We start from the raw sequence: 57,671 nt of genomic DNA, 5'->3' as shown, positions 1-57,671 counted from the left end.
CGCGAGAATTGGCGGAGGTCGAACATGGCGATGCGGTTGCCGTGGCTGGGCTGGTGGTCGGGCGGCAGCGGCCACAGACAGCCAGTGGGGTGACCTTTGTCACCCTTGAAGATGAGTTTGGCATGGTCAATGTGGTGGTCTGGCGTGACCTGGCCGAGCGGCAGCGGCGGGCGCTGGTGGGGTCGCAATTGCTCAAGGTGAGTGGGCGACTGGAGCAGGCGGACGAAGTACGGCACCTGATTGCGCGGCGGTTGGAGGATGTTAGCCCACTGTTACAGGGGCTGGATGTGCGCAGCCGGGATTTTCATTGACGGTACTGGGCCTGACAGCCGGATTGCCTGCGATGGGCTGCAAGGCAGCCCAGGTTCGCGGGTCCCTCAAACCATCGCCAGGTGTTGCTTACGCGTAGGCGCCGGGAACGCCCGATCAATCGCCCGCAGATCCTCGCGGGTCAGGCTCAATGCCCCGGCTGCGGCATTCAACTGCACATGCTCGGGCGCCACGGCCTTGGGGATGGCAATCACATCGTCATGGCGTGTTACCCACGCCAGGCTGACCTGGGCTGGCGTGGCCCCATGGCGCTCGGCGACTTCGCTCAATACCTGGTGCTGCAGCAGTCGCCCAGCCTGGGCCAAAGGGCAGTAGGCCATGGTCGGCAGTTCCCGTTGCCGGCTCCACGGTAGCAGGTCGAACTCGATGCCACGCTGCGCCGGGTTGTACAGCACCTGGTTGGTGGCGCAGTCCGGGTTGTGCAATTCGCGCAGGTCATCGACATCGAAGTTGGAAACCCCCCAGCGGCGAATCTTGCCTTGTTCGCGCAGACGCTCGAACGCCTCGACGGTTTCCTCCAGTGGGTATTGGCCTCGCCAGTGCAGCAGATACAGGTCGATGACATCCGTGCCCAGGCGCTTGAGGCTGCGCTCACAAGCAGCAGGCACCCCCCGTTGGCTGGCATTGTGCGGGTAGACCTTGCTGACTAGAAACACCTGGTCGCGACGCCCGGCAATGGCCTGGCCGACTACTGTTTCCGCGCCACCCTCGGCATACATTTCGGCAGTGTCGATCAGGTTCATGCCCAGCTCGATACCCTGTTGCAGGGCAGCCACCTCGGCGGCGCGATGGGCCGGGTCTTCGCCCATGTACCAAGTGCCCTGGCCGATGGCCGGCACCTCGCAACCTGCCAGTTTCACGTAACGCATGTCACCTCCGGAGTGTGTGTATGGGCAAGCAGTACCTCGAGCAGTGCTTGCGCTGCAGTGGACAGTTTGTGGTCGCCCAAGGCGATCACGCCAATGCGCCGCTCCACCGCGGGTTCTACCAGGGTGACACAGCGTGCGCCAAGCTCTTGCATCTGGTTGATGCACAACGCGGGCACCGCACTGACCCCCAGGCCACTGGCGACCATGCGGCCAATGGTCGACAGCTGGTGGCTTTCAAAGGCCACCGCCAGTTTGCCGTGCCAGGGCGCGACGTTCTGTTCCAGCAGCAAGCGCACCGCCGAAGGCCGCTGCAAAGCGATGAAGTCCTCGGCCAGCAGTTGTGCCCAGGTGACCTGGGGCTTAAGCGCCAGCGGCGAGTCAGCAGGTACCACGGCAACGAAGCGGTCCATGTACAGCGGGTGGAAGCGCAAGCCCTCGGTATTGTCCGGCTCGAAGCCGATACCCAGTTCGACGCGGCGGTGGCGCACCAGTTCCAGCACTTGTTCGTTGATCACGTCGTGCACGGTCACGTTGACCTTGGGGTAGCGCTGGCGGAAAACCTTCAGCGAGTGAGGTAACAGGTTGCCGGCAAAGGCCGGCATGGCCGCCACCGAAACCCGGCCCAATTGCAGGGTGAAGCGCTGGCGCAGCATTTCTTCGGTGTCGTCCCAGTCGGCTAGCAGGCGGCGGGCCAGCGGTAGCAGCACTTCGCCCTCGGCGGTCAGGCTGACGCTGCGTGTGGTGCGGGTGAGCAGGGCGCCGCCAAGGTATTCTTCCAGCGCCTTGATGGTCAGGCTCAGGGCTGGCTGGGAAACATGCAGGTGTTCGCCGGCTTGGGCGAAGCTCTGGTACTGGGCCACGGCAACAAAGGCGCGCAGTTGCTTGACGTTCATGGCGAGCTCACGGGTTATTTTGAAAAAATTATCAATCGATGATTAAAACAAAATTAACAAATCAGTCGCCAGCGGTGAAGATGCAGGTACACGCTCACCGACAGCCTCGTCGGTTCAACAACTACAAAAGGCGGATCAGCATGGCCGGACTGGACAAGCGCGTAGCAACCTATGAACAGGCCCTTGAAGGCCTGACCGATAACATGACCGTACTGGCTGGTGGTTTTGGCCTGTGCGGCATCCCGGAAAACCTCATTGCCGAAATCAAGCGCCGTGGCGTCAAGGGTCTGACTGTGGTCTCCAACAACTGCGGCGTCGACGGTTTTGGCCTGGGCGTGCTGCTGGAAGACCGGCAGATCCGCAAGATGATCGCCTCCTACGTTGGGGAAAACGCCGAATTCGAACGCCAGTTGCTCAGCGGCGAACTGGAGGTCGAACTGACCCCCCAAGGTACCCTGGCCGAAAAGATGCGCGCAGGTGGTGCAGGCATTCCGGCCTTCTACACTGCCACCGGCTATGGCACCCCGGTTGCCGAGGGCAAGGAAGTCCGCGAGTTCAAAGGCCGCAAGTACATTCTCGAAGAATCCATCACCGGTGACTTCGCCATCGTCAAGGGCTGGAAAGCCGACCACTATGGCAACGTGGTGTACCGCAACACTGCGCAAAACTTCAACCCGCTGGCTGCCACCGCCGGCAAGATCACCGTGGTCGAAGTGGAAGAGATCGTCGAGCCCGGCGTACTGCTGCCCAGCGAGATCCATACCCCGGGCATCTTCGTAGACCGGGTCATCGTCGGCACGTTCGAAAAACGCATCGAAAAGCGCACCGTCAAGGCCTGAGCGCCGTCCATCAGAACAACAAAGAGATCCTGACCATGGCACTGACCCGCGAACAGATGGCGCAACGCGTCGCCCGTGAACTGAAGGACGGCTACTACGTCAACCTCGGCATCGGTATCCCGACCCTGGTGGCCAACTATGTACCCGCCGACATGGATGTCATGCTGCAATCGGAAAACGGCCTGCTGGGCATGGGCGAGTTCCCTACCGAAAGCACCCTCGACCCTGACATGATCAACGCCGGCAAGCAGACGGTCACCGCCCGCCGCGGTGCTTCTATTTTCGATTCAGCGCAATCCTTTGCCATGATCCGTGGTGGTCACGTCGACCTCACCGTGCTGGGCGCTTTCGAGGTTGATGTGGAAGGCAACATCGCTTCCTGGATGATCCCTGGCAAGCTGGTCAAGGGCATGGGCGGCGCCATGGACCTGGTCGCCGGTGCCGAGAACATCATCGTCACCATGACCCACGCCTCCAAGGACGGTGAGTCCAAGCTGCTGCCGCGCTGCAGCCTGCCGTTGACCGGCGCCGGCTGCATTCGCAAGGTGCTGACCGACCTGGCCTACCTGGAGATCGAAAACGGTGCGTTCATCCTGCGCGAAACCGCGCCGGGCGTGACTGTCGAAGAAATCATCGCGAAAACGGCCGGTAAGCTGATCGTGCCCGATGATGTGAAGGAAATGACCTTCTAAAGCATTCCCCAACCCTGTGGGGCAGGTTCACCCGCGAAGGCATCGTGCTGCCTTCGTGGGTGAACCCGTTCCACGGGGTTTTGTGTTGATTCAAAGAAATCCGATAAAACCAATAAAAGGAAGTAAACGTGGCCGCTGAAATTCAAGACAGCCGCTCCGCCCGCTTTGCCCTGCGCTGCTCCAACTGGGCCGAACGCTGGTTCCCCGACTCCTGGGTATTCGCCGCCCTGGCGGTGGTGCTGGTGTGCATCGGCGCCCTGGCCATGGGCGCCAAACCCACTGATACCGCCAAGGCCTTTGGTGATGGCTTCTGGAGCCTGATACCGTTCACCATGCAGATGGCCTTTGTGGTCATTGGCGGCTACGTGGTGGCCAGCTCCCCACCGGCGGCGCGCCTGATCGATCGCCTGGCACGCGTGCCGAAAAACGGCCGCTCGGCGGTCTGTTGGGTGGCGTTGATCTCAATGCTGGCCTCGCTGCTCAACTGGGGCCTGTCACTGGTGTTCGGCGGCTTGCTGGTACGCGCCTTGGCGCGCCGTACCGACCTCAAGATGGACTATCGCGCCGCTGGCGCCGCCGCTTACCTGGGCCTGGGCGCAGTGTGGGCGTTGGGCCTGTCGTCCTCGGCAGCGCAACTGCAGGCCAACCCGGCCAGCCTGCCGCCGTCGATCCTGTCGATCACCGGGGTGATCCCGTTCACCGAAACCATCTTCCTCTGGCAGTCGGGGGTGATGCTGGCCGCGTTGGTGATCGTTTCGCTGGTCGTTGCCTATGCGACTGCCCCTGGCCCCAACAGCGCGCGTAGCGCCGAAGACTGTGGCGTTGATCCCAGCTTCACCGCGCCCCCGGCCCCCCAGCGCACCCGCCCGGGCGAGTGGCTGGAACATAGCCCGATCCTGATTTTGTTGCTGGTGGCGCTGGCGGCCGGTTGGCTGTACCAGGAATTCGCCACCAAGCCCGCAATCACCGCGATTTCAGGGCTCAATACCTACAACCTGCTGTTCATCATGCTCGGGGCCTTGCTGCATTGGCGCCCCCGCAGCTTCCTCGACGCCGTGGCCCGCGCCGTGCCGACTACCACTGGGGTGCTGATCCAGTTCCCGCTGTACGGTTCGATCGCGGCCATCCTCACCCAGGTGAAGGGGGTAGATGAACAGACCCTGGCCCACCATATTTCGCTGTTCTTCACCCAGATTGCCACCCATGACACGTATGCATTGTTGATGGGTGTGTACTCGGCGGTGCTGGGCTTCTTCATCCCGTCTGGGGGTGGCAAGTGGATTATCGAGGCCCCTTACGTGATGCTGGTCGCCAATGACCTGCAATACCACCTGGGTTGGGCGGTGCAGATCTACAACGCCGCCGAAGCGCTGCCTAACTTGATCAACCCGTTCTACATGCTGCCATTGCTGGGTGTGCTGGGGCTGAAGGCACGGGACCTGATCGGTTTCTCCTTCGTGCAGTTGCTGGTGCATGTGCCGCTGGTGCTGGTGCTGTTGTGGGCGTTGGGCACGACATTGCAGTATGTGCCACCGGTGATGCCGTGACTTGATGGGTAATTGCACCAGGAAGGGCGGCTGAGCACCGCCCTTTTTTGCGTTCGAATGATGAATAGATAACGATTCTCATACGAGATTCGTTTTCATATGAATGCCGATCAACGGCAGCCATGGATCTTCATCGAACGTACAAGGAGTAAGGCAGCGATGTTTGCGCCCATCAACCGTTCCACGACCCTGACCCTGGGGCTGTGCGCCACCCTCTTCAGCTCGACCGAAGCGCAGGCAGAGGAGGGCGTGCTGGAGTTAAGCTCGACCGAAATTCTTGCCCAGCACCTGGGCAGCACTACCGAGCACAGTGGCTCCTACACCACCGGTAGCATGAGTGCTGCCACGCGCCTGAACCTGTCGATCAAGCAAACCCCGCAGTCGGTCTCGGTCATCACTCGCCAGCAGCTTGACGACTTCCAGCTCGACAGCCTCTCCGAGGCGCTGGCCCATGTCACCGGTGTCACGGTGCAGCGTAGCGATTCCGAGCGGCCCACCTATTTTTCACGGGGCTATGCGATCAACAATTTCCAGATCGATGGCATGCTCAACACCTTTTCCGTGCTCAAATCGGATTCGGACACGATCATCTATGACCGGATCGAGGTAGTGCGCGGCGCGACCGGCCTGACCACCGGTGCTGGCGACCCCTCCGGGACCGTGGCCATGGTGCGCAAGCGCCCAACCCACGCCTTGGCAGTCAAGAGCGGTGTCAGCGCGGGCAGTTACGACAACTATTACATCTACCTCGATGTGGGCGGCCCGCTGGGGTGGGACGGGCGCCTGCGCGGTCGCACGGTGCTGGCCTACCGCGACAGCAAGTCGTTCATGGACAAGTACGCCAGCCAGCGCGAGGTGGCCTACGGCATTCTGGAAGCTGACCTGACTGACAGTACGGTCCTGGCAATGGGTTACGACTACCAGAACAAGGATGTGCAGGGCGCCTCATGGGGCACGGTGCCGTACTGGAACGCCCAGGGCGGCAAAGCCGACCTGCCACGTTCGACCAACCTGTCGGCGCCCTGGTCCTCATGGCCGCTGAAAGACAAGACCGCCTTCATCACCCTCGACCAACGCCTTGCCAGCGACTGGCTGCTGAAGGCTGCCTATACCCATCGCCAGAGTGATACCGATGGCAAGGTCTACTATGGCGGGAGTGGTTTTCCCGAGGCCGACCGTAGTGGTATGAGTGCCTACATCAGCCACTTCTCCGGCGAAGAGAAGATGGAGGCGATGGACCTCAACCTCGCCGGCCCGTACCCGCTGTTTGGTCGCAGCCACGATTTCATGGTCGGTTACGGCGTTTCCGAGCGCCGCAACCGTTCACCGTTCTTCGCCGGACGCAATGACCCGGCCGGTTATGGGGTGATCGCCGACTGGAAGTACATGGGCAATATCGCCAAATTCAGCGATTACGACAGCGGGCTGGACTCGCAACGTTCCTACATCCGGCAAAAAGCTGGCTACCTCGCCACGCGGCTGAACCCGACTGACCGGTTGCATTTCGTACTCGGTAGCCGGTATGGCAGTTGGCAAACCGAAAGCAAGTCCTGGTCCTATGACGACAACCTCGCGCTCACCCGCAGCACGCGCAGTGAGCAGACCCAGAACGATCAGTGGACGCCCTACGCCGGGGTGCTCTACGACCTGACTGAGCAGTACACTGTGTATGTCAGTTACGCCGATATCTTCAACCCGCAGACCGTGCGCGACGTCAACGAAAAATACCTGGAACCCATCGTGGGCAAGGTCTACGAGGTTGGCCTCAAGGCCGGCTTGCTGGATGACCGGTTGAACCTCAGCACCGCGGTCTTCCGCAGCAAGCAGGACAATGTCGCTGAGCTAGACGACGCGGTACCCCCGGGGCCCAATGGCGAGACCTACTACAAGTCGGGTGGTAAAGGCATAGTGGTTCAGGGCTTCGAGGCCGAGATCGCAGGCGAACTGGCGCCCAACTGGCAGTTGAGTCTGGGTTACAGCTATACCCATGCGGCGACGGGCGACAAGCAGCGCAAGAGCACCGAGCAACCGCTGAACCTGGTGCGTTTCTCCAGTAGCTACCACGTGACCCCGGCGTTGACCGTGGGTGGCACCGTGGACTGGCAGAGCAACAATTACAAGGCTGCCAGTCGACCGATAGGGCGCAACGCCGATGGCAAGCTGATCACCGTTGCCGACACCATCAGCCAGAAGGCGTTCTCGGTCGTGGGGTTGATGGCGCGCTATCAGTTTGATGAGCACCTGTCGGCATCGCTGAACGTCAAGAACCTGTTCGACGAGCATTACTACAACAACCTGGGGTTCTATAACGGCGTGTACCACGGCGAGCCGCGCACGATGATGGTGAGCCTGGACTGGACGCTATAGTCGCATCGACCGCTGCCATGATCGATGCTCGAAGGCTCTCGATTGCGCGCTGGCCTTCGAGCATGTGCCGCGCTTGATTGGTCGGGGGGCAGGTTACGCAGGGTTGCTCCCCGCCACGTCCGTCAAGGTTTGTAATAGTTTTGCGTTATGAGAAAAACGTGCTGCGCTTGTAGCATCACCTTCCCAGTTTTCTATTCAGGTCCCTATGAGCACCTTCGCGGAGCCTCCCAGTTTTCGGCCCTCCCGGCCACCCCTCCCTCGTCCTTGTGACGCTTCCCTCGTGAGTACCCGCTAATGGAATGGCTAGCCGACCCCACGGCCTGGCTAGGCCTGTTGACGCTTATCGTCCTTGAGCTGGTACTGGGTATCGACAACCTGGTGTTCATCGCCATCCTGGCCGACAAGTTGCCACCGCATCAGCGCGACCGTGCGCGGGTGATCGGCCTGAGCCTGGCGTTGATCATGCGCCTGGGCCTGCTGGCCAGTATTTCGTGGATGGTCACCTTGACCGCACCGCTGTTCGAGGTGTTCGGCAAGAGTTTCTCTGGCCGTGACCTGATCATGCTGTTCGGTGGCGTGTTCCTGTTGTTCAAGGCCACCATGGAGTTGCACGAGCGCCTGGAGGGTCATGTCGCCCAAGCCAGTGGCGTTGTGCGCCATGCCGCGTTCTGGCCCATCGTGGCGCAGATCGTGGTGCTGGATGCGGTGTTCTCGCTGGATGCAGTGATCACCGCCGTAGGCATGGTCGAACAGCTGTCGGTGATGATGATCGCAGTGATCTTCTCGATCGGCATCATGATCGTGGCCAGCAAGCCGCTGACCCGCTTCGTCAACGCCCACCCCACAGTGATCATGCTGTGCCTGGGCTTCCTGATGATGATCGGCTTCAGCCTGACCGCCGAAGGCCTTGGTTTTCATATTCCCAAGGGCTACCTGTACGCCGCCATTGGCTTCTCGATCCTCATCGAAGTGTTCAACCAGCTGGCCCGCGCGCGCCGCAAGCGTAGTCTCCAGCAGCACCGGCCCCTGCGTGAGCGCACCGCGCATGCTGTGTTGCGTTTGCTGGGTGGGCGCCGGGTGGAGGTGGACGAAGTGGGCGAGGAGATCGCCGACCTGGTCGAGGGCGGCGGTGAGCAGGTGCTCTTCGATCGTCGCGAACGGGTCATGATCAGCGGTGTGTTGAACCTGGCAGAGCGGCCGATCCGTACTGTGATGACCGCGCGCGCCGAGGTAGATGTCATCGACCTGGCGCAACCGGCGGTCGCCATCGCCCAAGCGCTAGCCAACTCACCCTACTCGCGTCTACCGTTGATTCGCGATGGCCGTATCGATGAGCCGCTCGGCTTCGTGCACAAGAAGGAACTGCTCAAGGAGCTGCTGTCGGGCACCGAGCCTGACCTGGAGCGCATGGTTCGCGCACCTTTGAACCTGCTGGACAGCTTCAGCATCCTCAACGCGCTGGAGCAGATGCGCCACCAGTCGACGCACATCGCGTTCGTGGTCAATGAGTTCGGCGACTTCATCGGCCTGCTGACCATGACCGACATCCTCGAGTCGATTGCCGGCGAACTGCCGGATGCCAGTGAGGTAGAGGGGCCGGGCATCATCGATGAGGGCGACAGCTTTGTCGTCAGTGGTGCCCTGAACCTGGGCCAGGTGCAGGCGCGTACAGGCTTCAGTGCACGCGCCACCGAGGACTACCAGACCCTCGCAGGACTGGTGATGAGCCTGCTGGACCGTCTGCCGGTGGTCGGCGACCACCTGGCCTGGAATGGCTGGAGCATGACGGTGGTCGCGGTGGAGGAACGCCGGGTGCGGCAGGTGCGGCTCAAACCGCCCGCCGACGCTGGCGGAGCAGGTGCTTGAAGCCCTCGAGCACCAGCACCAGTACCGCGCCCCAGATCGGCAGATAGGTCAGCCACTGATCAGGGCCAATGGTCTCGCCCAGCAGCAGTGCCACGCCCACCAGCAGTACCGGCTCGACGTAACTGAGCAGGCCGAACAGGCTGAAAGGCAGCAGTCGGCTGGCCAGTACGTAGGCAATCAGGGCCGAGGCGCTGATTGCGCCCAGCAGGGGGATCAGGCCGTAGAGGCCGGGGTGGTCGTGCAGGTCCGCACTCGACAGAGGCCCTTGGATCACGAAATACAGCGCCCAGGGCAGCAGCAGGCACATGTCGCACCACAGGCCACCCAGGTGGTCGGTGCGGCATCGCCGACGCAGCACGAAGTAGATCGGATAACCGACCATCACCAGCAGCGTCTCCCAGGCGAAGCTGCCATGCTGGTACAGTTCGTGGCCCACCCCAAGTGCGGCGCAGCTTACCGCAACCTTCTGCAGGCGCGACAGGCGCTCGCCATAGACCAGCCGCCCTGTCAGCACCATCGCCAGCGGCAGCAGGAAGTAGCCCATCGACACTTCCAGGCTGCGCCCGTGCAGCGGCGCCCAGAGGAACAGCCACAGTTGCACCCCCATCAACCAGGACGTGCCCACCATACCCAGCAGGAGCAAAGGCGTCTGGCGCACCCGTGCAAGCAGGTCGCCGACCCGCTTCCAGTCTTTGCTGGCCAGCATGAACAGGGTCAGACAGGGCAGGGTCAGCAGCGTTCGCCAGCCGAAGATCTCTTCGCCGTCGAGCGGCGCAAGCAGGGAGGTATAGAAGTACATCACGGCGAACAAACAGGATGCCATGACCGAACAGAGAATGCCTTTTGACACGAATGCCTCGGATAGGGGAATGAGCGGGTGGGTCAGCCGCGCATGATCTCAGGGGGCGCGTCCTGCGGCAACCGCGCAACACCTGGGCGTGTGGCCAAGGCCTGGAGAAAGTCGGCAGCAGGCATCGGCCGGGCGAACAGGTAGCCTTGCTGGAAGTCCACCCCGTGACGGGCCAGGTAGTCGCGCTGCACGTCCGTTTCCACCCCTTCGGCGACGATCCCAAGGCCCAGCTTGGCCGACAGTTCGATGATGCTGTCCAGGATATGTTGCGACAGCGCGTCGCCGCCGATCATCGCTACGAAGCTCTGGTCGATCTTAAGGTAGTCGACCTTGAACTGACGCAGGTAGTTGAGGCTTGACTGGCCGGTGCCGAAGTCGTCCAGGGCGATCATCACGCCCATTTCATGCAGTTTTTCGAACAGTTCCAAGGTGACCGGGGTCGCCTCGATCAGCTTGCGTTCGGTCAGCTCCAGCGTCAGCACCACTCGCCCGGGCGGGAAGTGTTGAAGAAAGGTGCGGCAGTCGTCGATGAGCGCCAGGTCGCGGCAGTGGTCGGCAGTGATGTTGATGCCGATATGAAAGCCGTCTTCAAGCAACGCAGCGTAAGGGGCAAGGTTTTGCGCAGTGTGCAGCATGAGCGAACGGGTCATGTCGATGATCTGCCCGCTGTGCTCGGCATACGGAATGAACAGATCGGGACGTACCAGGCCTTCATGGGGGTGGTTCCAACGCATCAGCACCTCGGCACCGGCCCAGCGGTAATCGCCTTTGCGTACCACTGGCTGAAAGTACGGGACGAACTCATCAGCCTCCAGGGCGCGGCGCAGTTCGGCACGCGGTGAGTTGGCACGGCGGATCTGCCAGCGGCATACGCTACCGGCTGCCACGCCCAGTGCCAGCAGCAGGCTGAGCAGGGCAGGGTAATGGTCGCGCAGCACTTCGCTGCGTTTGCCGTCGGCATACCCCCCGTGCACGCTAAAGGGATAACGCGTTGATCCCAGGGTCACGTCCGCGATCGCTGCAAGGGGCGGCTGGCCTGTGCGCACCACGCCGTCCTTGCCCAGCCAATGGTTGCCGACGCGCAGTTGCAGTTCCTCGTTGGCGCCGATCAGGCGCAAGGCTGTCAACAAGTGGTCGCCGTCCACGGTCGTGATCGCGCCGTGATCACCGTCGCTGGCGCGATACACCAGCAGCGCGTGGCCTGGCGTCACCGAATTGCCATCCATCAGCCACAGCTTGCCATCGGTGTAGTCCGCCGCGTCGACAGGCTCGTCGAACTCGCCGAACAACGACGAGCAATACAGGGTGTTGTCCCGCACCAGGTTGGTGGAGCGCACGAAGGCATTGCGCGTGACTTCGCCACGCAGGGCCAGTTGAGCCTCTACGCAGGGGGTGCCAGCCAGCGGCAGCAACGCCTGTGCAGCGCCGGCGAGGTTGTCCAGAACGCGTTCGATTTGCGCCACCACCTGGCGGGTGGTGGCCTGGCTGCTCGTGCGCAGGTCACGATCGATTTGCCAGTTCATCACCATCAGGCCGAACACCAGTGGCAGTAGGCCAATGACCCAGGGAAGCAGGGAGCGCCAATTCCAACGGGAGCGGGTTTTTACGCTGAGGGGCATGCTGTCCTAATCTTCAGGTAGGAAAGTAGTGAGGATAGCCGTATGTCAGATCGGGCGGCCAACAAATACGCGACAAAGGAATTTACGCACTGTAGAATCGGTTTACGAATACAACAATAAGGTCCTTCGCCACTGAAGGATCAGCCCAACGAGAATGGGTCCCTATGAGATACCAAGGGTTCAAACTGATCATTGGTGACTTCCTCGCCCGCAGCGTGCGAGGCATCCCATGTTCACCGCCAATTCTGTCCAGCATCCCCGGCATTCGATAATTTTTGCTTCTGATGAGGACATGAACATGGCTGATATCTTCGACAATCCAATGGGCCTGATGGGCTTCGAATTCATTGAACTGGCATCACCGACTCCCGGGGTTCTGGAACCGGTCTTCCAGATGCTCGGTTTCACCAAGGTGGCTACCCACCGTTCCAAGGACGTGCACCTGTATCGCCAGGGTGGCATCAACCTGATCCTCAACAATGAGCCCAAGAGCATCACCTCGTACTTTGCTGCCGAGCACGGCCCGTCGGTATGTGGCATGGCGTTTCGTGTACGCAATGCCCACGAGGCCTATGCCCGTGCCCTGGAGCTGGGTGCACAGCCAGTAGAAATCGAAACCGGCCCGATGGAGTTGCGCCTGCCGGCGATCAAGGGCATCGGTGGTGCGCCGCTGTACCTGATCGACCGCTTTGAAGAGGGCAGCTCGATCTACGATATCGATTTCAACTTCATCGAGGGCGTCGACCGTCACCCGGTAGGCGCGGGGCTGAAGATCATCGACCACCTGACCCACAACGTTTATCGCGGACGCATGGCCTATTGGGCCGGTTTCTACGAGAAGCTGTTCAACTTCCGTGAAATTCGCTACTTCGACATCAAGGGTGAGTACACCGGCCTGACTTCCAAGGCCATGACCGCTCCAGACGGCATGATCCGCATTCCGCTGAACGAGGAGTCGTCCAAAGGGGCGGGGCAGATCGAAGAGTTCCTCATGCAGTTCAACGGCGAGGGCATTCAGCATGTGGCATTCCTCACCGACGATCTGATCAAGACGTGGGACGCGCTCAAGGGTTATGGCATGCGCTTCATGACAGCGCCGCCACAGACCTATTACGAGATGCTCGAAGAGCGTCTACCAGGCCACGGGGAGCCGGTTGGCGAGCTGCAGGCCCGCGGCATTCTGCTCGACGGGGCGTCCGAGCCAGGTGACAGGCGTCTGCTGCTGCAGATCTTCTCGGAAACCCTGCTCGGGCCGGTGTTCTTCGAGTTCATTCAGCGCAAGGGCGACGATGGCTTTGGCGAAGGCAACTTCAAGGCCCTGTTCGAATCCATCGAACGTGATCAGGTGCGGCGCGGCGTGCTCAATGCTGAATGAGTAACGCGTACCGCCGTCACCCCTCGACGGCGGTACGACCCCGCTTGCCACGCTGCCTGAACGCCCCCCAGAAGACGATCGAACCGGTAATGATCCCCACCAGGGAAAGTGACGGAAGGATCTGGCGCAGTGCCTGTTGCGTTTCCTGGGCGGTGAAACCCTCTGCGTAGCCAGCCTTGACGGTGTAGCCGAACTTGCTCGATTTGCCTGTCTTGAAGAACTCGGCTTGCGAGGGTGGGGCAAGGTCTCGGCTGTCGCCATCTGCCCAGATGTACAGGTCGTCGAATTCCAGCAGCAACGTCAGGCCATCTTGAAAGCCACGAAGCTCGTTACGCAGCTCTAAGCCATAGGTCGTCGCAATGACGCTCACGTCGCCTTCGCGAAGCTGGTAGGCGACCAGAACTGCGTTGGGGGTAGCGGGTGAATCGAAAATCAGTTTTACCGAAGATTGCGAGTGCGCGAACAGCGAGCCGGTATCCAGGGCAGGAACCAAGGTGTCGCAGTAAGTTTGGCCATCGGTGGCCACCGCCAGCGCACGCAGGAAGTGGATGTCTTGAACCTGTTTGAGCAGGTGCTCCTTGGCCGATTCGCAAGGGCTGCCGGCAAAAGGCATTGCTGTGATGGCCGCTGCGCGCAACCGGTCCAGTGCAAGGTCGATGGAAAAGATGGCCTCCTGCACTGACACACGTGCGTTGTCTTCAAGCTTCTTGTCTTGCTGGTAAAGCATGACCGCCAGGCCTGAAACGACGGGCACCAAGCTGATTACCAGCGTCAGCAACACCTCCAGCATTCTTCGAGTGCCAATCCTGAATTTTGCCATGGGCCTGCTGCCCTCCTGTTCGAAGCCGTCCGTGATGGACTGTTGAACGAAGAGCCTATGTATCCAGCAGGGGCGCTACTGTAATCCGTAGCCGTTTTTAGCTTGGGATTGGTAGCGCCTTGGCGTAAGACCGATCACGAACTCAGTACCGAAAGTACCTTCTCGGCCAACAGGCCCGTGGAGGCGGGGTTTTGGCCGGTGATAACCCGGTCATCGCAAACCACGAACGGTTTCCAGGGGTCTTCATGCTTGCTGTAAATGCCGCCGCGGGCGCGCAGTTCGTTTTCCGTCAGGAAAGGCACCGCACTTTCAAGCTCGGCCAGTTTTTCCTCAATGTTGGAAAAGCCGGTGATCTGACGATCCTTGAGCAGTAGGCGGTTATCGCTGAGCTTGATGTTCAGCAGCCCGACTACGCCGTGGCATACCGCGGCAACGACACCGTTCTGTTCATAGATCTTGCGCGCCAGCTCCTGTAGGTGCTGGTTTTCGGGGAAGTCCCACATCACCCCGTGGCCGCCAGCGTAATAGATGGCGCAGTAATCGGCCGCGTTGACCTTGCCGGGGGGCAGTGAGGCACCGAGGCGGTTCATGAACGACTTGTCGTTATACCATTGCCAGTCCAGTTCCGGTGCCATTTGCAGGCTGTGCGGGTCGATCGGCACGTAACCCCCGCCAGGGCTTACGTAATCAGCGGTGTACCCGGCGTTTTGCACCTTATCGACGAAATGCACCGCTTCCCCCAGCCACAGGCCGGTGGCGCGGGTCAGGCTCGGGTATTTGGCTGTGTTGGTCAGCACCACCAGCATCTTCTTGCTCATTACCACGCTCCCATTGGTGTCAAATCAGGGAAAGCCACTGCATGATGCCGGGGGAAACCTAATGAGCATAGTTGTGGTTTGCACCGCTGCCACAATGGCGCTGTGCTACTATTTAGCGGGTATTAAGTAGTGCGGGCTAATTCAAACGTTCGGTATTGCAGTAATCGAACTTGCAGCAGATGATGAGGCCGAGGCTTCTTCATCCACTTAATGATGGAGGCAGCATAGTGTTTGCATACCGCGCTTCATCCACTCCTGCGATACAACCTGTTGAGTTGGCGCTTCGGGCAAAAGTGCAAGGGGCGATGGTACAACGCATCAGCACCTTCAACTGGCGAAAAACCGAACTTGGGCCGCTGCCGTATTGGCAGCCCTCGTTGCGCATCGCCGTGGACATGATGCTCCTTTCCCCCTTTCCCAGTGCCGTAGTCTGGGGTGGGGACATGACCGTGATCCATAACGATGGCTATGCCGCCTTGCTGAACGCCCGCGACGACGCCCTCGGCAAGCGCTTCGATACGGTGTGGGAGACGGCCTGGGGCGACATCGGCCCAAAGGTGTTCAAGGTAATGGAGAGCGGTATCGGGCTGCTCGAGGCTAACCCTCGTGCGATCCAACATGGGGATGCCGAAGCGTCGGCGTGGTACCTCTTCAGCTACACCCCCCTGTTCAATGAGCAGCATGAAGTGGCGGGTATGCTGCATACGGCGGTAAGAACCATGAGCGATGGGACCACCTTGGCCAACGGTGGCGGGGCTTAGTGAGACTTAAACTTCGTCGAGCATTTTTGCTATTTGTGCCTTCAAGTGCTTGAGTTCGAACGGCTTGCAGATCAATTGCATGCCTGGGGCAAGAAAGCCTTCTCGGGCCATCGCCGTCTCGGCGTAACCGGTAATGAACAAGACCGGTAGCAGCGGGCGCAAGTTGCGGGAGATTTCTGCGAGCTGGCGGCCATTCATACCGGGCAGGCCCACATCGGTGACCAGCAGGTCGACAGGTTGGCCGGCACGCAGGACTTGCAGCGCTTCGCTGGCGTTGGTAACGCTGGCACAGGAAAAGCCGTCTTCGTGCAGCGCCTGGCATAACAGTTCCCGTACGTGCGGGTCATCTTCGACCAACAGCACGTTACGGCCATGGTCAGCCGGGCGGGGTGAGGGCGTAGGCATTGGCTTGGGCGCCTTGTCGAGGTGGCGCGGCAGATACAGGTCCACTCGCGTCCCTTGGCCCATGCGGCTATTGAGCACCACATGACCTTGGGACTGCTTACTGAACCCGTACACCATCGAGAGCCCCAGCCCGACCCCCTGGCCGATCGGCTTGGTGCTGAAGAACGGGTCGAAGGCATGTTCAAGGGTGCTTTGCGACATGCCCTGGCCGTTGTCGATGATGCTCAGGCAAGCATACTCACCCTCGGCAAGGCCCGCGACAGCGAACTGTTGCGCCAGAACCTGCCGATTACACGCTTCGATGCGCAGCACCCCGCCGCTGGGCATGGCCTCGCACGCGTTGATCAGCAGGTTGTCGACGGCCTCTTGCAACTGCGCATCGTCCGCCTCCACCGGCCAGAGGTTTGCCGGCAGGTCCAGTTGCAGGACCACGGCGTGCTGGTGTGCCGCGCCGAGCCGCTGTGTCTGGAGCAAGGCATGCAGGTCGATGCGTTGGCTATGCAGCGATTGCCGTGAAGAAAACGCCAACAACCGATGAGTGAGCCGCGCTGCACGCGACACCGCTTCCTGCCCCATGTGCAGGATGCCTTCCAGGCCTTGGCTACGGCCTTGTTTCAGGCGCCGCTCAATCAACTCGAAGCTGCCGCCGATACTGGTCAGCAGATTATTGAAGTCATGGGCCACGCCGCCAGCCAATTGGCCGATTGCCTCCATTTTGCGGGTCTGCTGCACGGCCAGCTCGGCAGCCTGCTGCGCCTCGCTGCGAGCTTCCAGGCGGTGTTGCAGATCGAGCATTTGATCGCGCGCGCGATACTGGCGGCGCCTGTTGCGCAGCGCCACCCGAATCAGTTGCAGCAACTGTGCATCGTCAAAGGGTGTGGCCAGCAAGGTCAGGTTACCCAAGGGGTGGTCGGGCGGTGTGCCGGCCGAGGGGCAAGCCTGGGTGAGCAGCACAATCGGCAGGTCCGACCAGCTTGGTTGCTGGTCGATGAACCCTTGCAGCACAGCACTTGGGCTGTTGTCGAGGGTATGCTGGGCTATGATCGCCATGCCTGCACCTTCAGTAAGGTGGGCCTGCAGGTTGTCGATGTCGTCCGCGCAGAGGCAGTCGATACCCGCGCTGGCCAGTAACCTCGAAGTGTCCGTGGCCAGTTGCGGGGGTGCCAGAATCAAGGCACGTTCGTCCAGCGACAGCGGGCTGGCCAAAGCGATTCTCCTTCAGGGGCACTGCCGGTGCTTGGCCATGCCATAAGTGGTCCGATACCCACTGGACCACGGGCACTTGTACAGGGTTCAACCTAACTACAACCCCTGTTGCAGGAAAGGGTCATCCGGGTTTTGCCGCTCTAGCTCGGCAAGCAGAACCTGCACATTCTGCAACTGGCCGGTTTCTTTCCAGTATTGAATCAGCAGCACCCGTGCCCGGCGATTGGCCGGTTGCCGGCTGAGCAGGGTTTCAAGCTGTTTCTGCGCGGCATCGGCCTGTTCGAGGTCATGCAGGGTAACCGCCAGTGTGTAGCGATAATCGGCGTTGTCCGGCTCCAGTTCCACGGCGCGTGACAAGGCCAGCAGGGCATACTCGCGCTGGTCGTGGCGGATCAGCCAAAGGCCGAGCTCATGCTGCAGAAACGCCGAGTCCGGGCGCAGTGCCAAGGCCTTGCCCAGGACTTGCCTGGACGGGTCATGCTGGCCCTGGCGCTCCAGCAGGCGCACCTGTGTGGCCAGCGCGTCAAGGCTGTCCGGCGCCACTGCAAGGCTGCGCTGCAGCGCAGCCTGGGCCTGGGCATAGTCATTTTCGTGCAAATACAGCCGCGCCAGGTGCACTTGCGCCTCGGCGTCGTCAGGTTGCTGCTCCAGGGCTTGCTGGTACTGCTCCAGGGCGGCCTGCAAAGGGCCGAAGTAAAGGCCGATGGCGTCGGGGTCCAGGCCGAGCAAGGCATCCACGGCAGCGAAGCGTACGCTTTGCTCGTCATCATCCAGTAGCGGCCCCAACGCCAGGCTGCGCTGTGATGCCGGCAGCAGGCGACGGATGCTGGCGATGGCTGCGCGGCGCACCAGCGGGTCGTCGTTTTCCAGGTCCAGACGCGCCAGCTTCAGTGCCTGGGGCGATTGGTAATTGGGCAGCTCTTCGTACAGGGCTGCGCGACGGATCGGGGGCAGGTCGTCGCGTTGCAGTTGTTGGTAGAGCACCCGCGCGGCGCCTGGCTGGCCGTCGTGGGCCTGGCGCAAGGCCTTGGCGTAGCTATGCGCAGGCAATGTCGGCGGCGTGGGTTGGGTGTCCCGACGCAAGTAGACGATACCGATCGATACCAGAATCAGCAGCAGTACAGCGATCAGGTAGCGGTGGCGTCTGGGCATTGGGTAGTCCATGGCGGCGGGAACAAAGAGCTTGGGGCAGAACGTCGTGGGCTGCAAGCACCGTTAAGGTGCCCGCAGCGCCAACGCTGCAGGCAAAGCGGCTGGGTAAAGGCATTTCACGGGGCCTGGAGTACACCGGCGGCAGAGCCTGCCCTGGCCACATAAAAAAGCCCCGCGGGCCGAGGCCTGCGGGGCAAACGGTTGGGGGAGGATCCAACCAAAGGAGCCGTTGAAAGCGGGTGAATCAGCGTGTGCTGGCTACTGTTTCTGGCTGCCAGCCACCGCCCAGTGCCTTGTAGATCGAGACGATCCCGCGATACAGCTCGACCTCGCCCTGCGCCTGCGCATCTTCGGCGCTGAGCCGTTCACGTTCCGCATCGAGCAGCACCAGGTAGTCGACCGTACCTTCGCGATAGCGCACCGAGGCCAGGTCTGCCGCTTTGCGGCTGGCATCGCTCTGGCGCATCAGCGACAGCAGTCGCTGCTGGGTCTTGTCGTAGTCGCTGAAGGCATTGGCCGATTCCTCAAGGGCCAGCAATACCTGCTGTTCGTAGTTGGCCAGGGCGCCTTCGGCATCGGCTTTGGCACCGCGCAGACGCGCACGCACGCTGCCCAGGTCGAACGCTGCCCAGGTGATGCTCGGGCCCAGGCCCCAGGCGTTGGCAGCGGACGAGCCAATCTGCGAACCGCGCGCGGCAGTGAAGCCCAGGAACCCGCTGAGGCTGACCCGTGGGAACAGGTCGGCCGTTGCCACGCCGACATTGGCCGTGGCGGCTGCCAGCTGGCGCTCGGCGCTGCGGATGTCCGGGCGGCGGCGCAGTAGCTCACCGGGGTCGCCCACCGGCAGGGCCTTGGCGATGGCCGGCAGGGCTTTTGGCGAAAGGTCCACCGTCAGCGCGTCCGGGCGCTGGCCCAGCAGTGTCGCGATCCGATGGCGCGCGCGGGCCTGTTCGGCTTGCAACTGTGGCACGGTGGCTTCGACGCCGGCCAGACGGGCATCGGCGCGCACCACGTCCAGTTCGTTGCCAACCCCGGCGTCGCGCAGGGTTACGGTGATGTTGCGGGACTCCTGCTGGGTCTTGAGGTTGGCGACGGCGATCTTTTCACGCAACTGCGCACCACGCAGTTGGCCATAGGCGTCTACCAGTTCCGCGATCAGGCTGACCTGCAGTTGCTGCAAATCGGCCTGCGCCGCCGCGGCCTGGGCATCGCTGGCTTCGATCTGACGCTGGATGCGGCCGAACAAGTCGAGCTCCCAGGCCATGTCCAGGCCCAGGTCGTATCGCTCGCTGTTGACCCGCTGCTCGGTCTGGCCGGGGATCTGGCCCTTGCCGATCTCGCTGCTGGCGCGGCTGGTGATCACTGGCAACTGGTCGTTGGCGGCATCATCGCGGATCGCCCGTGCCGACTTGAGCCTGGCAAAGGCCACGCGCAGGTCGCGGTTGCCCTCCAGTGAGGCCTGCACCAACTGGTTCAGCACCGGGTCGTCGAACTGCTTCCACCACACGCTTTCGAAACGGCTGCGGTCAAAGGCCTTGGCTTGCATATCGCTGTCCAGACGCGCCGGTTCAGTGTCCGGGGTCTTGTAGTCCGGGCCTACTGCGCAGGCCGCCAAGGCCAGTGCCAGCAGGCTTGGGGTCAGGGGTTTGAGCAGGTTCATGCATGGCTCTCCAGCGATTGAACGCGTTCGGCCTTGCGGGCCTGGCGACGTTCGACGAAACGGCGGATCAGGAAGAAGAACACCGGGGTCAGGAACAGCCCGAACACGGTGACACCAATCATCCCCGAGAACACCGCGACACCCATGGCGTGGCGCATTTCCGAGCCGGCACCGGAGGAGAACACCAGCGGTACCACACCCATGATGAAGGCGATCGAGGTCATCAGGATCGGGCGCAGACGCAGGCGGCAGGCTTCCAGTACCGCAGCCAGCGGATCCAGGCCCTTGGCCTGCTCATCCTTGGCGAACTCGACGATCAGGATCGCGTTCTTGCATGCCAGGCCCACCAGTACGATCAGGCCGATCTGGGTGAAGATGTTGTTGTCACCTCCCGAGACGATCACCCCAGTGATGGCCGACAGCAGCGTCATCGGCACGATCAGGATCACCGCCAACGGCAGGCTCCAGCTCTCGTACTGGGCAGCCAGCACCAGGAACGCCAGCAACACGCAGAGCGGGAACACCAACAGTGCAGTATTGCCCGAAAGGATCTGTTGATAGGTCAGGTCGGTCCACTCGAAGGTCATGCCGTTGGGCAGTTCCTCTTTCAGCAGTTTCTCGATGGCGGCTTCGGCCTGGCCGGAGCTGTAGCCAGGGGCGGCCGCACCGTTGATTTCCGCGGTGATGAAGCCGTTGTAGTGCATCACGCGATCCGGTCCGGAGGTATCGCTGACCTTGAGGAAGGTCGCCAGCGGGATCATCTCGCCCAGGTTGTTGCGCACCTTCAACTGGCCGATCTGCTCGGCGTCGAGGCGGAACTGCTGTTCCGCCTGGACATTGACCTGATAGGTACGGCCAAAGCGGTTGAAGTCGTTGGTGTACAGCGAGCCCAGGTAGACCTGCAGGGTGTCGAAGATGTCGGTAATCGCCACGCCATGGGTCTTGGCCTTCTCCCGATCGATGGCGGCATCGACCTGCGGCACGTTGACCTGGTAGCTGGTGAACAGGCCCGCCAGTTCCGGCACGTTGTGGCTCTTGGCGATGATGTTCTGGGTTTCCTTGTACAGCGCTTCGTAGCCCAGGTTGCCGCGGTCCTCGATCTGCAGGCGGAAGCCGCCGATGGTGCCCAGGCCCTGTACCGGCGGCGGTGGGAAGATCGCGATGTAGGCATCCTGGATGTCGGCGAACTGGGCGTTCAGCGCGGCCGCAATGGCCGCTGCCGACTGGCTTGGGTCTTTGCGCTCATTGAACGGCTTGAGCGGGGTGAACACGATGCCGCTGTTGGGGCTGTTGGTGAAACCGTTGATCGACAGGCCCGGGAAGGCAACCGAATCGGCAACGCCGGGTTGCTTCAAGGCGATTTCGCTCATGCGCTTGATCACCGCCTCGGTACGGTCGAGGCTCGCCGCATCAGGCAGTTGGGCGAAGGCTACCAGGTACTGCTTGTCCTGGGCCGGCACGAAACCGGTTGGGGTGGACGAGAAGCCCAGGTAGGTCAGGCCCATCAGCCCGGCATACACGAACAGGGCGATACCGCTGGAGCGGATGACCCGACGCACGCCGCCAACGTAGCGGTGGCTCGCGCGGTCGAAGAAACGGTTGAACGGCGCGAACAGCCAGCTGCCCAGCAGTTTCTCCAGGAACCGCGAGAAACGGTCCTTGGGTGCATGGTGATCCTTGAGCAGCACCGCGGCCAAGGCTGGCGACAGGGTCAGCGAGTTGAACGCCGAGATCACGGTCGAGATGGCAATGGTCAGGGCGAACTGCTTGTAGAACTGCCCGGTAAGACCAGAAATGAACGCGGCAGGAACGAACACCGCGCACAGTACCAGGGCGGTGGCGATGATCGGCCCGGTCACCTCGCTCATGGCCTTTTGCGTGGCTTCCAGCGGGGGAAGGCCCAGCCCGATATTACGTTCGACGTTCTCCACCACAACGATGGCGTCGTCCACCACGATGCCGATGGCCAATACCAGCCCGAACAGCGACAGGGCGTTGAGCGAGAAGCCAAACAGGTGCATCACGGCAAAGGTACCGATCAGCGACACCGGCACGGCCAGCAGCGGAATGATCGAGGCGCGCCAGGTCTGCAGGAACAGGATCACCACCAGCACCACCAGCACCAGCGCTTCGAACAAGGTGTGCACCACCGCCTCGATGGAACCGCGTACGAAGATGGTCGGGTCATAGACGATGCTGTAGTCCATGCCCTCGGGGAAGTCCTTCTTCAGTTCGGCCATCTTCGCCCGTACTTCGTCGGAAATCTCGATGGCATTGGAGCCTGGGCGCTGGAAGATCGGCAGGGCCACGGCCGGCTGGTTGTTCAGCAGCGAGCGCAGGGCGTACTGGCTGGAACCGAGTTCGACCCGGGCAATGTCCTTGAGGCGTGTGATCTCGCCATCGGCACCGGCACGGATGATGATGTTCTCGAACTCTTCCTCGTTGACCAGGCGGCCTTGAGTGTTGATCGACAGCTGGAAGCTGGTCGAGCCGGGGGCGGGCGGGGCGCCCAACTGGCCGGCAGCGACCTGGCGGTTCTGCTCGCGAATGGCGGCCACCACATCACTGGCGGTCAGGTTGCGCGAAGCGGTTTTGTTCGGGTCGAGCCACACCCGCAGTGAGTAGTCGCCCATGCCGAACAGTTGCACGTCGCCCACGCCGCCCAGGCGCGCCAGCTCATCCTTGATGTTGAGGATGGCGTAGTTGGACAGGTAGAGCATGTCGTAACGGTTGTCCGGCGAGGTCAGGTGCACCACCATGGTCAGGTCGGGCGATGCCTTGTCGACGGTGATACCGATGCGCGTCACTTCCTCCGGCAGCTTGGGCTGGGTGCGGGTGACCCGGTTCTGTACCTGCACCTGCGCGTTGTCCAGGTCGGTACCCAGGGCGAAGGTGATGGTCAGGGTCAGCTTGCCATCGGCGGTGGATTGCGAGGACATGTACAGCATGTTCTCGACACCCGTGATGGCCTGCTCCAGCGGCGCGGCGACGGTTTCGCCGATGACCTTGGGGTTGGCACCGGGGAAGTTGGCGCGCACCACCACGGTGGGGGGCACCACTTCCGGGTATTCGCTGATCGGCAGCTGGAACAGCGCGATCGAACCGGCGATCAGCAGCACCAACGACAGCACCGCGGCGAAGATCGGCCGGGTAATGAAGAATTTCGAAAAGTTCATCGGTGTGATCCCTTAACCGCGTGGCGCCTGGGCGCTGGCGACTTTCTCAGTGGAGCCCGCTACGTTGCGCACGCTGTTGCTGGCTTCCAGGGCCTGGCGCTGCTGGGCGAGCGCGGCGAGGGTCTGCTCGCTGGCCATGGGTGTTTCTTCCGGCGTGACGGGCGAACCGGGGCGCACGCGCTGCAGGCCCTTGACCACGATGCGATCGTCTTTGGCCAGGCCACTGCGCACGATACGCAGGCCTTCGAGCTTGGGCCCCAGCTCCACGGCGCGGTAGGTCGCCTTGTTGTCCTTGTCCATGACCAGCACGAACTTCTTGCCAAGGTCAGTGCCCACGGCTTCGTCGTTGATCAGCATGGCGTCGTACTGTGCGCTGCCGACCAGCTTCAGGCGTGCATACAGGCCTGGGGTGAACTGGCCATCACGGTTGTCGAACACGGCGCGGCCACGGATGGTGCCGGTACGCGGGTTGACCTGGTTGTCGACGAAGTTCATCTGGCCCAGGTGCGGGTTGCCGGTTTCGTTGGTCAGGCCCAGGTAGACCGGGGTGGTCTGACCGCGCTGGCCTTCGCGTGCCAGCTGGGTGTACTTGAGGTACACGCGCTCGTCGGCGTCGAAGTAGGCGTAGACCTTGTCGGTGGAGACCACGCTGGTCAGTGGCGTGACGTCGGCGGTGACGATGTTGCCGGCGGTGTACTCGGCACGGCTGACGCGGCCGCTGATGGGCGCAGTCACGCGGGTGAAGCTGAGGTTCAGGCGGGCCAGATCGAGCTGGGCCTGGATGGCATCGACGCCGGCGCGGGCTTCGGCAGCAGCGCTGCTGCGCGATTCGGCCAGCTCGGCGGAAATGGCGTTGCTGTCACGCAGGCGCTCGCCGCGGCGGGCTTCGTTGGCGCTGCGCACGGCAGTGGCCTTGGCCTGTTGCAACTGCGCTTCGAGGCGGCGCACCTCAGCCTGGAACGGGCGCGGGTCGATCTGGAACAGCAGGTCGCCTTTCTTGACCTGGGCACCTTCGGTGAAGCCGACCAGGTCAATCTGGCCGGACACCCGTGGGCGTATTTCGACGGTTTCCGGTGCTTCGAGGCGGCCAGTGAACTCGTCCCATTCGTTGATCGGCTGCTCGATGACCTTGGCGACGCTGACCTTGGGCGCGGCGGGAGCTTGCACGGCGTCGGGGGTGCGGCCACAAGCGCTGAGCACCACCACTGCCAGGGCAGCGAGGGGAAAGCGCAAGGGTTTGAGTGAGTGATCCATGGAGAACTCCGCCAATGTATTAGTAGTGGGCGGAGTGTGAGTGCCTTGCGCGCGACGCACGAATCGAACGGAGCGAAGGTTATTATCACGCGCAATGATATGTCGGGATATTTCATCGATGGCAGGCATGGTAGGGTGCCGGGTGCTGATGGGGCGCATGTCGCGGCCTTCGCTGATCGGGCAGGCATTGACACCGGTGATAGGCGGCTATCTGTTCGAGCACTTTGGTGCGATGGGGGTACTGCTGACGTTGTGCCTGCTGGCGTTGGTCAACGTCGTACTGGTGGGGGCGGTGATGCGGCGGGTGCAGCAAAGTCGCGCAGTGAAGCTGTAGGCGCGGCCAGGCGCTGAAAAAGGGCCGCACTGCGGCCCTGTACCCTCAGCTCAATACGCGGAACCCATGGGTGCCATCGCGCTCCAGTTGCGCAATCAGACCGAACTCCCAGTCCAGGTAACCCTGCATGGCTTCACGCGGGTTGTCCGTTCCCTCGTAAGGCCGACGATAACGGTCAGTGCGCGCCGCCGCCAGGTGCGTTTCGCCCGCCTCCACGGGCTCGCCAGCCGCTATCCACCGGGCCGTGCCGCCTTCGAGCACGTACACCGGGGTTTGCGTCAGCGTCTGCAGGTCAGCCGCCGCAAACCGTGCCAACAGGCTGCTGCCGCAGGTCAACACATAGCGTTCGGCCACCGGCAGTCGCTCCAGCGCCTGGGGCAACTGGGCCCGAATGGCCCAATGGGCACCGGGGATATGGCGTTTTACGTAGTTGGCGCTGGCAGTGAAGTCCAGCACAACGGTGCCAGGCGCTTGCTGCCAGTCGCGCAGTTGCCCCACGCCGATTTCCGTTACCTGCGGCAACGCGGGCAGCGGTGCCTGCCATTCGCCGGCCTGGCTGAAGTCGGCAGCCGAAAGGCCATCCACCACCGCCACCTGCCAGCCCATCTGGGCCAGCCACGAGGCGCTCATGTTGGCTCGCGCACCGTCGTCATCCACCAGCGCGATGCGTGCCCCGCGTACGCTGGCAACGTGATCGGTCTCCTGGACCAGTTGCCCGCCCGGCACCGAGCGGCTGTTGGGCAAGTGCCCCTTGGCGTATTCCTCCGGGGTGCGAACGTCGAACAGGTAGGTCGTGCGGCCGGTGTCGGCCTGCCAGGCAGCCAGGGCTTCGCGGTCCAGCCGCGACACACCCGCCTGGTCCGCCACCTTGCGCGCCCGTGCCGCGGCATCGGCCCGGGTAGCGTCGCTCACGGCAGCGAACTGCCTGTCCTGCCCATGGGCCAGTTGTTGCCCGGCCAGCGTCCAGCCGATAGTACCGTTGCGCAGCGCGGCCACCGGGTTGGGGATGCCAGCGTTGACCAGTGACTGGGTGCCGATGATGCTGCGGGTGCGCCCGGCACAGTTGACGATCACCTGCGTAGTCGGGTTGGGCGCCAGCTCCGCCACCCGCAGTACCAGCTCGGCACCCGGTACGCTGATGCCCCCCGGGATGCTCATGGTCTGGTATTCGTCGAATCGCCTGGCGTCGAGCACCACCACATCGGCCTTGGCATCGAGCAGCGCCTGCACCTGTTCGGCGGCCAGCGAGGGCGTGTGGCGCACGCTCTCGAGCAACTCGCCGAACGCCTTGCTTGGCACGTTGACATCGCGGAACAGCTCGCCGCCGGCGCTGCGCCAGCCCTCCAGCCCACCTTCGAGCAGCGCTACATCGCTGTAACCCAGGGCCAGCAAGCGTTCAGCCGCTACAGCGGCCAAGCCTTCGCCTGCATCGTAGACGGTGATGGCGGTATCGCGCCGTGGTATCCGGGCGTACACCTCCAGCTCCAGTTTCGACAGCGCAATATTGGCCGCGAACAGCGGGTGTTCCTGGGCGAACGGGTCCTCTTCGCGAACGTCGATCAGGGCCAGTTCCTCACCGCCCAGCAACGCCTGGCGGATGTCATGGTAGGTACGTGTGGTGACAGTGCTCATGGTGCAGGGTTCTCTTTGGACAAGTCCCAGATGTTGGGCAAATGGGTATTGGAATAACCGGAAATGAATGGCTTCTGCGTGCCGTCGGGCAGGAACACGGCGCGGCTGACCGCGCCGATGTTGGCGCCATAGACGTGGATGCTGATCGACACCTGATCAGCAAACGCATTGCTGACCTGATGGATGTCGCCGATGCGCGGTGACACGGCTTCCACATGCCCTGGATCGATACGCACCGGCGCGCCCGCAGGCACCAGCGCCCCCTGTTCGGTAACGGCAAAGCCTTGGGAATATTCTGCGCCGCGCAGCATGCCGATCAGGCCCCAGACGCGGTGGTCGTGGATGGGGGTTTGCTGGCCCGGCCCCCAGACGAAACTGACCACGGAAAAACGCTGGCGCGAGTCACAGTGCAACAGGTACTGCTGGTAACGGTTCGGGTCTGGCTGGGCCAGTTCGTCGGGCAGCCAGTCATCGTGGGCGACCAGGCTGCGCAGCAAGGCTTCACCCTGGTCGAGGAGGGTGGCCTCGTCGGTTTCCCGATCGAGCAGGTCGCTGAGGGCGCCGATGAAATGGCGCAGGCGCTCGTGGCGCAAGGGGTGGCTCATGGTTCGGGCTCGGCTGACGGTTTGGTGTAACCCTAGCAAAGCCTATTAATATTCTCAAAATTCAATTTGTGTATAAGCTAAGATGCAAAAAATGCATTTACAGGCGGCCCATTATGTTTTGAAATCGGCGCATGTCGAAGGCATGAGGTTATGCCTAAAGCGCATTTCACACCCCGTTTTATAACCGTTAGCTTATAAGCATCCCGCTATCTAGATTCAAAACATCTATTGGAAACGACGAGACCGCACGTGCGGATCGACCTGTAGTGCCCCAAGGGCATTTGGAGACGAACGTGCGATACCTCAAGCAACTGGCCGCCGGTGTGCTGGCCACCACCCTGAGCCTGACTGCAGCCGCGCAAACCCTGGTGGTCGGCGACCAGAGCTACAACGCCCGCGCCGTGATGGAAGCGGCCGGCGTGCTCGACGATGTGCCTTATACCCTGGACTGGAAGCAGTTCACCGCAGGCTCCCCGGTGGCCGAGGCGCTGAACGTCGGCAGCCTGGACCTCGGCCTGTTGGGCGATGCGCCACCGCTGTTCCTCGGCGCCCTTGGCGCGCCGATCAAGGTCGTTGCGGTCAGCCGGCAGAACCTCGGGGGCGTGGCCATCCTGGCGCGCAAGGACTCGAACATCCATAGCCTGGAAGACCTGCGCGGCAAGCGTGCGGCCATCTGGAAGGGCTCCTGGAGCCAGCAGCTGCTGTTCAGCGCCCTGGACAAGGCCGGTGTGCCCCGCGATGCGTTGGAGCTGCGTTACCTCAGCGCGCTGGATGCCTCGCATGCCCTGGACGGCGGCTCGGTGGACGTGATCGCCACCTGGGAACCTTATGTCACCCAGCAGGAACGCCAGGGTGCGCGGGTGCTGGCGACGGCCGAAGGGCTGATCCCGGCGCAGAGCTTCGTGGTCGCCAACGCCAAGTCGGTGGACACCAAGCGCGCGCAGATCGCCGACTTCCTGCAGCGTTTGAAGAAGGCCCGCACGTGGGCCCTGAGCAACGCAGCCAACACCGAAGCCTACGCCGACGCCTGGGCCAGTCGCACCCGGGCTGACCGTGATATCGCCCGCCTGTGGTTCGCCCGTGCGCGCACTGATGTGGCGCCGCTGAGCCCGCAGGTGATGGCCGATGCGCAAAAGACCGTGGACTTCTTCGCAGGCATTGGGCTGATCAAGGCCTACCCGGCCGCCAGCCTGTTCGACACCTCGTTTGCCGCAGCGTTGGCCGGCGATCACTGATCTTGTCTGTACCGGCCTTTCCCGGGCTTGCGCGGAAACGGGCCGGTACGAAAAACACAGGGAATCCCCATGACCACCCGCAAAATGAAACTTGGCGCCCTGACCATGGGCTGCGGCGGCCCAGGCCGGCACAACCTCTGGCTGGACCCTGAACTGCCCGCCGACGCCAGCGTCAACATTGACTGGTACATCGACATTGCCCGCCAGGCCGAAGCGGCACTGTTCGACCTGATGTTCATCGTCGACAGCCAGTTCATCACCCCCGGTTCGCCGTCGCATTACCTCAACCGGCTTGAGCCGCTGACCTTGCTGTCCGCCCTGGCCGTCACGACTCGCCATATCGGCCTGGTAGGTACCTTGACCACCTCCTACAACGAACCCTATAACGTCGCCCGCCGCCTGGCCTCGCTGGACCTCATCAGCAAGGGCCGCGCCGGCTGGAACGTGGTCACCAGCGGCGACGCCGGCACCGCTGGCAACTATGGGCGTGACGAACACTACGACTACGACACCCGCTATGCCCGGGCCCAGGAACATGTGCAGGTGGTGCAGGGGCTGTGGCATTCGTACGAGGACGACGCGTTCCCGCGTGACCGGGCCACAGGCCAGTTCCTCGACCCCTCGAAGCTGCATGCGCTGAATCACAAGGGTGAGCACTTTTCGGTCGTGGGGCCGCTGAACATCCAGCGCTCGCCCCAGGGCCAACCGGTGATCTTCCAGGCGGGGGATTCGCAGCAGGGGCGCGACCTGGGGGCCGCCACTGCCGATGTCATCTTTACCCACGCGGCAAGCGTCGAGCAGGGCCAGGCGTTCTACCGTGACGTCAAGGCTCGTGCCGCGCGCCTGGGCCGCGACCCGGAGCAACTGCTGGTGTTGCCGGGGGCAGAGATCTACGTCGGTGACACCGACGAACATGCCCGTGAAATCGAACGTCATTACCACCAGCAGGACCACAGCTTCGCGCTGGCGCTCAAGGAGTTCGGGCGCAACTTCGGCTGGCACGACTTCAGCCAGTACGAGCTGGATGCTCCTTTCCCGCAGCAGAGCCTGGAGTATGCCCGCAGCAGCTTCTTCACCAATGCCAAGCGCATTGCCGACCAGGCGCGGGAACAAGGCTTCAGTTTGCGCCAGGCGGTGGAGTTCGGCCGCCAGTTGCGCCCCGGGGCGTTTGTAGGCTCGGCAGAAACCGTGGCGGCAAAAATGGCCGACTGGTTCCAGGCGCGGGCGCTGGATGGCTTCAACATCTACATTGGCCACCCAGGGCAGTTCCGTCGCTTTACCGAGGAAGTGGTGCCGCTGTTGCAGGCGCGCGGCGTATACCGCACCGCGTATGAAGGCAGCACCTTGCGCGAAAGCCTGGGCTTGCAGATTCCGCAGTTCCGCCAATAACGGCAAGGGCCGCGGCGCGGCCCATTGCCGGTCAGAAATCATACGCCAGTTTTGTGTACCAGTACCCACCCCCGGGGTGAAACGGCGGGTTGCCATACGCTGCCTGGTTGCCGTTGGCGTTGTACACCCCATGCTTGTCCGGCCGCACATCGAAGAGGTTGGTGCCGCCCACGCTCACCGTCAGGCTGTCGAGCAGCAGGTAGGAGAGGTCCAGGTCAGTGATCCATTTGGCGCCGAAACTGCGGTCCTGGGCAGGGTTCTGCTGCCAGGTCTCGACCTTGCCGTAGCGGGTGGCTTGCAGGGTGGCCGTGAAGTTGCCGAGCAACCATTGGCTGCCCAGCACCCATTTGGTCTTCGGCGAGGCCGCCACCAGGTCGCCTTGGCGGCCATGGCCGACCACGTCGATACCGGCAGCCGTCAGCGCTTGCGGCGTGTCCCGCGCGCCACGCACTGTGGTCTTGTTCCAGTTGAACCCCAGTGTCCAGCGCACATCGCCCCAGCCGCCGAACTCGCTGGTGTGGTCGGCCACCAGGTCGAGGCCGCGGGTACGGGTATCGAAGGCGTTGGTGTAGTAGTTGATCCAGGTGGTGCGGGCCAGGCCCAGGGATTGGAGGATGTCGCCAATGGCGCCGGCGCCGTTCTGGCGGTCGTAAAGGTTTTCGCTGAGCAGGATGCGGTCGTCGATGTCGATCAGATAGGCATCCAGGGTGACGCTGGTGCGCCGTGCCGGTTGCCAGGTCAGGCCCAGGCCGGCGTTGCGCGATTTTTCCGGGTCGAGCTTGTCTCCGCCAAAGGCCAGCGCTGCTGCGCTGCCTGGGGCCACGGTGCGGCGCAGGGCGGGCACCACGTTGCCGTTGGCGTCCAGTGCGGTGCGGTTGTCGCTGACGGTATAGCCGCTCTGGGTCAGCGATGGCGCGCGGAACCCACTGCCCAGGGTGCCGCGCACGGCCACGGTGTCTGTCAGTGCATAACGCGAGTTGAGCTTGAAGCTGGCGGTGTTGCCGGAGTCATCGTCGTAGTGTTCCAGGCGCGCCGCGGCACCCAGGTACCAACGCGGTGTCAGGTCAAGGCCAAGGTCTGCATAGGCGGCGTAGTTGTTGCGCTTTACATCGGCCTCGTCTTCCGGGCGAATGGTCAACGCCGCCTGGGCGCCAACCGCGGTCTGGCCGTTGGCCAGCGCATACAGCGGGTTGGGGCGGCCGTCGGCCAGGGTGGCAGGGTAGGTGTAAGGGCCGACGCTGTAGGCGATCGGGTCACCGGCGAAGGTGCGAAAACGCTCCCAGCGATGCTCCAGGCCCGCCGATACACGGGTGGGCACCGCCAGGCCGAACAACCCGTCGAAGGCGCGGGTAATGTCGAAGTTGTTCACCCATTGGTCGAACTGCAGGGTCGCCAGGTCGTTGAACGAGGTGGGTGAAGCGGGGCCGTAGGTCGGGTTGAGGGTCAGGTCGCTGGACTGCTGGTTCTTGTTGCGCCCGTAGGTGGTGGACAGGTCCCAGTCCCAGGCGCCCGCCACGCCTTTGGCGCCCAGCAGCCACTGGTAGTCAGTGTCCTTGATGTTGTTCAAGGGGAAATAGCCGTCGGGAAACAGTTCGGGGATCGATGCGTTGCTGTTGGGCAGCCGGTAGTTGTTGTAGGCCTCCAGCTTGCGTTCGGCATAGGTGGCGAACGAGTACAGCTTGAGGTCGTCATCGAGCGGCAACTCGGCGTTGTAGCCGAGGTTGAAGGCGCGCAGGTCGGGGTCACCGTTCTTCACGGCGCGATGGTCCCAGGCTGCCTGGCGGTCGTCCTCGAAGTAGGCGCGGTAGTCTGGCGCGGCTTTGTCGATCCAGTTGGCCGTGCCGCGTTTGCGCGCCTCGCCCGAGAGGTGTAGGAAACCGCCGTCGCCCAGGGTAAAGCCCTGGTCGCCGGCCAGCTTGGTGGTGTTGCCTTGGCCGCTGTACAGCTGGCCGTAACTGCTCTCGTAATGGCCACCGCTGCTGGCGTTCTTGAGGATGATATTGATCACCCCGGCTACGGCGTCCGAGCCGTACTGGGCCGCCGCGCTGTCCTTGAGCACTTCGATGTGCGACACCGCGCTGACCGGGATCATGTCGATGTCCACGGCATTGGCGCCGCTGTTGTCGGTCGAGCCGCTGGCCGGCACGGCGCTGTTGTGGCGACGCTTGCCGTTGACCAGTACCAGGGTGTAGGCCGGCCCAAGGCCACGGTTGCTCAGTGGCCGTACACCGGACTGGAAACCGGCGATGTTGGTGCCGAAATTGAAAGACGGCAACAGTTTGGAAATGGCCTCCGACAGCTCGGCTCGCCCAGTGCGCAGCAGTTGCTCGCTGCTGAGCACGTCGATGGGGGCGGGGCTGTCGGCAACCGTGCGTTGGTTGCCGCGCAGGCCAGTGGAGATCACCGTGACAGTGCCCAGGCGCGGGTCGTCGTCGGTGGTGGTTTCGGCGTTGGCCAGTGGGGCAAGCAGGCAGACCAGGGGCAGGGCGATGAAAGGGGCTTTTGACATCATGTCCTCGTAAACGGCGCGCAGGGGTTCAGGCGCCAAGCCCGTGAATGGGCTGGCGGCAGAGGTGGCGTTGACGATGGGGGCTGTGCCGGTGGATTACCTGTGGGTGCGGCGTCACCCACCTAAGGTTGGTACAGCCCTGCTGAATCTAGGCCGTGCGCGCCGTACGCCCAGCTTCTTGTTGCTCAACCAGCGTGCGAATGCGGGGGATCAGCTCCTGCCCATATTCCACCGCATCGCGCAGCTGATCGAAACCACGGAACAGGAAGGTCGTCACCCCCAGTTGGTAATACGCCAGGGTCGCCTCCGCCACCTGGTCTGCAGTCCCCACCAGCGAGGTCGAGTTGCCGGCCCCACCGCCCAGCGCGGCGATTTCGGTCCACAGCCTGGTGTCATGCACCTTGCGTTGGTTGGCCAGGGCCACTAGGCGTTCGGAGCCGGCGTTGCTCTTGCCGAAGTTCTTCTCGCGGCGGTTGCCCTGGCGAATGCCGATACGCTGCTGGGCATCGGCGAGAATACGCTCGGCCCGTGCCCAGGCCTCTGCCTCGGTGGCGCCGAGGATTGGGCGCAGCGACAGGCTGAAGCGAATGTGTTGTTCCCGGCCATAACGGGCGGCGGCCTTTCGTACTTTGGCGATACGCTCGCGCACCTGCTCCAGCGGCTCGCCCCACATCATGTAGACGTCGGCATGCTTGGCCGCGACCTCGACAGCGGCGTCGGAAGCGCCTGAGAAGTAGATCGGTGGATGCGGTTGCTGCACGGGTTTGACCAGCGTCAGGTTGTCTTCGACCCGATAATGCTCGCCTTGGTGGTCGAACGGCTCGTGACGCGTCCAGGTGTCGCGCAGCACCTGCAGGTATTCATCGGTGCGGGCATAGCGGGCATCCTTGTCGAGGAAGTCGCCGTCGCGCTGCAGGTCGCCGCTGTCACCGCCGGTGATCACGTTGATAGAGGCGCGGCCACGGCTGAGTTGATCGAGTGTGGCGAACTGACGTGCAGCGAATGTGGGCGCCTGGAACCCAGGGCGGTGCGCTACCAGCAAGCCGATGCGCTCGGTGATCGCCGCGACATAGGTGGCCAGGATCAGCGAATCGGGTGCGCTGGTATTGACGGCCAGCAACGCCTTGTCGAAGCCGCCGTATTCCTGTGCCTGGGAGAATGCCTTGATGAACTCCAGGTCGACCACCGGGCCACGTGGGGCCTGTGATTCGCTGCCTTCCTGGGGGCCAATGAGGCCGATGAATTCGAGGCTCATAGGTGAAGCTCCTGTGTGGTGAATGGGCGATTCGGACCACAGCAGGCGTGTGCACAATGGCAGCGGGGAAGCCTGGCGTGGTCGTGGTAGACGGCCTCCGCCAGGCTTGGGGTCGGTCTTGATAAGCAGACATTAGCCTGTAGCAGGCGGCGTTGTGAAAGGCTTTGTGGTTCTAAGCTAATTATGTAAAAAGAAAATAATAAAACTTATTCAATATGCAAGATTGGCAAGTTTTAAGGTGGGTGTCGCGGGTGCGCGATAACCCGGAATCGCCCCGATAAGCGCCCTTGTGTAGGTGCTTTGCGGGTGCTCGAACACGTGCTCCACCGTTCCCTGTTCGACGACCTTGCCGTGCTGCAACACCACCACATGGTCGGCCATGCTGGCCACTACGGCCAAGTCATGGGACACCAGGACATAGGCGATACCGAGTTCGCGTTGCAGTTCATCGAGCAGTTGCAGAATCTGCGCCTGTACCGACACATCCAGCGCGCTGACCGGCTCGTCCAGCAGCAACAGGTCAGGTTGCAATGCCAGTGCCCGGGCGATGGCCACCCGTTGCCGCTGGCCGCCGGAGAGCTCACGTGGCAGCCGGTCGAGGTAGCTGACCGGCAAATGCACCCGCTCGATCAGCGACCGGGCTGCCTGCTCGAGCGCAGGCCCCTTGAGCAAGCCGAAGGACACCAGCGGCTCAACGATGCTGTCGAACACGGTGAAGCGCGGGTCAAGTGCCGCGAACGGGTTCTGCTGTACCAGTTGCATGCGCCGGCGCAGCGGACGGAACGCCTGCCAACCCAAGCCCGTGACATCCTGCTGGGCGAACAACACCCGCCCCTGGCTGGGGGGTTCCAGGCCCAGGGCGATACGCAGGGTGGTGCTCTTGCCCGAGCCAGACTCGCCGACAATGGCCAGCGTCTGCCCGGGGTGCACCTGCAGGCTGAGGTCGTGCAGGGCGACAAACTGCTGGTTCTGGCCGTTGAGCCTTGGCAGTTCGAAACGCTTGCCGACTCGCTCCAGGCTCAGGATCGGCCCGGTGCCGGGCGTTGCCGGACGCGGTCGACGCCGCGTCGCAAATGCCGGTGCGGCGGCGAGCAGGGCGCGGGTGTAAGGGTGGCGGGCGGCTTCGACGATGCGCCGTGGTGGCCCTTGCTCGACCAGTTCGCCTTGCTTCATGACCAGCAGACGGTCGGCCCGCTCGGTGGCCATGGCCAGGTCGTGGGTGATGATCAGTAGCGTAATGCCGCGCTCGGCCACCAGTTGCTGCAGGTGATCGAGGATTTTGCGTTGCACCGTCACGTCCAGCGCGCTGGTGGGCTCGTCGGCAATGATCAACCGCGGGTTACCGGCCAGGGCAATGGCGATCAGGACCCGCTGACGCATGCCACCGGACAGCTCGTGGGGGTATTGGCGGGCGCGCAGGGCCGGGTTGTCCAGGCCAACCTGGGTGAGCAACTGCAGCACATCGGCGTCGACACCGGGGTAGCGCCTGCCTTGAGTGAGTGTGAGGGCTTCGGCAATCTGCTGGCCGATGCGCAGCGTCGGGTTGAGGCTGACCATCGGGTCCTGCGGCACCAGGCCAATGGTGCGACCGCGCAGTTGCCGTTTCTGCCGTTCGCTGGCGCGTGCCATGTCGATACCCTCGACCCACAGCCGGCCCTTGTCGATGCGCGCGCTGCCCGGCAACAGGCCGAGCAGTGCATTGGCCAGGGTCGACTTGCCCGAGCCGGACTCGCCTACGATGGCCACGGTTTCGCCCTGGTGCAGGGTGAACGAGAGGGCGTTGACGGCCTGGGTGGCCTGGCCACCGGCGTGGTAACTGACGCTGAGTTCGCGTACTGCGATCAAGGGCTGGCCGGTCATCGTGCGTTCTCCTCGAAGGTGCGGGCAAGGTGGTTGAGGCTGAACACCACGGCGACCACGAACAGGCCGGGCAACAGCGATACCCAGGGAGCGGTGATTAGGAAGTGCCGGCCGTTGGCGATCAGCGTGCCCCATTCGGCGGCGGGCGGGGCGGCGCCGAAACCTAGAAAACTCAGCCCGGCAGTGGCCAGGATGGCGGCACCGAAGTCCAGCGTGGCAAGCACCGCCACCGGCCCCCAGGCATTGGGCAGAATGTGCCGCAGCAACGTGCGGCTCCAACTGGCGCCGCCTAACCGCGCGGCCTCGACATAAGGCAGCGTCTTGACCCGCAGCACTTCGGCGCGGGTGGTGCGGGCAAAGCCCGGGATGATGCCCACGCCCACGGCGATCGCCACCGGTACCGTGCCGAAACCGATGGCCGTGACGATTGCCAGCGCCAGTAGCAGGCCCGGCAGCGCCAGCATGACGTCGATCAGGCGCATGATCACGGCGTCGATCCGCCCACCGGCAAAGCCGGCCAGTACGCCCAGGCCGAGGCCACCGGCCAGCGCGATGGCCACTGCCAGCAAGGCCGCCAGCACTGAAAGCCTGGCGCCATACACCACGCGGGTGAACAGGTCACGGCCCAGCTCGTCGGTGCCGAACCAGTGCAGGCCGTTGGGTGCGCTGAGCTTGTCAGTCGGGGAGGTAGCGTAAGGGTCGAAGCTGGTCAGCCAGTGCGGTACCAGCGCGGCGGCCAGGGCGAAGCCCACCACCAGCAATGCCAGGCTGAACCCAGGGCGGCGCAACAGTGGCGCCAGCGCCTGGCCGACGCGCTGCAGGCGGCTGCGGCGTTTCCAGGTGGCTGGGGCGGGCGGGGTAAGCTGCAGGCGGGTAGCGATGGTCATGCTCGGGTCACCTTCGCGGCGTGGTTGATGCGTGGGTCAAGGTAGGGGTAGAGCAGGTCGACGATCAGGTTGACCAGCACGAAGGCGGCCGCCGATACCGTGACGATCGCCAGCACCACCGGGATGTCCTGGCGCAGTACGGCTTCCTGGGCCAAACGGCCGACGCCATTGCGCGAGAAGATAGTTTCGACCAGCACCGCCCCCGACACTGTATTGCCCACCTGCAGCCCGACCAATGTGAGGATGGGCAGCGCGGCGTTGCGCAGGCCATGGCGGGCCTGTACCTGGGCCCGGCTCAACCCTTTGGCGAAGGCGGTAATAATGTAGGGCTCCTGCCAGACGCCTTGGAAACCTCGCTGCAGCACCTGGGCGTACACCGCCGCGCTGGGGATGGCCAAGGTCACAGCCGGCAGCACCAGGCTGGCCAGGCCTTGGCTGCCGGTGGCGGGGAACCAGCCCAGGCCGAAGGCGAACACCTGGATCAGCAACAGGCCCATCCAGAACACCGGCACCGAAAACCCCAGTGACGGCAGGCGCGCCAGTGCCACTTTCAGCGGACGCCATTGCAGGTAGGCGGTCAGGTAGGCCAGGCCGACACCGCCCAGCAGCGACAGGGCGATGGCCAGCCCGGCCAACGCCAGGGTTTGCGGCAAACGCTCGGCCAGCAACTCGGTCACCGGCCGGTTGAGCGACAGCGACTGGCCCAGGTCGCCCTGCAGCGCTCGCCAGAGCAGGTCGAAATACTGCTCGAGCATGCTCTTGTCCAAGCCGTAGTAGGCGCGCGCCTTGGCCAGGTCGTCGGCGGACAGGCCGTCGACTTCCATCCCGGAGGCACTGAGCATGATTGCCAGGGTGTCGCCTGGCAGCAGGTACAGGATGAAATAGGTGATGGTATAGGCGCCCCATAACACCAACAGCGCCTGACCGATGCGGCCGATCAGGTAGCGGTTCATGGCTGGCCGACCTCGATGTCGCCGAGCAGTGCGAAGCCTTCGGCGGTCCAGCGGAAGCCCTTGACCCGCGGCGCGGTGGCCGCCTGCCAAACCCGCTCGTACAGTGGGAAGGCCGACGCTTCATCCACCAGCAGGTCCTGCAGTTGCCCGTAAGCCTGGGCCCGCTGCGCATCACCGGTGGCGGTGATGCCGCTGTCGAACAGTGCCTGGGCCTTGCTCAGGGTCTGGGGCTCGTAGGTATTGGTGGCCAGTGTGGTGCTGTTGGCGGCGCGCGGGTCGAGGATGGTCTGCAGGATGATCGGGTCGGCCCGGGTCATGTAGGTAGAGGTCAGGTCGTAATTGCCTGAAGCATTGCCGGCCACCCACTCGGCGCGGGTCAGGACGTTGAGCTTGAGGTCGATGCCAACCTTGCGCAGTTGGTCCTGGATCAGCACATCGCCGGCGCTTTCGGTCGGGGTGAGGTTGTAGCGCAGGGTCAGGCGCTTACCGTCCTTGTGGCGATAGCCGTCGTCGCCCTTGTTCCAGCCTGCGGCATCCAACAGGCGTTCTGCGCCTTGCGGATCGTAGCTGAGCTTGTCGCCCTGGGCCTTGAAGTACGGGGTGGTCACGTCATAGACACCGCTCACCACCGGGAACTGCGCGTTGTAAACAGTGTGGGCATAGCTGGTGCGGTCGATGGCCTTTTGCAGGGCCTGGCGTAGCTGGCGATCGGCGAGCAGGCGGTCATTGCGGGTGTTGGGGTAAAGGTTCAGCGCAGGGCCTGGCAGCGAGCGGCTCTGGATTGTCGCGCCCTTGGCCTGGAACAATTTGAGGTCGACTTCGGAGAACGGGTTGCGCGGCCACAGGATATCAGCCTTGCCCTGCAGGAACAGACCGTTGCGCACACTCTCTTCCGGAATGTAGCTGATATTCACCGCGTCCAGGTGCGCCGCGCCCTGGTTTTTCATGTTGGCCGAAGGCCAGGCGTAGTCCGCGCGTTTTACCAAGTGTGCACCGACTTCGGGCGTGTAGTGCTCGAGCACGAAGGGGCCGGTACCGATGATCTTGCCCAGCGATCGCTCCTTGGCAGAGAGGGTGTACGAGGCCGGGGCGAGCACTGCCAGGTTAGTGGTGGAAGTCGCCTGGAGGAAGCCGGCATTGGGCCGCGACAGCACCAGGCGTACCGTGAACGGGTCGAGCACTTCGGCATGGTCGTAACCGGCCAGGTAGGTGGCGCCGAACGTGGCGGGCAGTTGCGCGGCGAATGCCTTGTTGCTGTCGAAGGCTGTCTTCACCGCCTCGGCGTCGAAGCGCTCGCCGTTGCTGAAGGTGACGTCCTGGCGCAGGTGGAAGGTGTAGCTCAGGGCGTCGTCACTGACTTCCCAGCGTTTTGCCAGCCAGGGGATGATGCGGCCGCTGTCCGGGTCCTGGTCGGTGAGCGACTCGACGACATTGCGCAGCAGCACACGGTGCTCCAGCCAATACACTTGGAACGGGTCAACGCTGACCAGGGTGGTGTTGTCGCCCCAAAAGGCGATATTCAAGGTGTTGCGGTTGGCATCTTCGCCGGAGGGCGAGCAGCCGGCGACGGCCAGGGCCAGGGTGCAGGCACTGAGCAGGTGTTTGGCAAGGCGCAGTGGGGGCATGGGGCGTTCCTTCAATGGGGGGTCATTGCCAGGCCTGCCTGCCCGCGGGCACCGCGAACAGGCCGGAACAGGCTGCAATCAGTCCTGGTAGTCACGCCCCTCGCGGTCCAGTTGCCGGATCAGTGCATCCCAATGCCGCTGAATGCCCTCGCCAAGCCCGTCGGAGAAGCGCTTGGACTGTTCATGCACCTTGGCAATCGCCGCCGGTGAGGCATGCAGCAACTGGTCATTGCCCCCGGCCTGCGCGGCGACCTGGATATTGCAGGCGCGCTCCAGCCCATGCAGCTCGCGGAACGCATGTTCGACACTGACCCCGCCAGTCAGCAGGCCATGGTTGCGCAGGATCAGAATGTTGCTGTTGCCCAGGTTGGCGACCAGGCGCTGCTGCTCATCCAAGTCCAGCGCCACCCCTTCGTAGTCGTGGTACACCACACGGCTGTAGTAGGCCAGGGCGTGCTGTGAGATCGGCAGCAAGCCCTCGCGCTGGGCCGACACCGCCGCGCCGTCGCGGGTGTGGGTGTGCAACACCGCCTTGAGGTCGGGGCGGGCACGATGAATCGCGCTGTGGATCACATAACCTGCCTGGTTGATGCCAAGGCCCAGCGGGTCGTCGATGATGGTGCCATCGACATCCACCTTGACCAGGTTGGAGGCGCTGATCTCGTCGAACAGCAGGCCGAAGGCGTTGATCAGGAAGTGCTCCTCAGGCCCCGGTACGCGCGCTGAGAAGTGCGTGTAGATGTGATCGGTCCAGCGGAACAGGGCTGCCAGGCGGTAGGCGGCAGCGAGTTTGACCCGCACTTCCCATTCCTCGGGGCTGACGCGCTGGCGCACGGTAGTTGCGTTAGGGGATACGACGGACAATGAGCTCATGGTGTTCTCCGGGGAAAGTCAGTCACCGCGCTGGCCATCGACCAGGTTGCGCAGCGGTGAGGGGTGAAGTTGTCGAGAAAGGCGTCGAGCAGGATGGGGTAGCCCCCCTCGCAAATGGCCAAGGTGTGCGGTGACAGGAGCAGGGCGCTGATCGAATGGTTCACGCGGCCACCTCTGCCAGCGCGCTACGCCCGACCTGGCCGAGCACCACGTCATCCTGCGGGGTGTGGATCCGGCTGCACAGCACGTCACGGTAATGGCGCTCCAACGGGTTGCGGCGCGACAGCCCCGGGTTGCCGGCTGCTTCGATGGCAAGCTCCACGGCCTTGATCGCCTGGGCGCTGACCAAGTGCTTGAGCTGGCCGGCATGGCGCGGGTCAACCTGCCCGGCGACTGCCGAGTCCAGCAGGCTTCGGTTGGCGAACAACAGGGTGTCGATGCGCCCGACCACGTCCTGGAACCGCGCCAGGCTGGCCAGGGGCGTGCCCAGGTTCGAAGGCGCCCGGTCGTTGAGAAACTGCACCAGCCAATCGCGGGCCGCCTGGGCGACCCCGTCATAAAGCGCCGGCAAAAGCACTGCCATCCACAACAGGCCGGTGCCATCGAGCTCTGGCTTTGGTGCGCTGGCCGGGCTGACGCTGACGGCGTGTTCGAGCGGGATCAGCACATCATCGAAACGGACTTCGTGGCTGCAGGTGGCGCGCATGCCCAGGTGGTCCCAGTTTTCGACGATGCTGATGCCGGGGGTGTCCTTGTGGACCAGGTAGCCGCCGACCAGGGGGTCGGCATCGTCGCTGCGTGCCCACACCAGGTACCAGGTCAGGCCGTGGCTGCCCGTGGAGTAGATCTTGCGCCCTGACAGCCGCCAGCCTGCGGCGGTGCGCCGCGCCAGGGTGGCGGGCAGGCCGCCACGGGCCGGGGTGCCCAGCTCGGGCTCAACGCGAAAGGCGTTGATCAATGCACCCTGGTGTACGGCGTCTCGCGCTACCTGCAGGCGCAAGGGTTTGGGCCAGCGTGGGTCATCCTGCAAGCGAAAGTGTTGCAGGTACTGCATGGTCAGGATCAGCGCGGTCGAGGGACAACCTTTGCCAACCGCCGCGATCACCCGCCGCGCCGTGGCCAGGTCGGCGCCGCCGCCGCCCAGGGCGCGGGGTACGGTGAGGCCGAGCAGGCGATGCTGATGCAGCAGGGTGAAGTTGTCATGGGGGAATTGCGCGCTGCGGTCGTAGCGTTCGGCGTTGGCAGCCAGGGCCTGGGTCAGCTCGCCAAGGGCGGCGTCGGAAGGGGGTTGACTCATGGTGCATTCATCCCTGGAACACGGTGGGTTTGTAAGACCGTATTCGTCTGAATGAGCGCTGTAAAAGTCTTTTTGGTTCTATGCTAATTATTTGTTTGTTGAATTAATAGTTTGCTCTGTTATGCGAAAAAATCATTTTCCCATGTGCGGGTCGGGCGCTGTCCGATTTTAAGGTGCAACGCACGGCGCGGGTGTCGATCACTCCGCTTGCATGCGATTGCCCGCCACCGCTCCAAACAGCTCCACAGGCTCCTGCAAATTGCCCAGGTACCGTGGGTGGAACAGCCACAGGTCTACCTGCGGTTTGAAGTCGGTCACGTTGACCACATCCAGTGCATCGCGGTGTCGGCTGCTCTGCAACAGCGGCTCCGGCACCAGCCCAAGGCCTTGCCCATTGGCCACCAGGCCCAGTTGCAAGTCCGTACCGAAGGTCTCAAGGTTGATCGACAGGCTCAGCCCCTGTTCACTCAAGGCGCGTTGCAGCCCGGCGCGGAACCCGCAGCCATCAGGGTTCAGTACCCAGCCACGGGTGTAGCAGTCCCTGAGCTTGTAGCTGCGCTTGCTGGCGCTGCCCTTGGCTGCCACTACGCGCAGGGGCATGCGGGCAATGGACTGGCTGGCGATGCCCTCGGGGAAGATCTTGCCCGGTGGGAACAACGCGGCAGCAGCGTCAAGTTCGCCGTTTTCCATGCGCACGATCAGGCTGCTGCCCCAGCCACTGGTGACCTGGGTACGCAACTCAGGGTAAGCCTCGCGGATCTGCGCCAGGGCGTCGAGCAGCACCACGTCGCCGAGGGTTTGCGGCACCCCTAGACGCAAGGTGCCGGAGGGGGCGCCGTCGTTGGCCACCAGTTCGCGCAATGAATCGATCTCGCGCAGGATGGCTTTGCATTGCTCGTAGACGCGCAGTCCCATGGGGGTCGGTTTGAGCGGCTTGGTATTGCGGTCGAGCAGGGTGGTGCCGAGGGCTTCTTCGAAGTTTTGCACGCGGCGGGTGATGGCCGGCTGGGTCAACTGCAAGGCCTCGGCGGCGAGATTGGTCGACTGGCAACGGATGACCGCCACGAAGGCGTCCATGTCATCGATTTTCATATTCGGCGCTCACATATTGGTGCGGTAGGACATGTGAGCAGAGAATAATCCCCGCGGCGCAAAATGTCACAAAACACTGATCCAGGTGCAATGCGTACTACATGGTATGGCAGTACGCATCTGCCGTTCAGCCTTGAGCGAAGCGCGTCAGCTTGTCGCCCTCCAGGCGATACCTGACCCACTCATCCTGCGGCTCGGCCCCCAGCGATTTGTAGAAGCCGATCGCCGGTTCGTTCCAGTCGAGCACACTCCACTCCAACCGCCCGCAGCCGTTCTTCACAGCTTCGCGCGCAATGTGCCGCAGCAATTCCCGGCCAGCACCATCACCCCGTTGGTCAGGCGTGACGTACAGGTCTTCCAGGTAGATTCCGTTGCGCCCCAGCCAAGTGGAATAGCTGTAGAAATAAACCGCGAAGCCGATCGCGCGGCCATCGCGCTCGCAGATCAGGCTGTGGACTGTGCTGCCGTCATCGAACAGGCTGCGCTCAATATCGGCTACGGTTGCGATCACTTCGTGGCGGGCACGCTCGTATTCGGCCAATTCGGTGATGAACGCAAGAATCTGCGTGGCGTCGGTGCGTACGGCGGGGCGCAGGGTAAAAGGCATGCGGGGCTTCCTTGATATGGATGCGATACAGTCATGTGTATCTGATTAATTTAAGGTAACTGTACCGGTCGCAGGGCAGGGCGACTGCAGTAGTGTGACAGCACATAAGACGCTTCTGGAATGCCTGCCATGCTTGCCTCTGCCGACCTGTTGACGGCCTTTATGCTGTTTGCCTTCGTTTCCTCCATTACACCAGGGCCCAACAACACCATGCTGTTGGCCTCGGGCGTGAACTTTGGCGTGCGCCGGTCGATCCCCCACGCCATGGGCATCAGCATCGGCTTCATGATCCTGGTGCTGGCCGTCGGGCTTGGCCTGGGCGAAGTGTTCAAGGTCTGGCCCACGCTGTACACATTGCTGCGCTACGTGGGGGCTGCCTACCTGTTGTACCTGGCCTGGAAGATCGCTACCTCCGGGCCGCTGAGCGCGGACTCGGCCCAGGCCCGCAAGCCGTTGGGCTTCTGGGGCGCGGCCGCGTTCCAGTGGGTCAACCCCAAGGCTTGGGTGATGGCGGTAGGGGCGATCACCACCTACACCCCAGCGCAGGGGTATGTGCTGAATGTGATCGTAATCGCTGCCCTGTTCGCCCTGGTCAACCTGCCGAGTGTCGGCATCTGGGTGATGTTCGGCAGTGCGCTGCGCACCCTTTTGCAGAACCCGCGCTGGCTGATGCTGTTCAATGTCTTGATGGCCCTGCTGTTGGTGATTTCGCTTTACCCGCTGCTATTTGTAGAATCGGCATTTTCATAAACCGCCGAGTACAGCAAACCGATGCAGTTGATCCCCTGGTCCCATGAAAGCTCAGAAGGCTTCACCCTGCGCGGCTGGCGCTCGCCGGCCAGCGGCAAGCCATTGCTGCACTTCCTGCATGGCAACGGCTTCTGCTGCCTGGCCTACGAACCGCTGCTGATGCGCCTGGGTGAGCATTACGACGTGTGGCTCAGCGATGTTCAGGGCCATGGCGACAGCGACCACGGGGGTGTGTTTCGCGGCTGGAACCGTACCGCTGCCCTTGCAGTGGAAGCCTTTGAGGCCGGACGTGGCGAATATGGCGAGGTGCCCCGTTATGCGCCGGGGCACAGCTTCGGCGGTGTGCTTACCGGCCTGATCCTGGCTGCCCGGCCCGACATGTTCGAGCGTGCCGTGCTGCTTGACCCAGTCCTGTTCAGTCGGCGCATGATCGGCGTGATGGGGGCGGCGGCGCTGGTTGGCCTGCACCGCCGGCATGCCTTGGCGCGCAAGGCTGCCAGCCGCCGCAGTCATTGGCCGGACCGGGAGGCGGCGACGGCCTCGCTGCAAGGGCGAGGGATTTTCAAGGGCTGGAGCGATGCGGCGCTGCAGGCGTATGTCGACCATGCGCTGGGGGAATGTGGCGAAGGTGTGGTGCTCAAATGCCGGCCGAGCCGGGAAGTGGAAATCTTCAGCTCGTTTCCTGCACGCATGTGGTCGCAACTGGCAGCCATCCAGGCACCCACCTTGGTGCTGTACGGCGAAGCTACCTACCCCTTTGTTCCACGCTCGGTGCAGCGGCTTGCGGCCATCAATCCCAAGGTTACCGCTCGCCAGGTACCCGGGGGTCATTGCTTCATGCAGGAGGACCCAGCAATGGCAGCAGAACAGGTGGCGGATTTTCTGCTCCGCTGACCAACTGTTCCATAGGTGGGACGATTAATGCCAATTTCACCGCCTACCGGTCGATTAGTCGTATTGATAAGGTTAACCCAGCCTTAGAGAGGAGACTTCTCATGAAAAAGATCCTGGGCATTCACCGCAGCCCTCACGCCCACTGGGTGGGGGATGGCTTCCCGGTACGCAGCCTGTTCACCTACGACAACCTGGCCAGCCAGGTCAGCCCATTCCTGCTGCTGGACTACGCGGGTCCCCACGCCTTCACCCCCACCGATGCTCGGCGCGGTGTCGGGCAACACCCTCACCGGGGGTTCGAAACCGTGACCATCGTCTATCAAGGCGAGCTGGAGCACCGTGACTCGACCGGCGCGGGCGGCCTTATCGGCCCGGGCGATGTGCAGTGGATGACCGCCGCCAACGGCATCATCCACGAAGAGTTCCACTCCCCGGCGTTCGCCCGTACTGGCGGCACCTTGGAGATGGTGCAGCTATGGGTCAACCTGCCCGCGAAGGACAAGCGTGCGGCGGCGGGTTACCAGACGTTGCTGGCGACGGATATCCCCGAGGTAGCGCTGGCGGGCAACGCCGGCAGCCTGCGGGTGATCGCCGGCAACTACCGTGGGCACCAGGGGCCGGCGCGGACCTTCACCCCAATGGACGTCTGGGACATGCGCCTGGCGGCCGGCGCCACCCTGCAACTGCCCGTCGCCGATGGCCGAACCGCCGCCTTGATCGTGTTGCGCGGTGCTGTGCGGGTCAACGGCGAACGTGACGCCGACTCATCCAGCCTGGTGCTGCTCTCTCGGGGCGCAGAGGGGGTCTCCATCGAGGCGCTGGAGGGGGCCAGCGTGCTGTTGCTCAGTGGTGAACCGATCGATGAGCCGATCGTAGGCTATGGGCCGTTCGTGATGAACAGCCAGGCGGAAATCGCCGAGTCGTTCGATGATTTCCATGCCGGGCGTTTCGGGCAGATGGTGCCCGAGGTCCAAGGGAACAGGCACTGAGGCGTCCGTTCTAGCGCTGAGCAAAGCCCATGGCCCTAACCAGACTGCCGCCAGCGCACTTCGCTGATACCGAAGCGTTCGGCGAGCGGTCTGGTCACCTTGCGGATTTTCTCATGGCCATAGCGGCCTATGCGCCCGATGCCAGCATCACAACTGGCCCAGTGCCAGGCTTCCGTGTTGTCCATGCGCTCGGCACGGATGATGAACGACTTGGGCTTGCCGTGCAGCTCATAGTCGATCACGTAGAGTTTGGCGTCGATCATCAGCTATCCCGTGTCCTTGCTACGGCCCCACGTGAACCTGGCACGCTATTGCCGGCTTCAGAGGTGTGAGTCGCGAGTTGCACGAAAAGTTTGATTCGAAATGGCCATCTCGAGATGAATGGTGCCGGCGTGACCGCCTGTCGCATAAAGAGACCTTTCGTTAGAACCGCCGACGCCCGCTGCCGTTCTTCCACTAAGGTGCTAGATGATCTGCCCCCCGATCATTGCTCCAGCGCATGGACGGCCGCTGAGGCATGGGCAATTTCAATTGGCACCTCGCCTGGCAAAGGCGTACTCCCATAACAGGCCATCCAATAAAGAGAGGGTCGTGACATGGCGTTGATAGGCGTTTCGATGTTGGAAATGCGGCAAATGATCGAACAGGCCTGCCTGCCTGATCGCTGCGAAGTCAGTTGCGCGGATGGTGTCAGCCTGACTATCCGCCTGGGTCAAGGGCAAAGCCTGGAAGAGGGTGTCACCCTCACAGGCGTCGCACTGCAGGACCTGAACAGTTGCCGCGACGTGGTGAACCTGGTCAGTCAGCTGCATGCGCTGCGTGCCAGGCACCCCACGCCGCTCAGGGCGTTTGCCTGATGTGTATTGGTGCGCCGGTCAGCCCAGGCTGGCCGGGCGCACGTACTCTGGCATCAAGCCGTTGAACCAGAACAGGATCATCGATACCAGGATGGTCACCAGCAGCAATAGCCCCACCCCCCATACGCAAGTCGCGAACAGCATCGCCTGTTCCTTGCGCAAGCGCAGGAAGGTTTGCAGCCCACCGTACAGCAGCACCGTGGCATAGGCCGACGCTGCCAGCAGCGCCACCAAGGCCAGCCAGCGGATTGGCAGCAGCCCCACAACGCCCGCGAAGAACCAAGGCGTGGCGCAGTAAGCGGCGAAGCCGATGCACTGGCCAAGGTTTGGTTGCACATCGAAGCCCCGTGACATCCAGCGGATCATCACCCCCATCAGTATCACACCCACTACCGTGGTGACGTAGAGCAGGCCTGCCAACTGCGCGGCACTGACCATGCTCAGGCGCACACGTTCTTCGGCGGCCAGGCTCCAGCCGAAGGTGGTGGTGCCCACCATCAGGCATAGCGCCGGGATCAAGGCCAACGCCAGCAGGCGCGGAAGGTATTGCTGCGGATGGTCCTCCTCGGCGCGGCGGATCTCCATCCAGGCGTCGGAAGGACGGGTGAAGAGCTTGAGCAACGGACTGTTCATAGCGTTCTCCTCAAGGCAGGGCCTTACTGGTATGGAGACGCGCCCGTTACAGCAGGTTCACCCCGGTTCGCGGCCGTTGATCGGCTTATTGCAGCTCAAGCAGCAGGTTCAGGCCGCCATCGCCGCACTTGCCGTGGTCGCGAACTACACCGTGATAGCTGCGACCATCCCATATGAAGGCGACGCTGTGCGCACGCTCCACTTTGTCTGGCAGCGGAGGGCAGATGTGCAGGCGCAGTGCAGGGCGGCCCTGCAGGCTGAGTGCGGCAAGTTGGCACTGGCACTCCACACGCTGGGCAACTGGACCGAACAGGGTGTCGCGTACGTAATCGAGCTGTACCTGGGTGTTGGGCGCACGGCCGGGCATTTTCATGGCCGTCGGGCTCTGGCTATCGGGTGAGCAAGGGGGGACTGGAGGGACATGGGGCAGGCTCCTGGTTAAAGATGGCGTGGATCATCTTTTTGAAGCCTATACATGGCATATGTTCAACGTATTTCATCGGTTACTGGGTGGGAGCTATTGCAACGGCACAGCACTTGAGTCTGTGCAGCCCGTTCATCCCGCCCTGCGCAACGTGAGGTTGATCCGCCGCTCCCCCATCCTGGGATGCACACCGGGCTTGATCGGCAGCACCCCATGAAAACGCAACCGGTCCTCACCTCCCCAGACCAGTACATCGCCGTGGTTCAACGCTATCCGTTGCGTGCGGTCCGAGCGCTGCAGCCCTCCAAACAGGAACACCGCCGGCAACCCCAGCGAAATCGACACGATCGGTTGGCCAAAATCCGCCTCATCGCGGTCCTGGTGCAGGCTCAGGCGGGTACCGGGCAGGTAGTGGTTGACCAGGCAGGCATCGGGCACGAAGGCCTCGAAGCCTGCGGCTGCGGCCGCGCGACCCGCCAGGTCTAGCAGCACGGGCGGCAGGGCAGGCCAGGGGTTGCCGCTGACAGGGTCGGTCGGGCTGTAGCGGTAGCCCTTTGCATCACTCACCCAGCCCAGCGCACCGCAGTTGGTCAACGCCACGGCCATGTGCAGCCCGCCAGGCGTGCGCATGTGCCGCAAGGGCGCGGCGCGCAGCACCGGGCGCAAGGCATCGAGCAGCGGCTCGATTTCGGCCAGGGCAAAGCCGGGCAGCAACACGGTATGGCTTGCCAGCCGTTGCGCCTGGGTGCCGAACAGGTCGAGGTCTGACTGGATCATGATGAGGGCTTCGAAGCAGGTGTCTGGCCATTCTAGCGCTGCGCGTCGCTCGGTGCATGCGCCGGTTGCGCCTGCAAACGGCCTATCGAACTGCGGCGTCTGCCGCACGGCGCAGGGGTGACGCCAGGCCAATTCTCCCGCACACTGCGGAAAAATCCCACGCCCGTTGCCACTACCGTGAGGTGGCACAGCTGGAGCAGAAAATGGCGCGACAACCAATAACAAACGCCCAAGACCCGTTATACGAATCCCGCCAGGCCCGTCTCAGGCTGGCCAACGAAGGTGAGCTGCCGCTGGGCATGCTGCGCGAGGAAATCGATGCCTCGTGGCGGCGCAGCCTTGGCCATGGGCTGGATTGCCTGCAGGGCGAGCAGGTCGGCCTGGGCCTGCAGCAAGGCCACGACCTGCGCGCATTGCTCGAACACAACCGATTGCTGGTAGATGCCGTCACCCCCGAACTGGACTACCTGGTTGCCCGCCAGGGCAAGGCCGGCATCATCATCCTGGGCGATGCGCAAGCCAACGTGCTGGCCATCGAAGGGCAGAAGCACGTGCTCAACCGTGAAGGCCTGCGCGACCTGCACCCCGGTAGTTGCTGGAGCGAATCGTTGCGCGGTACCAACGCCATCGGCACCGCGGTGGTGGAAGGGCGACCGACGTTGATCAACTGCGGTGAGCATTACCTGGACCGACTCAGCCCGTTCTCCTGCACCTCGGTGCCGTTGCGTGACCCCCATGGCCAGGTGATCGGGGTGCTCGACATCACGCGCGAAGGGGTCATGGCCCAGCCACAGGACAGCCTGTCGATGTTGATGCTCGCCGCTGGCAATATCGAAAGCCGGCTGTTTGGCCTGCACCATCCGCAGTTGCTGGTGCTGGCCTTCCACAGCCGCCCGCAATACCTCAACAGCGCCTGGCACGGCCTGCTGGCGCTGAGCCTGGACGGTGAAGTGATGGCTGCCAACGATAACGCCTGCCAGTTGCTGCAAGTACCGCGCGAAGCGTTGGTTGGGCGGCGCAGCAGCGACTTGCTGGGGGAGCGTTCGTCGGCCTTCATCGCACGGCTGTGGCAGGGCGGTGTGAGCAGCGTGCAGACCGCCAAGGGTGAGTTTTTCTGCCGTGCCCTGCAGTTGCCGCGTCATGGTCGCCTGAACGGCAGCGTGGCGCCCGGCAAGCCGACGTTGAGCAACCCTTCACCCGCGTTGGACGCCCTGGCCGGCGGCGATCCGCGTCTGGCGCGCAACCTGCGCATGGCCCGCCAAGGGTTGGGCAATGGCCTGCCCGTGCTGCTGCTGGGGGAGACCGGCACCGGCAAGGAAGTGGTGGCGCGTGCCCTGCACCACGCCAGCCGCCGCGCCGACAAGCCCTTTGTCGCGGTGAACTGCGCGGCCATCCCTGAGGGCCTGATCGAGTCGGAGCTGTTCGGTTATCGCGAGGGCGCTTTCACCGGTTCGCGCCGTGGCGGGATGGTCGGGCGGCTGATGCAGGCCCACGGCGGCACGCTGTTTCTTGATGAGATCGGCGATATGCCACTGGCCCTGCAGGCGCGGTTGCTGCGCGTTTTACAGGAGCGCCGTGTGGCCCCGCTGGGCGCGGCCGACGAGCAGGAAATCGACGTGGCGCTGATCTGCGCTACCCACCGCGACCTCAAGCGCCTGGTGCACGAGCAGCACTTTCGCGAGGACCTGTATTACCGGGTCAACGGTGTATCGCTGCGGCTGCCGGCACTGCGCGAGCGCGACGACCTGGCTGCGATCATCGACGGCTTGCTGGACAAGGCCGGTGCCAAGGGCGTGGGCCTGGACCCGGCGCTGACCGCACTGCTCGAAGGTTTTGACTGGCCGGGCAATATCCGCCAGCTGGAAATGGTCGTGCGTACCGCCCTGGCCATGCGTGAAGACGGTGAGCCACTGCTGACCTTGGAGCACCTCACCGATTGCCTGCTGGATGAACTGGCTGGCGGGACTTCGCCCTCTGGCAGTTTGAAGGACAACGAACTGGAGCTGATCCGCGGCGCCCTGGCGCGCCATCAGGGCAACGTTTCGGCCGCCGCCGAGGCCCTGGGCATCAGCCGGGCGACGTTGTATCGCAAGCTCAAACAGTTGCGCGGCTGACATGGGCGGCTTGTTCGCCAGGCTGGTGCAATCCAGCGACCCCGTGCTCATGCGCCAGGCCCTGACCTGGCTGTATGGTTTCGTACGTCCGCAGCGGCGCGCCATCGGCGTGTTGCTGGGGTTGTCCCTGGGCGCCTCGTTGCTGGCCCTGGCGCAACCCTGGTTGGTCAAGACACTGATCGACGAAGGCCTGCTGGCCAAGAACTACCAGACGCTATGGCACATGGCGGCGATCATGATCGTTGCCGGCCTGCTCGGCACGGTGCTGGCTGGCGTCAACCGCTTCCTCCACACGCGGCTGTCGGGGCGCATCCTGTTTGCCCTGCGCGACGATCTGTATCGGCACCTGCAACGGCTGTCGCCGACGTTTTACGCGCGCCGGCGCACCGGCGACATTCTGTCCAGGCTCGATGGTGATGTCGCCGAAATACAGCGCTTTGCCGTGGATTCGCTGTTCTCGGCAGTGTCAGCGGTGATCGGCCTGGTGGGCGCGGTGGCGTTGATGTTGATGTTGTCCTGGCAGTTGTCGCTGCTGCTGGCGTTGCTGATCCCGCTTGAAGTGCTGTGGCTGCGCTGGATGCGGCGCAAGGTCGAGCGCGAGGTGCGCAACCTGCGGGAGCGCTCGGCGGACGTGTCATCGTTTCTGGTCGAGACGCTGCCGGCAATGAAGTTCATCCAGGCGGTGGGCCAGCAGGACCGCGAGGCTGGGCGCCTGGACCAGCTCGGCCAAGGCTATATGCGCCAGTTGCTCAAGGTGCAGGTCACCGAGTTCTTCACCCAGGCGATCCCCGGTACGCTCACCTCCTGGTGCCGTGCCTGCGCGTTCCTGGTGGGCGGTTGGTGGGTCATCCAGGGCACCTGGCAACTGGGGGCGTTGATTGCGTTTTCCACTTACATGGGCATGGCCGTTGGCCCGGTGCAGAGCTTGTTGGGCCTCTATGTGGCGGTGCAGCGCATGGCGGTGAGCCTGGGTCGGGTGATGGAACTGAAGCAGGAGGCAGTGGCTGTGTGCGAAGCGCAGACGCCCCGCCCCATGCCGCAAGGCCCTGGTGAGCTGCGCCTTGAAGGCGTGCACTTTGCCCATGACGGGCGACAGGGCGCGGTGCTGGCGGATGTCCACGTGTGCGTGCCAGGGGGCCTCAAGGTCGCCATCAGCGGTGCGTCCGGCGTCGGCAAGTCGACCTTGATCGACCTGTTGCAGCGCTTCTATGACCCAGATGCCGGGCGCATTCTGCTGGACGGTGCAGACCTGCGTGAACTCGACCTGGCAGCCCTGCGCCAGCGCATCGCGGTGGTCAGCCAGGACATCGTGCTATTGCGGGGCACCCTGGCGCAGAACCTGGCGTATGGCGCCCCCCACGCCAGCCGAGGTGCACTGGAGCAGGTGGTGCGCCTGGCACATCTGGAGCCGCTGGTAGAAAGCCTGCCGCTGGGCCTGGACAGCATGCTCGGTGAGCGCGGCCAGCAGCTCTCCGGTGGCCAGAAACAACGCATCGCCATCGCCCGTGCCGTGCTTCAGGCCCCGTCGATCCTGGTGCTGGACGAGGCCACCTCGGCCGTGGACGAAGCGACCGAACGCGAGGTGATCGCCGCCATCGACCAGTTGTTTGCCGGGCGCACGCGCATCCTGATCAGCCATCGCGCGTCAACCTTGGCCGATGCCGACCTGCACTTGCATCTGCAAGGCGGCCAGCTGTGTGTGCTGCCGCAGGAGGTCATCGGGCATGGGCAATGATGTGCGGGTCGGGGTGATCGACAGTGGCTGCTCGCCCGCGCAGGCCCACGCGCTCGCTGCAGCGCGACGCTTCTGGCTCGCTGATGGCTTACTGCACGACGGCAAGCCGGAGCCTGACCGCCTGGGCCATGGCAGTGCCGTGGTGGCGTGCCTGCAAGAGCAGGCGGGCCAGGTGCCGCTGCTGTTGGCCCAGGTGTTCACCGGCCAGGCGAGCACCAGCGCCTTGCAGGTGGCCGGCGCCTTGCTATGGCTGGCGGAGCAGGGCGCCACACTGGTCAATCTCAGCCTGGGGCTGCACCAGGATCGGCCGGTGTTGCGCCAGGCCTGTGCCGAGGTTCAGGCGGCGGGCGTGCTGTTGTGCGCCTCGAGCCCCGCACAGGGTGCGCCGGTCTACCCGGCGGCGTACCCAGGTGTCGTCCGCATGACCGGCGATGCCCGCTGCGCACCGGGGCAATGGTCGTGGCTCAACAGCGCCCAGGCCGACTTCGGCGGCTATGTTGGCGAGCGCAGCATGGCCGGGGCCAGCCTGGGCTGCGCCGCGATGACTGGACGAATCGCTGCCCTGTTGCAGCAACAGCCTGGTCTTGGCCGAGAGCAGGTGCTGGCCTGGCTGCAAGCTCATGCGGCGTTCGTCGGCCCTGAGCGGCGGGGCGTGCGGGATGCCTGAGCCACGCATTCTGGTGTTGGGTGCCGGACCGGCCGGTGCTGCCACGGCGATAGGCCTGCGGCGGCTGGGGTACCCGGTCACCGTGGTCTCAGACTGGCGCCGGTTCGCAGCGGTGGAAGGGGTTTCGCAGCGAGTGCTGGAAGGCTTGCGCCATGCCGGCCTGGGGCGCGCCTTGAGCGAAGCCGCCATGCCCGCAACCCGCCAGGTGCACTGGAATGGCGAGCAGTTGCACATGAATCGCGAGTACCTGCTCGACCGCCAGCGCTTTGATCGCGCCTTGCGTGATGACCTCGCCCGGGCAGGGGTAGCAGTGGTCGAGGGGCGCGTCCGTGAGGTGCTGCGCGCTAGCGGCCATCAGGTGCGCCTGGATGACGGGCGGCACCTTCAGGCCGACTTCCTGGTCGAGGCACGGGGACGCCAGGCACCGTTGGCCGCTGACCGCTTGCGGGGGCCAGAGACGGTCAGCCTGCTTAACCTCTGGCAGGCTGAGCCTGGCGCACCGGCTTCGGCGGTGCAAAGCCTGGACGATGGCTGGGCGTGGATGGCCAGGTTGGCCGACGGACGCTGCTACTGGCAGATCACCCTGAATGCCGAAGGGTTGCCGGGCAAGGCCGCCCTCCCTGACTACTGCGCGGCGCGGCGAAGCGAGTCGGCGCTGGTGGCAGCCTTGTTCACGGCACGGGCCCTGGAACCTGCGCAGGTGCATGCGCGCAGCAGTACGGCGATTCTGGCCGGCGAATGCGTCGGGGATGACTGGATACGGGTAGGGGATGCGGCGATGGCGGTCGACCCCCTGTCGGGGAACGGGATTTTCCAGTCGCTGTCGTCGGCGCTGCAGGCGCCTGTGGTGGTCAATACCTTGCTGCGCCGGCCGGCGCGCGCGAGCCTGGCCAGGCAGTTCCATCAACAGCGGGTCGAGCAGCTGTTCTTGCGTTTCGCCCGCATGGGCCGGGATTTCTATGCCCAGGAGCAGGCGCGTTCCGGGCAGCCATTCTGGGCACGTCGCGTGGGCTGGCCAGACAAGCAGCCACTGCACCTGGCAGCGAACTGGCCATCGGTCGCCGTGGCGCGGCGGCCGGTGCTGCGCGATGGCTGGGTGGATGAGGCCGAGGTGGTGGTGACGGCGGACCAGCCATTGGGAATCTGGCATCTGCAGGGCGTGGCACTGGCACCGGTGGTGCGCGCCTTGTTGGCAGGGCAGGCACTGGACGAGGTCATGGGCAATCAGCCGCAAGAGCAGAGGATGATGTTGCGACGATGGTTGGCAGGGCAGGGGTACGCCTGATATCCGCCGTGAGCGCGACTTGCCCCGGGGCGCAGGCCCGCAGCACCCCAGCGCTGGATGGGCAGTCCAGCGGCTGGGGGGCATTTCACCCTGTGGGGGCGGCGCTACCCGCGCAGGGTCCAGGGCAGAGGAAGGATCACAGCTTGATCAACACCGACTTGAGCTCGGTGTAATGCTCGATCGCCGCCGCGCCCATCTCGCGGCCGACACCGGACATCTTGTAGCCGCCGAACGGCAGCGCCGGGTCCAGCGCACTGTGGCAGTTGACCCACACCGAACCTGACTTGATGCGCGGGATCATCCGGTGCACCGCGGCAAGATCGTTGGACCAGATGCTTGCGCCCAGGCCATAGGGGTTGTCGTTGGCCATGCCGATCACCTCGTCCAGGTCATCGAACGGCATCGCCACCAGCACCGGCCCGAAGATTTCTTCCTGCACCAGACGGTGGCGCTGGTCGACATCGACGATCACCGTTGGCTTGACGAAGTAACCCGGGCCAAAGCCTTCACCACCGCAGGCAATGGTCGCACCCAGCTCGCGGCCCAGCTCGATGTAGCCGGTAACGCGGTCCTGCTGCTTGGCCGAAATCAGCGGGCCCATCTGCACGGCCGGGTCCAGGCCGCTGCCGAGCTTCATGCCATTGGCGATACCGGCGATGTCCGCCACGACATTGTCGAAGTGCTTGCGGTGCACGTACAGGCGCGAGCCCGCGCAGCACACCTGGCCCTGGTTGAAGAAGATTGCTGTGGCGGCGCCGGCGGCGGCTTCCTGCAGGTTGGCGTCGGGCATGACGATCGTTGGCGACTTGCCACCGAGCTCCAGGGTGACGCGGGTCATGTTGTCCATGGCCGCCTTGCCGATCAGCTTGCCAACCTCGGTCGATCCGGTGAACGTCAACTTGTCCACGCCGGGGTGGCGGCTGAGGGCGGCACCGGCGTTGAGGCCGGTGCCGGTAATGACGTTGAGCACGCCGGCCGGGTAGCCTGCCTCGTCCACCAGTTCGGCGAGTTTGAGTGCCGTCAGCGGGGTTTCATCTGCGGGTTTGAGCACCACGGTGCAGCCGGTGGCCAAGGCCGGGCCGAGCTTCCAGCAGGCCAGCAACAACGGGAAATTCCAGGCGACGATGGCACCGACCACGCCCACTGCCTCGCGGCGCACAAAACCGTGGAACTGGTCGTTGGGCATCAACGGCATCGACGGTTCGACGGTGCTACCCTCGATCTTGGTGGCCCAGCCCGCCATGTAGCGCAAGAAGTCGATGGCCAGTTGCACGTCCATGACCTTGGCCACCGCGGCGCTTTTACCGTTGTTCAGGCATTCCAATTCGGCCAGTTGTTGCGCGTCGCGCTCCATCAGGTCGGCCAGGCGCCATAGCAGGTTCTGCCGCTCACGCGGGCGCAGGTGGCTCCAGGGCGAATCGTCGAAGGCCTGGCGGGCGGCGCGTACGGCCCGGTCGACGTCTGCTTGCTCGGCGGCGGGTACTTCGCCCAGCACTTCGCCGGTGGCCGGGTTGCGAAATGACAACGTGCGGCCGCTGGCGGCGTCCTGCCAGTCGGCGCCGATGCGCATCTTCAGCTTGCGTTCGAGAAAGGCGCGGGTGGAGGGCAGGATGGGCAGGTCGGAAAGCATGGGGCGTTGCCTCTTGTCATGGGGTGTGACGGGCCTAGGCGCAATGCTCGTGCCAACGTTGCAAAGGGGGTACAACATGTTGATGTTGCTAGGTTTTGCCCGCGTGCAAAGCCATGCTTGCGCCAGTGCGCTGTTGCACATTGAGACGGTGTGAGACGGTGGTTGCAACAGTGCTTGGCCGGTCCTGTCGCCGGCAAGCTGGTTCCCACCGGTGTGCAGCGCAGTACTCATGCGCCGACGTTGCAGCGAGGGGCCTGTCTCAACATGAAACACTCTGTCGCGAAATGGCACGGTCCACCTCAAGCCAGGTGGCGTCTGAACGCCCCGATAAACCCACTAACAGGCTGAAATAAAAAGACTTTCAACCAGGTGGCACAGTTTCTGTATCACAACCGTCACATGCACACCTGCTGTACCAAAGCGTGCGAAAAACCATAAGAACAACAACCGTGGAGGTCTGACCTTGAAGACGACTCGACTCCGGCGGCATGCGGGCAAGCTGGCACTCCTCGCCGCCGCACTGCTGGGCACCCAGGCCATGGCGGCCGAGCAGGGCCCGGCCCTGTTGCAGAACAAGTGCATGGGGTGCCATATCCCCGAGGGCAACGATACCTACAGCCGTATCAGCCACCAGCGCAAGACGCCCGAAGGCTGGCTGATGAGCATCGCGCGCATGCAAGTCATGCACGGCCTGCAAATCAGTGATGACGACCGCCGTACCTTGGTCAAGTACCTGGCCGACAAGCAAGGCCTGGCGCCAAGTGAAACCGATGGCGTGCGCTATGCCATGGAACGCCGGCTCAATACCGTCGAACACTTCGATACCCAGCTCAGCGAAACCTGTGGCCGCTGCCACTCCGCAGCGCGCGTCGCGCTGCAGCGCCGCCCGGCCCAGGAATGGGAGCACCTGGTCAACTTCCACCTCAGCCAGTGGCCCTCGCTGGAGTACCAGGCCCAAGCGCGCGATCGTGACTGGCTGGAAATTGCCCTCAAGCAGGTGGTGCCAGACCTGGCCAAGCGCTTCCCGCTGGAAAGCCCGGCCTGGGCCGATTGGCAGAAGGCCCGGCCCACCGCCGATGCATTGCCAGGGCAGTGGGCCTTCAGTGGCCACATGCTTGCCAAGGGCGACGTGCGCGGGGTGATGACGGTCAGCCCGGACCAGGGCGACACCTTCAAGGTCGAAGTCAAAGGCGCCTACGCCGATGGTACGCCGTTCAACGGCACCGGCTCGGCCATCCTTTACAACGGCTATGAATGGCGCGGCAACGTCAAGGTTGGCGAGGCCAACCTACGCCAGGTCTTTGCCGCCCTCGATGGCGAGATGAAAGGCCGCATGTTCGAGGCTGAGCACGATGAGCGCGGGCTGGACTTCACCGCGGTGAAAGCCGGCACGCCACGGCTGTTGGCTGTGCAGCCTGCCTTCATCAAGGTCGGTGGCGAAAGCGAGATTACCCTGGTAGGCAGCGACCTGAGTGGCAAGCCCAACCTGGGTGCCGGCGTCGAGGTGGTGCAGGTGCTGGAGCAGACGCCGACCCTGATGCGGGTCAAGGCACGGGCGGCGGCAGATGCCACGCCTGGCCAGCGTGACGTGGCGGTAGGTGCGCTGAACGGTGCCACCCTCGCAGTCTACGACAAGGTCGAGGAGGTGAAGGTGGTACCGGCGTTTTCCATCGCCCGTATTGGCGAGAACGGCGCCTCGGTACCGAAGGTCCAGGGCCGCTTCGAAGCCGAAGCCTGGGGCAAGGACGCCAGCGGGCAGCCGCTGCGTATTGGCTACCTGCCCGCGACGTGGAAGGTCGAGCCGTTCAATGAACGCGCCGCTGACGACGAAGACGTAAGGTTTGCCGGGCAGATGCAGGCTGACGGCGTGTTCGTTCCAGGCGGTGCCGGCCCCAACCCTGCGCGCAAGATGATGACCAACAACGCTGGCAACCTGAAAGTCATCGCCACCCTGGCTGACGGCGGCCACATCGGCGAGGGCCACTTGATCGTCACCGTCCAGCGCTGGAACAACCCGCCTTTGCCATAAGGGCGGGTTACCAGACGCATTTATCAACGGATCGATTATCGGGAGGCCGCCATGGGCGCACTACTGAACCTGGTCGAGCGCAACCTGCACGAAGTGCAGGTCGATGCTGACCGCATGCTGTTCCATATCCCCAGCAGTTCATTGTTCACCGCCGATGCGGTGACCGGTGGCATCATCGACACCCTGCGCCAGCAGAGCTGCTCCGCCGAGGCGCTGATGCAGCAGCTCGGCCAAC

General features: G+C 63.6%; 48 protein-coding genes and 2 pseudogenes (1 of these 50 running past the window's edge). 21 read left to right on the top strand and 29 right to left on the bottom strand.

The features are described 5' to 3' along the window. A protein-coding gene (locus tag APH34_RS22600) for an error-prone DNA polymerase (protein WP_054903014.1) crosses the window boundary here: on the top strand, positions 1–311 show its end. 2,770 nt of this gene lie to the left of the window's left edge; 311 of the gene's 3,081 nt are visible here — the last part of the coding sequence; its start codon lies off the left edge, out of view; the stop codon is at positions 309–311. 66 nt (positions 312–377) lie between these two features. On the opposite strand, the gene APH34_RS22595 is transcribed toward APH34_RS22600, so the two are convergent. Beyond that, entirely contained in the window at positions 378–1,199 is an 822-nt protein-coding gene (locus tag APH34_RS22595; protein ID WP_054903013.1) for an aldo/keto reductase, read from the bottom strand. Further along, entirely contained in the window at positions 1,187–2,092 is a 906-nt protein-coding gene (locus tag APH34_RS22590) for a LysR family transcriptional regulator (RefSeq protein WP_054903012.1), read from the bottom strand. Before APH34_RS22590 ends, APH34_RS22595 begins: the two co-directional genes overlap by 13 nt. 140 nt (positions 2,093–2,232) lie before the next feature. Here APH34_RS22590 and APH34_RS22585 point away from each other — a divergent pair, with 140 nt between their 5' ends. From APH34_RS22585 to APH34_RS22565, 5 genes are all read left to right on the top strand, one after another. After that, the gene (locus APH34_RS22585; protein WP_054903011.1) at positions 2,233–2,931 is read left to right on the top strand and encodes a CoA transferase subunit A; all 699 of its coding nucleotides are present in this window, start codon (positions 2,233–2,235) and stop codon (positions 2,929–2,931) included. 35 nt (positions 2,932–2,966) lie between these two features. After that, positions 2,967–3,623, top strand: a complete 657-nt coding sequence (locus APH34_RS22580; protein WP_054903010.1) for a CoA transferase subunit B — start codon at positions 2,967–2,969, stop codon at positions 3,621–3,623. Between the two features lie 128 nt (positions 3,624–3,751). Continuing rightward, positions 3,752–5,170, top strand: coding sequence for a short-chain fatty acid transporter (locus tag APH34_RS22575; RefSeq protein ID WP_054903009.1), 1,419 nt, complete (start codon positions 3,752–3,754; stop codon positions 5,168–5,170). 159 nt (positions 5,171–5,329) lie between these two features. Beyond that, entirely contained in the window at positions 5,330–7,537 is a 2,208-nt protein-coding gene (locus tag APH34_RS22570) for a TonB-dependent siderophore receptor (RefSeq protein WP_054903008.1), read from the top strand. A gap of 294 nt (positions 7,538–7,831) precedes the next feature. Continuing rightward, entirely contained in the window at positions 7,832–9,403 is a 1,572-nt protein-coding gene (locus tag APH34_RS22565; RefSeq protein WP_054903007.1) for a TerC family protein, read from the top strand. Here APH34_RS22565 and rarD read toward each other — a convergent pair. Further along, positions 9,366–10,253, bottom strand: a complete 888-nt coding sequence (gene rarD / locus APH34_RS22560; RefSeq protein ID WP_054903006.1) for an EamA family transporter RarD — start codon at positions 10,251–10,253, stop codon at positions 9,366–9,368. The two genes, APH34_RS22565 and rarD, sit on opposite strands and share 38 nt — an antisense overlap. Positions 10,254–10,285: 32 nt before the next feature. Then, positions 10,286–11,872, bottom strand: coding sequence for an EAL domain-containing protein (locus APH34_RS22555; RefSeq protein ID WP_054903005.1), 1,587 nt, complete (start codon positions 11,870–11,872; stop codon positions 10,286–10,288). A gap of 298 nt (positions 11,873–12,170) precedes the next feature. On the opposite strand from APH34_RS22555, the gene hppD reads away from it, so the two are divergent. After that, the gene (hppD, locus tag APH34_RS22550; RefSeq protein ID WP_054903004.1) at positions 12,171–13,247 is read left to right on the top strand and encodes a 4-hydroxyphenylpyruvate dioxygenase; all 1,077 of its coding nucleotides are present in this window, start codon (positions 12,171–12,173) and stop codon (positions 13,245–13,247) included. 16 nt (positions 13,248–13,263) lie between these two features. Here hppD and APH34_RS22545 read toward each other — a convergent pair whose 3' ends face one another. Next, positions 13,264–14,067, bottom strand: a complete 804-nt coding sequence (locus tag APH34_RS22545) for a CSS-motif domain-containing protein (protein WP_054903003.1) — start codon at positions 14,065–14,067, stop codon at positions 13,264–13,266. 134 nt (positions 14,068–14,201) lie between these two features. Next, the gene (locus APH34_RS22540) at positions 14,202–14,885 is read right to left on the bottom strand and encodes a type 1 glutamine amidotransferase domain-containing protein (protein WP_054903002.1); all 684 of its coding nucleotides are present in this window, start codon (positions 14,883–14,885) and stop codon (positions 14,202–14,204) included. Between the two features lie 305 nt (positions 14,886–15,190). On the opposite strand from APH34_RS22540, the gene APH34_RS22535 reads away from it, so the two are divergent. Then, entirely contained in the window at positions 15,191–15,646 is a 456-nt protein-coding gene (locus APH34_RS22535) for a hypothetical protein (RefSeq protein ID WP_054903001.1), read from the top strand. Positions 15,647–15,652: 6 nt separating this feature from the next. Here the strand turns inward: APH34_RS22535 and APH34_RS22530 are convergent, their stop codons facing one another. The 5 genes from APH34_RS22530 to mexE form a co-directional block, all read right to left on the bottom strand. Beyond that, positions 15,653–17,257 (bottom strand): response regulator, encoded by a 1,605-nt coding sequence (locus APH34_RS22530; protein ID WP_054903000.1) that lies wholly within the window; start codon positions 17,255–17,257, stop codon positions 15,653–15,655. Positions 17,258–17,353: 96 nt separating this feature from the next. Then, positions 17,354–18,409: a tetratricopeptide repeat protein gene (locus tag APH34_RS22525; protein WP_054902999.1), complete on the bottom strand. Its 1,056-nt coding sequence runs from the start codon at positions 18,407–18,409 to the stop codon at positions 17,354–17,356. A 244-nt stretch (positions 18,410–18,653) separates the two neighbouring features. After that, positions 18,654–20,069 (bottom strand): efflux transporter outer membrane subunit, encoded by a 1,416-nt coding sequence (locus APH34_RS22520; RefSeq protein ID WP_054902998.1) that lies wholly within the window; start codon positions 20,067–20,069, stop codon positions 18,654–18,656. Further along, positions 20,066–23,245, bottom strand: a complete 3,180-nt coding sequence (locus APH34_RS22515; protein ID WP_054902997.1) for an efflux RND transporter permease subunit — start codon at positions 23,243–23,245, stop codon at positions 20,066–20,068. Before APH34_RS22515 ends, APH34_RS22520 begins: the two co-directional genes overlap by 4 nt. Before the next feature lie 12 nt (positions 23,246–23,257). Then, positions 23,258–24,499 carry a multidrug efflux RND transporter periplasmic adaptor subunit MexE gene (gene mexE, locus APH34_RS22510; protein WP_054902996.1) on the bottom strand — a complete coding sequence of 414 codons (1,242 nt, stop codon included), beginning with the start codon at positions 24,497–24,499 and terminating at the stop codon, positions 23,258–23,260. A 142-nt stretch (positions 24,500–24,641) separates the two neighbouring features. On the opposite strand from mexE, the pseudogene APH34_RS22505 reads away from it, so the two are divergent. After that, positions 24,642–24,833 (top strand): annotated as a pseudogene (locus APH34_RS22505) (MFS transporter); the annotation flags it as partial. A 45-nt stretch (positions 24,834–24,878) separates the two neighbouring features. Here APH34_RS22505 and APH34_RS22500 read toward each other — a convergent pair. Both APH34_RS22500 and APH34_RS22495 read right to left on the bottom strand, forming a co-directional pair. Beyond that, positions 24,879–26,465, bottom strand: a complete 1,587-nt coding sequence (locus APH34_RS22500; protein WP_054902994.1) for a rhodanese-related sulfurtransferase — start codon at positions 26,463–26,465, stop codon at positions 24,879–24,881. Further along, positions 26,462–27,070, bottom strand: coding sequence for a cysteine dioxygenase (locus tag APH34_RS22495; protein ID WP_054902993.1), 609 nt, complete (start codon positions 27,068–27,070; stop codon positions 26,462–26,464). The genes APH34_RS22500 and APH34_RS22495 overlap by 4 nt, the downstream gene beginning before the upstream one ends. 293 nt (positions 27,071–27,363) lie before the next feature. Between APH34_RS22495 and APH34_RS22490 the strand changes: the two genes are divergently transcribed. Beyond that, a complete protein-coding gene (locus APH34_RS22490; protein ID WP_054902992.1) occupies positions 27,364–28,305 on the top strand; it encodes an ABC transporter substrate-binding protein in 942 nt (313 codons plus the stop codon). Between the two features lie 69 nt (positions 28,306–28,374). After that, entirely contained in the window at positions 28,375–29,694 is a 1,320-nt protein-coding gene (locus APH34_RS22485) for an LLM class flavin-dependent oxidoreductase (protein ID WP_054902991.1), read from the top strand. A gap of 31 nt (positions 29,695–29,725) precedes the next feature. On the opposite strand, the gene APH34_RS22480 is transcribed toward APH34_RS22485, so the two are convergent. The 11 genes from APH34_RS22480 to APH34_RS22435 form a co-directional block, all read right to left on the bottom strand. Further along, positions 29,726–32,203 (bottom strand): TonB-dependent siderophore receptor, encoded by a 2,478-nt coding sequence (locus tag APH34_RS22480; protein WP_156358110.1) that lies wholly within the window; start codon positions 32,201–32,203, stop codon positions 29,726–29,728. 148 nt (positions 32,204–32,351) lie between these two features. Further along, a complete protein-coding gene (locus APH34_RS22475; protein WP_054902989.1) occupies positions 32,352–33,458 on the bottom strand; it encodes an LLM class flavin-dependent oxidoreductase in 1,107 nt (368 codons plus the stop codon). Between the two features lie 210 nt (positions 33,459–33,668). Next, positions 33,669–35,318, bottom strand: a complete 1,650-nt coding sequence (locus tag APH34_RS22470) for an ABC transporter ATP-binding protein (protein WP_054902988.1) — start codon at positions 35,316–35,318, stop codon at positions 33,669–33,671. Continuing rightward, complete coding sequence (locus APH34_RS22465; protein WP_054902987.1) at positions 35,315–36,205, bottom strand: ABC transporter permease; 891 nt, start codon at positions 36,203–36,205, stop codon at positions 35,315–35,317. The genes APH34_RS22470 and APH34_RS22465 overlap by 4 nt, the downstream gene beginning before the upstream one ends. Further along, positions 36,202–37,158 carry an ABC transporter permease gene (locus APH34_RS22460; protein WP_054902986.1) on the bottom strand — a complete coding sequence of 319 codons (957 nt, stop codon included), beginning with the start codon at positions 37,156–37,158 and terminating at the stop codon, positions 36,202–36,204. The genes APH34_RS22465 and APH34_RS22460 overlap by 4 nt, the downstream gene beginning before the upstream one ends. Further along, entirely contained in the window at positions 37,155–38,783 is a 1,629-nt protein-coding gene (locus APH34_RS22455; RefSeq protein WP_054902985.1) for an ABC transporter substrate-binding protein, read from the bottom strand. The genes APH34_RS22460 and APH34_RS22455 overlap by 4 nt, the downstream gene beginning before the upstream one ends. A 78-nt stretch (positions 38,784–38,861) precedes the next feature. After that, complete coding sequence (locus APH34_RS22450) at positions 38,862–39,656, bottom strand: class II aldolase/adducin family protein (RefSeq protein ID WP_054902984.1); 795 nt, start codon at positions 39,654–39,656, stop codon at positions 38,862–38,864. Further along, the gene (locus tag APH34_RS29350; protein ID WP_232964186.1) at positions 39,653–39,820 is read right to left on the bottom strand and encodes a hypothetical protein; all 168 of its coding nucleotides are present in this window, start codon (positions 39,818–39,820) and stop codon (positions 39,653–39,655) included. The genes APH34_RS22450 and APH34_RS29350 overlap by 4 nt, the downstream gene beginning before the upstream one ends. Continuing rightward, positions 39,817–40,953: an acyl-CoA dehydrogenase family protein gene (locus APH34_RS22445; protein ID WP_054902983.1), complete on the bottom strand. Its 1,137-nt coding sequence runs from the start codon at positions 40,951–40,953 to the stop codon at positions 39,817–39,819. Before APH34_RS22445 ends, APH34_RS29350 begins: the two co-directional genes overlap by 4 nt. Before the next feature lie 198 nt (positions 40,954–41,151). Further along, entirely contained in the window at positions 41,152–42,045 is an 894-nt protein-coding gene (locus APH34_RS22440) for a LysR family transcriptional regulator (RefSeq protein WP_054902982.1), read from the bottom strand. A 127-nt stretch (positions 42,046–42,172) separates the two neighbouring features. Next, positions 42,173–42,652, bottom strand: a complete 480-nt coding sequence (locus tag APH34_RS22435; protein WP_054902981.1) for a GNAT family N-acetyltransferase — start codon at positions 42,650–42,652, stop codon at positions 42,173–42,175. A 120-nt stretch (positions 42,653–42,772) separates the two neighbouring features. Between APH34_RS22435 and APH34_RS22430 the strand changes: the two genes are divergently transcribed. From APH34_RS22430 to APH34_RS22420, 3 genes are all read left to right on the top strand, one after another. Beyond that, positions 42,773–43,402, top strand: coding sequence for a LysE family translocator (locus APH34_RS22430; RefSeq protein WP_054902980.1), 630 nt, complete (start codon positions 42,773–42,775; stop codon positions 43,400–43,402). A gap of 21 nt (positions 43,403–43,423) precedes the next feature. Then, entirely contained in the window at positions 43,424–44,296 is an 873-nt protein-coding gene (locus APH34_RS22425; protein WP_054902979.1) for an alpha/beta fold hydrolase, read from the top strand. A gap of 101 nt (positions 44,297–44,397) precedes the next feature. Continuing rightward, the gene (locus tag APH34_RS22420) at positions 44,398–45,285 is read left to right on the top strand and encodes a pirin family protein (protein WP_054902978.1); all 888 of its coding nucleotides are present in this window, start codon (positions 44,398–44,400) and stop codon (positions 45,283–45,285) included. Positions 45,286–45,320: 35 nt separating this feature from the next. On the opposite strand, the gene APH34_RS22415 is transcribed toward APH34_RS22420, so the two are convergent. Further along, a complete protein-coding gene (locus APH34_RS22415) occupies positions 45,321–45,548 on the bottom strand; it encodes a DUF6555 family protein (RefSeq protein ID WP_054902977.1) in 228 nt (75 codons plus the stop codon). Between the two features lie 333 nt (positions 45,549–45,881). Here APH34_RS22415 and APH34_RS22410 point away from each other — a divergent pair, with 333 nt between their 5' ends. Next, complete coding sequence (locus tag APH34_RS22410) at positions 45,882–46,142, top strand: DUF1652 domain-containing protein (protein WP_054902976.1); 261 nt, start codon at positions 45,882–45,884, stop codon at positions 46,140–46,142. An 18-nt stretch (positions 46,143–46,160) separates the two neighbouring features. Here APH34_RS22410 and APH34_RS22405 read toward each other — a convergent pair whose 3' ends face one another. The 3 genes from APH34_RS22405 to alkB form a co-directional block, all read right to left on the bottom strand. Continuing rightward, the gene (locus APH34_RS22405) at positions 46,161–46,775 is read right to left on the bottom strand and encodes a Yip1 family protein (RefSeq protein ID WP_054902975.1); all 615 of its coding nucleotides are present in this window, start codon (positions 46,773–46,775) and stop codon (positions 46,161–46,163) included. Positions 46,776–46,860: 85 nt separating this feature from the next. Then, on the bottom strand, positions 46,861–47,148 hold the full coding sequence (locus APH34_RS22400; protein ID WP_054902974.1) for a hypothetical protein: 288 nt from the start codon (positions 47,146–47,148) through the stop codon (positions 46,861–46,863). A 183-nt stretch (positions 47,149–47,331) separates the two neighbouring features. Beyond that, on the bottom strand, positions 47,332–47,976 hold the full coding sequence (gene alkB / locus APH34_RS22395) for a DNA oxidative demethylase AlkB (protein ID WP_054902973.1): 645 nt from the start codon (positions 47,974–47,976) through the stop codon (positions 47,332–47,334). A gap of 203 nt (positions 47,977–48,179) precedes the next feature. Here alkB and APH34_RS22390 point away from each other — a divergent pair, with 203 nt between their 5' ends. From APH34_RS22390 to APH34_RS22375, 4 genes are read left to right on the top strand one after another with little or no spacing between them, the layout of a single operon-like run. Then, positions 48,180–50,090: a sigma-54-dependent Fis family transcriptional regulator gene (locus APH34_RS22390; RefSeq protein ID WP_054902972.1), complete on the top strand. Its 1,911-nt coding sequence runs from the start codon at positions 48,180–48,182 to the stop codon at positions 50,088–50,090. Position 50,091: 1 nt separating this feature from the next. Next, positions 50,092–51,825, top strand: a complete 1,734-nt coding sequence (locus APH34_RS22385) for an ABC transporter ATP-binding protein (protein ID WP_054902971.1) — start codon at positions 50,092–50,094, stop codon at positions 51,823–51,825. Then, positions 51,815–52,492 (top strand): hypothetical protein, encoded by a 678-nt coding sequence (locus tag APH34_RS22380; protein WP_054902970.1) that lies wholly within the window; start codon positions 51,815–51,817, stop codon positions 52,490–52,492. Before APH34_RS22385 ends, APH34_RS22380 begins: the two co-directional genes overlap by 11 nt. Next, positions 52,485–53,777, top strand: a complete 1,293-nt coding sequence (locus tag APH34_RS22375; RefSeq protein WP_054902969.1) for an NAD(P)/FAD-dependent oxidoreductase — start codon at positions 52,485–52,487, stop codon at positions 53,775–53,777. Before APH34_RS22380 ends, APH34_RS22375 begins: the two co-directional genes overlap by 8 nt. A gap of 136 nt (positions 53,778–53,913) precedes the next feature. On the opposite strand, the gene APH34_RS22370 is transcribed toward APH34_RS22375, so the two are convergent. After that, positions 53,914–55,407 (bottom strand): aldehyde dehydrogenase, encoded by a 1,494-nt coding sequence (locus tag APH34_RS22370; RefSeq protein ID WP_054902968.1) that lies wholly within the window; start codon positions 55,405–55,407, stop codon positions 53,914–53,916. A gap of 463 nt (positions 55,408–55,870) precedes the next feature. Between APH34_RS22370 and peaA the strand changes: the two genes are divergently transcribed. Continuing rightward, positions 55,871–57,436 carry a quinohemoprotein amine dehydrogenase subunit alpha gene (gene peaA, locus APH34_RS22365; RefSeq protein WP_054902967.1) on the top strand — a complete coding sequence of 522 codons (1,566 nt, stop codon included), beginning with the start codon at positions 55,871–55,873 and terminating at the stop codon, positions 57,434–57,436. 51 nt (positions 57,437–57,487) lie between these two features. After that, positions 57,488–57,671, top strand: a pseudogene (locus APH34_RS22360) (quinohemoprotein amine dehydrogenase maturase); the annotation flags it as partial.

The organism is Pseudomonas sp. NBRC 111131, from assembly GCF_001320525.1.
Taxonomy (GTDB): domain Bacteria; phylum Pseudomonadota; class Gammaproteobacteria; order Pseudomonadales; family Pseudomonadaceae; genus Aquipseudomonas; species Aquipseudomonas ceruminis.
This window is presented reverse-complemented; position numbering and strand designations above follow the sequence as displayed.

Excerpts from the sequence above, each read along its gene's own strand:
- APH34_RS22595 (WP_054903013.1), bottom strand. The coding sequence starts at position 1,199 with ATGCGTTACGTGAAACTGGCAGGTTGCGAGGTGCCGGCCATCGGCCAG.
- APH34_RS22590 (WP_054903012.1), bottom strand. The coding sequence starts at position 2,092 with ATGAACGTCAAGCAACTGCGCGCCTTTGTTGCCGTGGCCCAGTACCAG.
- APH34_RS22585 (WP_054903011.1), top strand. The coding sequence starts at position 2,233 with ATGGCCGGACTGGACAAGCGCGTAGCAACCTATGAACAGGCCCTTGAA.
- APH34_RS22580 (WP_054903010.1), top strand. The coding sequence starts at position 2,967 with ATGGCACTGACCCGCGAACAGATGGCGCAACGCGTCGCCCGTGAACTG.
- APH34_RS22570 (WP_054903008.1), top strand. The coding sequence starts at position 5,330 with ATGTTTGCGCCCATCAACCGTTCCACGACCCTGACCCTGGGGCTGTGC.
- APH34_RS22565 (WP_054903007.1), top strand. The coding sequence starts at position 7,832 with ATGGAATGGCTAGCCGACCCCACGGCCTGGCTAGGCCTGTTGACGCTT.
- APH34_RS22555 (WP_054903005.1), bottom strand. The coding sequence starts at position 11,872 with ATGCCCCTCAGCGTAAAAACCCGCTCCCGTTGGAATTGGCGCTCCCTG.
- hppD (WP_054903004.1), top strand. The coding sequence starts at position 12,171 with ATGGCTGATATCTTCGACAATCCAATGGGCCTGATGGGCTTCGAATTC.
- APH34_RS22545 (WP_054903003.1), bottom strand. The coding sequence starts at position 14,067 with ATGGCAAAATTCAGGATTGGCACTCGAAGAATGCTGGAGGTGTTGCTG.
- APH34_RS22540 (WP_054903002.1), bottom strand. The coding sequence starts at position 14,885 with ATGAGCAAGAAGATGCTGGTGGTGCTGACCAACACAGCCAAATACCCG.
- APH34_RS22535 (WP_054903001.1), top strand. The coding sequence starts at position 15,191 with ATGGTACAACGCATCAGCACCTTCAACTGGCGAAAAACCGAACTTGGG.
- APH34_RS22525 (WP_054902999.1), bottom strand. The coding sequence starts at position 18,409 with ATGCCCAGACGCCACCGCTACCTGATCGCTGTACTGCTGCTGATTCTG.
- APH34_RS22520 (WP_054902998.1), bottom strand. The coding sequence starts at position 20,069 with ATGAACCTGCTCAAACCCCTGACCCCAAGCCTGCTGGCACTGGCCTTG.
- APH34_RS22515 (WP_054902997.1), bottom strand. The coding sequence starts at position 23,245 with ATGAACTTTTCGAAATTCTTCATTACCCGGCCGATCTTCGCCGCGGTG.
- mexE (WP_054902996.1), bottom strand. The coding sequence starts at position 24,499 with ATGGATCACTCACTCAAACCCTTGCGCTTTCCCCTCGCTGCCCTGGCA.
- APH34_RS22500 (WP_054902994.1), bottom strand. The coding sequence starts at position 26,465 with ATGAGCACTGTCACCACACGTACCTACCATGACATCCGCCAGGCGTTG.
- APH34_RS22495 (WP_054902993.1), bottom strand. The coding sequence starts at position 27,070 with ATGAGCCACCCCTTGCGCCACGAGCGCCTGCGCCATTTCATCGGCGCC.
- APH34_RS22485 (WP_054902991.1), top strand. The coding sequence starts at position 28,375 with ATGACCACCCGCAAAATGAAACTTGGCGCCCTGACCATGGGCTGCGGC.
- APH34_RS22480 (WP_156358110.1), bottom strand. The coding sequence starts at position 32,203 with ATGTCAAAAGCCCCTTTCATCGCCCTGCCCCTGGTCTGCCTGCTTGCC.
- APH34_RS22475 (WP_054902989.1), bottom strand. The coding sequence starts at position 33,458 with ATGAGCCTCGAATTCATCGGCCTCATTGGCCCCCAGGAAGGCAGCGAA.
- APH34_RS22470 (WP_054902988.1), bottom strand. The coding sequence starts at position 35,318 with ATGACCGGCCAGCCCTTGATCGCAGTACGCGAACTCAGCGTCAGTTAC.
- APH34_RS22465 (WP_054902987.1), bottom strand. The coding sequence starts at position 36,205 with ATGACCATCGCTACCCGCCTGCAGCTTACCCCGCCCGCCCCAGCCACC.
- APH34_RS22460 (WP_054902986.1), bottom strand. The coding sequence starts at position 37,158 with ATGAACCGCTACCTGATCGGCCGCATCGGTCAGGCGCTGTTGGTGTTA.
- APH34_RS22455 (WP_054902985.1), bottom strand. The coding sequence starts at position 38,783 with ATGCCCCCACTGCGCCTTGCCAAACACCTGCTCAGTGCCTGCACCCTG.
- APH34_RS22450 (WP_054902984.1), bottom strand. The coding sequence starts at position 39,656 with ATGAGCTCATTGTCCGTCGTATCCCCTAACGCAACTACCGTGCGCCAG.
- APH34_RS22445 (WP_054902983.1), bottom strand. The coding sequence starts at position 40,953 with ATGAGTCAACCCCCTTCCGACGCCGCCCTTGGCGAGCTGACCCAGGCC.
- APH34_RS22440 (WP_054902982.1), bottom strand. The coding sequence starts at position 42,045 with ATGAAAATCGATGACATGGACGCCTTCGTGGCGGTCATCCGTTGCCAG.
- APH34_RS22435 (WP_054902981.1), bottom strand. The coding sequence starts at position 42,652 with ATGCCTTTTACCCTGCGCCCCGCCGTACGCACCGACGCCACGCAGATT.
- APH34_RS22430 (WP_054902980.1), top strand. The coding sequence starts at position 42,773 with ATGCCTGCCATGCTTGCCTCTGCCGACCTGTTGACGGCCTTTATGCTG.
- APH34_RS22425 (WP_054902979.1), top strand. The coding sequence starts at position 43,424 with ATGCAGTTGATCCCCTGGTCCCATGAAAGCTCAGAAGGCTTCACCCTG.
- APH34_RS22420 (WP_054902978.1), top strand. The coding sequence starts at position 44,398 with ATGAAAAAGATCCTGGGCATTCACCGCAGCCCTCACGCCCACTGGGTG.
- APH34_RS22415 (WP_054902977.1), bottom strand. The coding sequence starts at position 45,548 with ATGATCGACGCCAAACTCTACGTGATCGACTATGAGCTGCACGGCAAG.
- APH34_RS22410 (WP_054902976.1), top strand. The coding sequence starts at position 45,882 with ATGGCGTTGATAGGCGTTTCGATGTTGGAAATGCGGCAAATGATCGAA.
- APH34_RS22405 (WP_054902975.1), bottom strand. The coding sequence starts at position 46,775 with ATGAACAGTCCGTTGCTCAAGCTCTTCACCCGTCCTTCCGACGCCTGG.
- APH34_RS22400 (WP_054902974.1), bottom strand. The coding sequence starts at position 47,148 with ATGAAAATGCCCGGCCGTGCGCCCAACACCCAGGTACAGCTCGATTAC.
- alkB (WP_054902973.1), bottom strand. The coding sequence starts at position 47,976 with ATGATCCAGTCAGACCTCGACCTGTTCGGCACCCAGGCGCAACGGCTG.
- APH34_RS22390 (WP_054902972.1), top strand. The coding sequence starts at position 48,180 with ATGGCGCGACAACCAATAACAAACGCCCAAGACCCGTTATACGAATCC.
- APH34_RS22385 (WP_054902971.1), top strand. The coding sequence starts at position 50,092 with ATGGGCGGCTTGTTCGCCAGGCTGGTGCAATCCAGCGACCCCGTGCTC.
- APH34_RS22380 (WP_054902970.1), top strand. The coding sequence starts at position 51,815 with ATGGGCAATGATGTGCGGGTCGGGGTGATCGACAGTGGCTGCTCGCCC.
- APH34_RS22375 (WP_054902969.1), top strand. The coding sequence starts at position 52,485 with ATGCCTGAGCCACGCATTCTGGTGTTGGGTGCCGGACCGGCCGGTGCT.
- APH34_RS22370 (WP_054902968.1), bottom strand. The coding sequence starts at position 55,407 with ATGCTTTCCGACCTGCCCATCCTGCCCTCCACCCGCGCCTTTCTCGAA.